Source organism: Micromonospora sp. GCM10011542 (genome assembly GCF_042650685.1).
Classification (GTDB): domain Bacteria; phylum Actinomycetota; class Actinomycetes; order Mycobacteriales; family Micromonosporaceae; genus Micromonospora.
The window spans coordinates 1-56,854 of sequence record NZ_JBHSBO010000048.1 but is presented as its reverse complement, the minus strand read 5'-3'; the positions used below and the strand labels follow the sequence as shown (position 1 = coordinate 56,854).

The window sequence follows — 56,854 nt, the reverse complement described above, 5'->3', positions numbered from 1 at the left end:
GGGCGTACCCGGTGCCGGCTGTGACGGCCACCAGAGCGAGCGCCGCCCCGCCGAGCACGAGAGCGAGCCGGCCGGCCCCCTCGGCGCGGTCGACCAGCACCGCGCCGAGCACCGCGTACCCGGCCAGCCCGGCGAGCACGGCCGGCACCCGGTGCCGCAACGCCACGAACAGGCGTGACCGCAGCAGCAGCACGGCCGACGCCACCGCCACCAGCACCACGCCGGCCGTCCCACCGGCCACCCCGAGCACCACCGCCGCGGCCACCGTCAGCACCGCGTGCCCGAGCAGCAGCCCGGTGAGCACCTCCTCGGTGCGGGCCACCGCCGCGTAGACCCGACTGCGGTCCGGAAGGTCCCGACCCCGCTCCGGCTGCCCGTCCGGAGCGGCGGCCGGCAGAGTGACCGGCGGCAGCGGCAGCTTGCCCAGCCGGATGGCCAGCAGCGGGATCGCCCCCACGGCGAAGACCAGCGCGCAGAGCAGCACCGCCGCGGTGCCGGCCGGGGTGAGCAGCAGCCCCCCGAGCGCCGCCGCGGCCCCGGTCAGCCCGATCGTCGCACCGGCCACGAAGACCCGCAGCCGGCTGGCGACGCCGAGCAGCGCGAGCAGTGACACCAGCAGCAGCGACATCGACCCGGCCAGCAGTTCGGGCGCGCCGACGAAACGCGGCGGCCCGAACGGCGAGCGGGTCGCCGGGAGTTGGTCCGGGCCACCGGCGCCCCGGGTGCGGCTGCTGCCGCCGGTGCTGCCGTACGCCGAACTGGACCTCGCCGCGACGACCGGGCTGCGCCTGCCGATCGGGATCGCCGAGGCGGACCTGCGCCCGGTGGTGCTCGACTTCGCCACCGAGCCGCACTTCCTGGTCTTCGGCGACGCGGAGTGCGGCAAGTCCGCGTTCCTGCGGGCGCTGGCCACCTCGATCATCACCCGGTTCACCCCGGAGCAGGCCCGGGTGATCCTGGTGGACTACCGGCGCAGCCTGTTGGGCACGATCGAGACGCCGCACCTGATCGGCTACGGCACCGCCGCCGCGCACACCGCCGACCTGGTCGAGTCGGCGGCCGGTTACCTGGAACGCCGGGCTCCCGGCCCGGAGGTGACCCCGCAGCAGCTGCGCGACCGGTCCTGGTGGTCCGGCCCGGAGCTGTTCGTGCTGGTCGACGACTACGACCTGGTCTCGGCCGGTCCGGCGAACCCGCTGCGGGCCCTGGAGGACCATCTGCCGCACGCCCGTGACGTGGGGCTGCACCTGGTGCTGGCCCGCCGCTCCGGCGGCGCGGGCCGGTCCCAGTATGAGCCCGTCGTGCAGCGGTTGCGCGAACTGTCCACCGCCGGGCTGGTGATGGCGGGCAGCCCCGAGGAGGGCGCGCTGGTGGGCCCCGTCCGGCCCGGTCCGCTGCCGCCGGGGCGTGGTCGCCTGGTCACCCGCCGGGAGGGCGTACGCCTGGTCCAGCTCGCCCACCTGCCGCCACCGTGAAGCGTCTGCCCGGTTCTCCCCGTGACACCCGGGGAAACCGGTAATCTCCGATCGTCATGGTTCCGTCGGGATGAATGGCTGAGTATGTGACTGGGGTTCGGCACAGCGGTCCGGCAGCGACCCGGCGGGTGACCGCGCGGACGCTGCTCGGGGTGGTGACGGCCGTGCTGGCCGTCGCCGGTCCGGCCGCACCGGCCGGTGCCGCGCCCGCCGGCGGTCAGCTCGGCGGCGCGCCGGTGGCGTTCGCGCCCGGTGACTCCGTAAGCCGCACCGATCAGGTGCGCGACGAGCAGTGGCAGCTCGACGAGTTGCGGGCCGAGACGGCCTGGCGCACCTCGACGGGGCGGGGAGTCACCGTCGCGGTGATCGATTCCGGAGTGGACGCCAGCCATCCCGACCTGACCGGCCAGGTGCTGCCCGGCATCGACCTGGTCTCCCCGGGCGGCGGCGAGCAAGCCGACCCTGTGGGACACGGCACCACGGTCGCCGGCCTGATCGCCGGCCGTAGCGACGACAAGCGCGGCGTGGTCGGGCTGGCGCCGGACGCGCGGATCCTCCCGGTGCGGGTGCTGGACGACGAGAACCGCTACGACGACGCGATGATCGTGGCCAAGGGAGTGCGCTGGGCCGTCGACAACGGCGCCCGGGTGATCAACCTGTCCCTCGGCGGCAGTGGTGACAGCCCGGCCCTGGCCGCGGCGCTGGACTACGCGTTCGCCCGGGACGTGGTGGTGGTCGCGTGCACCGGCAACCTGGCCACCTCCACCAGCAGCAAGGTCTGGTACCCGGCTCGGGAGCCGGGGGTGATCGCGGTCTCCGGTCTGGAACGCAGCAGCGACAACCTCTGGTCCGGGTCGATCACCGGCCGGGCCACGGTGCTCGCCGCCCCGGCGACCGGGCTGGTCGGCGCCCGTCCACCCGGCGGTTACTGGCGGGTGCAGGGCACCAGCTTCGCCGCGCCGCTGGTCGCCGCGACGGCCGCGCTGGTCCGGTCCCGCTACCCGCGGATGCCCGCCGGTGAGGTGGTCAACCGGCTGCTGGCCACCGCGCGGGACCTCGGCCCGACCGGCCGGGACGATCGCTTCGGGTACGGCCTGGTGGACCCGGTGGCCGCCCTGACCGCGCAGGTGCCCCCGGTGACCGCCAACCCGCTGGACGACCGCACCTCGCCCGGCGTGGCGGGTTTCGGTGCGGCACCCGGAGCGGACGACGACGCGGTGACCGGCGCCGGCGGAGACCCGCTCGGTCTCACCGCCCCACGGAAGCAGAGCCCGTGGACGGCACGGGCCGCGGGTGGCCCGGACGGCTCGGCGCCGGAGCGGCTCTGGACCGGCGCCGCGCTCTTCGTCGCCCTGGTCACCGGGGCGGCGCTGATGATCCGCCGGTTCCGTCAGCGCGCCCGCTGACCTCGGCCCGATCCCGGATGCCTGACCGTCGCGCGGCCTGGGTAGAACCGAGCGCATGAACAGCTCCGGCCCGAGCACCCTGGTTCCCGTCTCCCGCGCGTCCTGGCGGCGGCGCCGCCTGGACCCGGAGCATTCGCTGGGTCTGCGGCTGACCCTGGCGGCGACGGCGGCGTTCCTGGTGCTGGTGCCGTTCGCGCTGCTCGCCCTGCTGGTGCTGGGGGCGTGGCCACCGCTGCACCGGCTGGACGCGACGGTCACCGAAGCGCTGCACGGCTACGCGCTCGACCACCCGGCGTGGGTCGCGCTGATGCGGGTGTGGACGGAGGTGTTCGCGCCGATGCCGCTGCGCGGCGCCGCGCTCCTGGTGGTGATCTGGCTGCTGCGCCGGGGAGCACGCCGGCTGGCCCTCTGGGTGACCACCACCATGGCGGTGGGTGGGCTGCTCGGTCCGCTGCTCAAGCTGCTCGTCGGCCGCGACCGGCCGGATCTGCTCGACCCGGTGGCCCGGGCCGCCGGCTACTCCTTCCCGTCCGGGCACGCCCTGAACGCCACCCTGGCCGCCGGGGTGCTGCTGCTGGTCTTCCTGCCGTACAGCCGGCCCGGGCCGCGTCGGGTGGCACTCTGGGTGGCCGCGGTGCTGGTGGCCGTGCTGACCGGGGTGAGCCGGGTGGCGCTGGGCGTGCACTACACCAGCGACGTGCTCGGCGGCTGGCTGCTCGGCATCGCGGTGGTGGCGGCCACCGCCGCGGCGTTCACCAGTTGGCGGGCGCACGCCGGGCTGCGCCCGGTCCGGCCGACCCGCGAGGGCGTCGCTCCCGAGGTCGACGAGCATCCGGGCGCGGCCTGAGGCGTGGCGAACGCGGCGGACGGGTACTGGCCCGCCCATGTCCGAGACCGTGGTCCAGATAGTCCGGCGGGTGCTGCTGCCGGTAACCCTCCTGCTCGGCGTCATGGTGCTGCTCGGCGTGCTGGTCACCCGGGTCCTCGACCGGACGTGGCCGTTCACAGTGGAGGACGGAATCAACCGCGAGCTGGCGGCCGGCCGCACCGGCGGCTGGAACGACGTGTCGCTGGTGTTCAGCACCCTGGCCAGCACCCAGCTGATCGTGGTGGTCACCGTGCTGGTGGCGTTGGCGCTGCGGCTCTGGCTGCACCGCTGGCGGGAGCCGCTGTTCCTGTGCGCGGCCGTCACCGCGCAGGCGCTGGTGTTCCTGCTGACCACGATGGCGATCGACCGGCAGCGGCCGGCCGTGGAACACATGGACGTCTCGCCGCCCACGTCCAGCTTCCCGTCGGGGCACACCTCGGCGGCGGTGGCGCTCTACGTGGGCATCGCCGTGCTGCTGGCCCTGCGGTCGCGCCGCACCGGGGCGAAGGTGGCCTGGTGGACGCTGCTGCTGGTGGTGCCGCTGGGCGTGGCGCTGACCCGGATGTACCGAGGCATGCACCACCCGAGCGACGTGGTGGCGTCCTTCCTCAACGGCGGCACCTGCGTGGCCATCATGGCGCGGTCGGTGCTGGACCGCGGCGTGCGGTGGGGGCGGGCGAAGCTGCCCACCGTCCGCCGGCCCGCCGACGGGCCCACCGCCGCGACCGCCCGCTGAGGCCGACCAGCCTCAGGTGCACTCGCCGGTGCCGACGCCACGGGTGCGCTCGGCACCGGCCAGCGCCACCGGGCGGGCCTCGGCCGCGGTCACCGCGAAGCCGGTGTTGGGGTCGTCGGCCGCCGCCGCGAAGATGACGCCGAGCACCAGCCCGTTGGCGGAGACCAGTGGGCCGCCGGAATTGCCGCTGCGGACCAGCGCCCGGATCGTGTAGATCTCCCGGGTCACGTCGCCGGAGGAGTAGATGTCCGGCCCGGTGATCCGGTCGACGTCGCGGACCCGCGCCGACTGGGCGTTGTACGGGCCGTCCAGCGGGAAGCCGAGCACGATGGCGTCCGAGCCGCTGCCCGCCTTGCCGGCCGCGAACCGCATCGACGGGCCGGGCAGCCCGGGCACATGCAGCACGGCGAGGTCCCGGTCCGGGTCGTAGACCACCACCTCGCCGTCGTACCGGTCGCCGGCCAGCTCCACCGAGACCGAGCGGGTGCCGGCGACCACGTGCGCGTTGGTCATCACCCGGTCGTCGGCGTAGACGAAGCCGGAGCCCTCGATCCGGCGAGAGCAGCTGGGCGCCGAGCCGAGCACCTTGACCACCGACCGCTGGCCGTTGACCACCACCTGGGAACCGGCCAGCGCCGGGTCCGGCGCCTCGACCTGCCGGGCCCGGGTGGGCGCCAGGTCGCCGAAGACGTCCGGGAAGCCGTTGGTGTCGACGGTGTCGCGCAGGGCCGTGGAGAGCTGCTGGGCCTGGTCCGGCAGGACCCGGTCGACGACCGTGATCAGCGCGCTGTTGCGTACCGAGGCGGCCAGCCAGGGCAGTGAGGACGAGCCGAGCGGCACCGCGACCAGCCACGCGACCAGGAGCACGGCGAAGAGCGACACGAACGCGCCGCCGACGTCGTCGACCCGCTTGCCCACGTCGCTGGTGATCGTCTTGCGCAGGTGCGAGCCGAGCCAGCCGGCGAACGCCTGACCGACCACGGCCAGCCCGAAGACCGCCACCAGCGAGATCAACACCCGGGTGCCGCTGTCCACGAACTGGCGGGCCAGCAGCGGCCCGAGCTGGAGGCCCAGCAGCGCGCCCAGGAAGAAGCCCGAGAACGACAGGATTCCGATGACGAAGCCCTGACGGTATCCGCTGATCGCGAACACGAGCATGAGCAGCAGCAGGACGAGATCCACGGCGGACACGGGTCAAGCGTACGGGCAGGGCGCCCGCGTAATGACCATCGCTTGCGGAAGGTGACCGTCAGGTCAGCGCACGGCCCTCTCGTCGACCTCGTCGGTGCCGGCGGAGGGCGCCGGGGTGGCGCGGGTGGGCGGCAGCTCGACCACCCGGTCGGCCGACCACGGGCGGGCCCAGCCGCCCATCTCGAGCAGGGTGGCCAGCACCCCGGCGGTGAAGCCCCAGACCAGCATTCCGCGTGCCGAGAATGCCGGCCCGATCCAGCCGCTGGGGTGGCGGACCCGCAGTCGGTTGGCCGGGTCGACCAGCTCGCTGACCGGCAGCCGGGCCACGTGCGCCACCTCGGCCGGCTCTCGCGGGTGCACCGGGTGCGGGTCGTGCCACCAGGCCAGCACCGGGGTGACCACGAAGTCGCTGACCGGGATCCACAGCTTCGGCAGCTGGGCGAGCACGGTCACGCTGGTCGGGTCGAGCCCGACCTCCTCGTTCGCCTCGCGCAGCGCGGTGGCCCGCGCGTCGGCGTCCTCCGGGTCGGCCGCGCCGCCGGGAAAGGCGGGCTGGCCGGCATGGGTACGCAGGGTCGCGGCGCGTTGCAGGACCAGCACGTCCGGCCCGGCGCCGGGTTGCTCGCCGAGGAGCACCAGGACGGCGCTCTCGCGGCCGCCCTCGGCGGGGGTGGTCAGCCGGGTGAAGTCCTCGGCGCGGGCGGTGCCGAGCCGGCCCAGCAGCGGCTCGATCCAGTCCGGCGGGGTGCGGGTCACGCCGGGACCGCCACAGCCAGGTGCTCGCGGACCAGCTCGGCCAGCCGAGCGTCGTCGAGGGCGCCGCTGGCGTCGACGTGCCGGATCCGGCCCTGGCCGTCGACGAAGAGGGTCAGCGGGAAGGCGTTGCGCTTCAGCTCACGTTGCAGCGCGTTGCCCTGGTCGACGAGGGTCGGGAAGCGGACGCCGAAGTCCTCGCCGATGGACTGGGCGGCGGCGGTGCTGTCCTGGGTGTTCACGCCGATCACCTGGAGCTGGCCGGCGGAGCGCTGGCTGAGCCGCTGGAAGGCCGGCAGTTCCTTGCGGCACGGCGGACACCACGAGGCCCAGATGTTGATCACCGCGGGGCCGCGGATGTCGCGCAGGGCGACCGGGGCGCCGCCGGTGAAGCAGGGAACGGTCAGCTCGGGCAGGAGCGGCCCGGCATCCGCCGCCGGTCGGGCCGAGCTGGAGCCGGCCGGGGCCGCGGCGGGAGCACCGGTCGGGGCCGAGGCGGGAGCACCGGTCGGGGCGGCCGTCAGCGCGGCACAGTCGGCGAACGGTGACGGTCGTGCGGCCGTGGCCTGCCGCGTCGGCCCGGACGGCTCGGCGGGGTCGGCGGTGCAGCCGACGGCGCCGGCCAGCAGCAGCGGGACGAGCAGGACGGCGAGCCGGCGCTTCACGGCACCTCCGCCGCGACCGCCTGGGCGGGCACCAGCTCCGGGTCGACTCCGGCCGCCGCCGCGAGATCGCGCGCCCGGGGGCCCTTGAGCAGCTTGGCGGCGGCGGTGGGGTCGGTCGGCCCGGTGCCGTAGGACGGGCAGAGCCGGGCCAGCGTGCAGGCACCGCAGGCCGGCTTGCGGGCGTGGCAGACCCGCCGGCCGTGGAAGATGATCCGGTGCGACAGCATGGTCCAGTCGCGCTTCTCGTACAGCGCGCCGATCGCGTGCTCGATCTTGACCGGGTCGGTCTCGGTGGTCAGCCGCCACCGGTGGACCAGCCGCTGGAAGTGGGTGTCGACGGTGATGCCGGGGACGTCGAAGGCGTTGCCGAGGATCACGTTGGCGGTCTTGCGGCCGATCCCCGGCAGCGTCACCAGGTCGGCCAGCCGGCCGGGCACCTGCCCGTCGTACCGCTCGACCAGGGCCTGGCCCAGCTTCAGCAGCGAGTCCGTCTTGTTGCGGTAGAAGCCGGTGGGCCGGATCAGCTCCTCCATCTCGCCACGGTCGGCGCCGGCGTAGTCGGCGGCGGTCGGGTAGCGGACAAAGAGCTTCGGGGTGACCTCGTTGACCTTCTTGTCGGTGCACTGCGCGGAGAGGATGGTGGCGACGGCCAGCTCCAACGCGTTGGAGTGGTCCAGCTCACAGTGCGCGTCGGGGTGGGTCTCGGTCAGCACCCGGCCGATCTTCCGGGCACGGCGTTTGCGCCCGAGGTCGGTCTCGCTGGCAGCGGGAGGGCTACTGGTCACGACGGCCAGCCTACGTCGCGGCCCCGACGATGCCGTCCGGCTCAGCCCGCAGCGGGCGGGGAGATCTTGCCCTGCTCGTCGAACCGGGCCCCGGACCTCGGAAAGTCGGTGCGGCTCAACTCGGTGACCAGGCCCAGGCCCCGGTCGTTCGGGTCCATCGTCGGCTTGCCGGCGGAGTTCATGTACGTCGAGGTGAGCGAGCCGCCGGCCCAGCTGCCGTCCGGCTTGAGCGACACCTTCAGCACCCCGCCCCAGCCGAGCCGGCCCGTGTTGCTCAGTGAATTGCCGCCGCCAGCGAAGTTGCCCAGGCTGTACGCGATCAGCCGACCCTGGTAGAACTCCATGCCGCGCAGCACGTGCGGGCCGTGCCCGACGATCAGATCCGCGCCGGCGTCGATCATCGCGTGGGAGAACTTCACCGGGTCGCCGCGGTTCTCGCCGAGGAACATCTCGGTGCCCGGCTTGACCCGGGTCTTGTCGGCGCCCTCGCCACCCATGTGCACCTGCACCACGACCAGGTCCGCCATGGCGGCCGCCTTGGCGACCACCTCCTTGGCAGCGGCGATGTCGACGAGGCTGTTGGACCAGACGTACGACGAGAAGCCGGCGATCGCCACCTTGACGCCCTCGACATCGACCACGGTGATCTCGTCGGGGGCGCCGGTGTGCTTCAGGTCGTACTTCTCCAGCGCACGCTGGGTGTTCTGGTAGCCCTTGGGGCCGTAGTCGTAGCCGTGGTTGTTGGCCTGGTTGAGCACGTCGAACCCGGCGTCGCGCAGGTGCGCGGCGTACTCCGGCGGAGCGCGGAACTGGAAGCAGCGGGTGGAGTTGGCACCGCACTTGCCCGTGCCGGTGTCCACCGTCAGCGGCTCCTCCAGGTTGCCCATCACCAGGTCGGCCTCGAGCGCCTTGGTGACCGAGTCGAAGAAGCCCTTGCCGCCGGCGGCGGGCAGCCGGCTCGGCGCGTTGCCCATGATGATGTCGCCGGTGGCGGAGAGGGAGATCGCGCCGCCTCCACCGGAAGCGGAGGGGCTACCGCCGGGACGCGCCGTGGACACCGGAGCGCCGGTGCCACCGCCGCCGGCGCCCTGCTGCCAGACCGGGGCCTCGCCGGAGTCGCCGCAGCCGACGAGGAGCAGGGTGGCCAGCAGCGCGCCGAGGCCGAGAGCGGCGCGGCGGCGCGGGCGGGGCGCGGAGGGGGCGGAAGCATACATTGTCCGCGACCCTACCGGTCCGTATACGCGCCGACGAGGGCCGGTCGGTTGGAATTTCAGCCGGTCGGCCGGTCCGACCAGGGCACGACCGGCCGGGCGCCGCCGGCGAGCACCGCGGCGTGCACCGCCCGGGCCAGCGGAGCGCCCCAGGTCGAGCGCGGCCCGCCGTACGCCGCCTCCGGCCCGTCCACCGGGCAGAGCACGGTGACCGCGTCGGTTGGCGTGCCGGTGGCCGTCAACCCCAGCTCCATGATCGCCTGTGTCTTCGCCTCGGTCGCGGTGGCCACCGCGTTGACCAGCGCCGCGTCGCCGAGCCGGGCCGGCACGTACACCACGATGTTGACGGTGCCGACCCGCTGGGCGAGTGCGGCCGGGGTGGGCGCGGCGGCCAGGACCGGCGTGCCGAGCCCGACCGTCGCCCAGGCCCGGATCCCGGTGTCGGTCCGGGTCAGCACCTCGGCCACGTCGACGCCGGTCAGCAGCCCGACCCCGGGGCCGTCGAGGTCCAGGTCCGCCGCGAGTTCGGCCAGATGCCGCGCCGGGTCCTCCCGGTCGTACGACATCGGCACGGTCGCGTTCAACACCCAGTGCCGGACCCCGATCCCGCCGCCGAGCGGGCCGGTGCTGACCGCCCGTAGTGGGCCGTCGGCACGCCACACCAGCAGCGGAACGTCCCGCCCGTCCTCGGCGCGGCTGGTCAGGGTCGGCTCGCTCAGCACGTCGGGCAGGTTACGCCCACAGATCAAGATTCCAGGGGGCACCTCTGATTCAAGCTCATGTGCGCCTAGACTTGGCGGCGCGCGAGGGATCAGCGGACGGCGGACCCGGCCGACGGACGGCACGCGCAACCGGAGGTGCGCGATGGACGAGGTACTGGCCCGCAGCGGGATCTTCCAGGGTGTCGACCCGGAGGCTGCCGAGGCGCTCGCCAAGGAGATGGAGACGATCGAGGTCCGCAAGGGCGAGATCGTCTTCAACGAGGGCGAGCCCGGCGACAGTCTCTATATCCTGCTGTCCGGCAAGATCAAGGTCGGCCGCCGGGCGGCGGACGGCCGGCAGAACCTGATCGCGGTGATGGGTCCGTCGGACATGGTCGGTGAGCTGTCGCTCTTCGACCCCGGTCCGCGTACGGCGACCGCCACCGCGGTGACCGACACCCGGCTCGTGCGGCTGCGCAAGCAGGCGCTGCGGCCGTGGCTGAACAACCGCCCCGAGATCGCCGAGCAGCTGCTCCGGGTGCTGGCCCGCAGGCTGCGTCGGACCAACGACTCGCTCGCCGACCTGATCTTCACCGACGTGCCGGGTCGGGTCGCCAAGAACCTGCTCCAGATGGCCGGGCGCTTCGGCACCCGGGACGGCGGCGTGCTGCGCGTGACCCACGACCTCACCCAGGAGGAGATCGCCCAGCTCGTCGGCGCCTCCCGGGAGACGGTCAACAAGGCCCTGGCCGACTTCGCCTCGCGGGGCTGGCTGCGGCTGGACGGCAAGAGCATCATCATCCTGGACCCGGAGCGCCTCGCCCGCCGCGCTCGCGTCTGACCAGGTCAGGACGAACGTCCCCGGCCCGGCCGCCGTCGTGCGGTCCGGGTCGGTCCATCGGCGTCACGGCACGGAATCCTCGCGCCGCTGCGTCCTGTACGAGTCCTGCCGCCTGCCGAGCCGGGGCACGGGCCGCCGGTGTCGCCGCCGCTCGGCCTGGTTGCGCCAGCGCTGCCAGGTCCAGCGTGCCCGCTCCAGACTGGGCGAGCGCGGGCCCACGGTAGACGGCGGCGCCAACGTACGCGATGCCGACAGCCCGGGCGCGATCTGCCTGGCGCAGAATTGCTGGACCCCGGCCCGGGTCCGGGCCAGGCTGGGGCGATGCTCGAACGTGTCGCTGTCCTCTCCGACATCCACGGTGTGCTGCCCGCACTGGAGGCCGTGCTGGCCGAGCCGGACGTCGCCGCCGCCGACCTGATCGTGCTCACCGGCGACATCGCGGCGGGCCCGCAACCGGTCGAGGTGCTCGACCTGCTCGCCGACCTGGGTGACCGCGCCCGCTGGGTCAGCGGCAACGCCGACCGCGAGCTGGTCGAGGCCCGGAACGGCCGCCCGGCCTCGCTCGAGGTGTCCAACTGGGCAGCCGAACAGCTCCGCGCCGACCAGGTGGCCCGGTTGGCCGCGCTGCCCGCGACGGTGACGCTGGAGATCGACGGCCTCGGCCGACGCTCTTCTGCCACGCCACCCCCCGTGACGACGAGGAGATGGTGCTGGTCGACTCCCGAATGGAGCGCTGGGAGGAGGTGTTCGCCGGCCTCCCGGCCGAGATCGGGACGGTGGTCTGCGGCCACACCCACATGCCCTTCGCCCGCCTGGTCGACCGGCGCCTGGTGGTCAACGCCGGCAGCATCGGCATGTCATACGGGGGCTCGGGTGCCTGGTGGGCGCTGCTCGGGCCGGGTGTGCAGCTGCGCCGGACCCTCTTCGACGTGGACGCGGCCTGCGCCCGGGTGGCCGCCGAGTCCACCTTCCCCGACGCCGTCGCCTGGGCCGACGAGTACCTGCGCTTCCAGTACAGCGACGCGGAGGCGCTGGCCGTCTTCGCCCCCCGCGACGGCCGCTGACCCGTCACTCCGGCCGGGCGGCCGGCCTCCATCCGGCCAGCGGCACCTGCCCTGCCGTGCCCTGCTCGGTCGGACAGCGCAGGCGGAGGGTGGCCTGGGTGGTCCCCCATATCTGGGGCAGCTCAACAGGCCGCCATGCTCGGGGCCCCGGCAACGCTGATCGGCACCGCGAAACCCACCGAACGTTGCCACTAGCCCGCCGAAAAAGTCAGGCTTGACTGTTTGTTTTCTGGGCGGCACGCTGTCCCCGTGTCCACCGCATCGACGCGCGTCCCTCAGCAGGAGCGCAGTCGGGCCACCCAGGCCCGACTGCTGGAGGCGACCGTCGACTGCCTGATCGAGCGTGGCTGGTCCGGCACGACCACGACCGTGGTGGCGGCCCGGGCCGGCGTCTCGCGCGGCGCGCAGCTGCACCACTACCCAACCAAGGCCGCCCTGGTCACGGCCGCCGTGGCGCACCTGGCCGAGCGGCGGGCCGGCGAGCTGCGCACCGAGGCGGAGGCACTGCCGGCCGGCCCGCAACGACTGGACCGGGTGATCGACCTGCTCGGCGCGGCCTTCACCGGGCCGCTCTTCGTCGCCGCCATCGAGCTCTGGGTCGCCGCCCGCACCGACCGGGAGCTGCGCGACGCCCTGGTGCCGTTGGAGGCCCGGCTCGGCCGCGAGATGCACCGGCTCACCGTCGGTCTGCTCGGCGTGGACGAGCGCCGGCCCGGCGTCCGGGAGGCGGTGCAGGCCACCCTCGACCTGCTGCGCGGGCTGGGTGTCGCCAACCTGCTCAGCGATGACTCCACCCGGCGTACCGCGCTGCTGACCACCTGGAAGCGCCAGCTCGCCACCCTGCTCACGCCCTAACCCGCCGGCCTGCGCCGGCCCGCACCGACCGGAGGCACCATGGTCGATCTCAGCGACCTGCTCGCGGACCTGGCCGACGAGTCCGCCCAGCTGGACGCCCTGGTGAGTCCGCTGCCGCCGGCCGGCTGGGCGCGGCCCACCCCCGCTCCCGGCTGGAGCGTCGCGCACCAGATCGCCCACCTGGCCTGGACCGACCACGTGGCGCTGCTGGCCGCCACGGACGCGGCGGCGTTCTACGAGACGGTCACCACCGCACCCGATCCCGCCCGGCTGGTGGACGACGGCGCGGAGCAGTTCCTCGCCCCACCGCCGGAGCTGCTGGCCCGCTGGCGGGCCGGCCGGGCGGCGCTCGGCGACGCCCTCGCCGCCGTTCCGGCAGGCGAGAAGCTGCCCTGGTACGGCACCCGGATGTCGGCCACCTCGATGGCCACCGCCCGGATCATGGAGACCTGGGCGCACGGCGAGGACGTGGCCGACACGCTCGGCGTGGTCCGTCCCGCCACCGACCGGCTCCGGCACATCGCGCACCTCGGCGTGCGTACCCTCGGGCACGGTTTCGCCGCGCACGGCCGCGAGGTGCCGACGGTGCCGGTCCGGGTCGAGCTGGCCGCACCCTCGGGCGACACCTGGAGCTGGGGGCCGGCAGACGCCGCCGACCGGGTGACCGGGCCGGCCCAAGACTTCTGCCTGCTGGTCACCCAGCGCCGACACCGCGCGGACCTGGCGCTGGTGGCCACCGGCCCGGTCGCCGACGAGTGGCTCGACATCGCGCAGGCCTTCGCCGGCCCGCCCGGAGCCGGCCGGGAAGCGGGAGCCGGGGCCACCGTCGCGGGGAGCGAGGTACGCGCGTGATCCGCATCGGCAACGCCTCCGGCTTCTACGGCGACCGGGCCAGCGCCTGGCGGGAGATGCTCGACGGCGGCGAGCTGGACGTGCTGACCGGGGACTACCTGGCCGAGCTGACCATGCTCATCCTCGGCCGGGACCGGATGCGCGACCCGTCGCTGGGCTACGCGAAGACCTTCCTGCGCCAACTCGAGGGCACGCTCGGCACCGCCCTGGACCGGGGCGTGCGGATCGTGACCAACGCCGGCGGCCTCAACCCGGCGGGCCTGGCCGCCGCGATCGGCGCACTGGCCGACCGGCTCGGCCTCGCCGCCCGGATCGGGTATGTCGAGGGCGACGCGCTCCAGCGACCGGACGCGCTGACCGCGAACGCCTACCTGGGGGCGTTCGGCATCGCCGCCTGCCTGGACGGCGGGGCGGACGTGGTGGTCACCGGCCGGGTCACCGACGCGTCGCTGGTCGTCGGTCCGGCCATCGCCCGCTACGGGTGGGGTCGCGACGACCTGGACGCGCTGGCCGGGGCGACCGTGGCCGGGCACCTGATCGAGTGCGGGGCGCAGGTCACGGGCGGCAACTTCAGCTTCTTCACCGAGTTGCCCGACGGGGGGCACCGTCCCGGCTTCCCCATCGCCGAGGTGCACCCCGACGGCTCGTCGGTGATCACCAAGCATGCCGGCACCGGCGGCGCGGTCACCGTGGAGACGGTCACCGCCCAGCTGCTCTACGAGGTCGGCGGGCCGGAATACCTTGGACCGGACGTGGTGACCCGATTGGACAGCGTGACGCTGCACGCCGACGGACCGGACCGGGTCCGGGTCTCCGGCGTCCGGGGCACCCCGCCGCCGGCGACGCTCAAGGTCGGCGTCAACAACCTCGGTGGCTTCCGCAACTCGATGACCTTCGTCCTGTGCGGGCTGGACATCGAGGCGAAGGCGGCCCTGGTCCGGGGGCAGCTGGAGGAAGCAGTCGGCAAGGAGGGGCTGGAGGTCGTCCTGGCCCGGACCGACCACCCGGACGCCGCCGACACCGAGACGGCCAGCGCCCTGCTGCACGTACACCTGCGCGACAGCGACAAGTCGCGCGCCGGGCGGGCCTTCTCGGCCGCCGCGGTGGAGCTGGCGCTGGCCTCGTACCCCGGCTGCACGCTGACCACCCTGCCCGGCGACGCGACCCCGTACGGCGTCTTCACCGCCGACGCGGTGCCGCAGGACTCCGTGGCGCATGTCGCGGTGCTGCCCGGCGGCGAGCGGGTGCCGATCGCCCCGCCGCCGACCACGTGTTTGCAGGGGCCCCTTGTACAACAGGATCCGATAACAGGGGGCCCTTCCTTACCTGCGGCCGCTAGCCGGCGCGGGGTGCTCGGGGAGCTGGTCGGCGCCCGCTCGGGGGACAAGGGCGGCGACGCCAACCTCGGCGTCTGGGCCGGCACCGACGCCGGGTACGACTGGCTGCGAGCCTGGTTGACCGTCGGGCGGCTGGCCGACCTGCTGCCGGAGACCGCGCCGCTGCGGGTGGAGCGGTACGAGCTGCCGAACCTGCGGGCGGTCAACTTCGTGATCCGGGGGCTGCTGGGGCAGGGGGTGGCCGCGTCCACCCGGTTCGACCCCCAGGCCAAGGCGCTCGGCGAGCTGCTCCGGTCCCGGATCGTCGACCTGCCGGCCGACCTGGCGACCGGGCCGGACCGCCCGGCCGATTCGGACGGAGAGGCGGTGTGAGCATCGTGGACACCCCGGAGCGGCGGCAGCTGCGCGAGCTGACCCGGGCGTTCGTCACCCGGGAGGTGCTGCCGCACCTGGACGACTGGGAGCGGGCCGGCGAGGTGCCCCGGTCCCTGCACGCCACCGCCGCGAAGCTGGGCCTGCTCGGCATCGGCTTTCCCGAGTCGGTCGGCGGCAGCGGCGGCGACCTGCTCGACTCGATCCTGGTCACCGAGGAGCTGATCCGCTCCGGCGGCTCGTCCGGTCTGGTGGCCGCGCTGTTCACGCACGGCATCGCGCTGCCGCACATGGTCGCCGCGGCGGGCAAGCGCACCGGCGGCACCCTCGGCGGGCGACTGGGCAGCGACGCGACGTCCGGCGACGACGACCTGATCGATCGGTACGTCCGCCCCACCCTGGCCGGGACGATGATCGGCGCACTGGCGATCACCGAGCCGGACGGCGGCTCGGACGTGGCGGGCATCCGCACCACCGCCCGCCGCGACGGCGACCACTACGTGGTGAACGGGTCGAAGACGTACATCACCAGCGGCCACCGGGCGGACTTCGTGACCACGGCGGTCTGCACCGACTTCCCGGGCAGCGGGGAGCTCACCCTGCTGGTCATCGACAAGGGCACCCCCGGGTTCACCGTGGGTCGCCGGCTGGAGAAGCTCGGCTGGCACTGCTCGGACACCGCCGAGCTGTCCTTCGTCGACGTCCGGGTGCCGCTGACGAACCGGATCGGCGCGGAGGACACCGGCTTCCTCGCGATCATGCAGCACTTCGCGGCCGAGCGGCTCTCCCTCGCCACGCAGGCGTACGCCACCGCGCAGCGCTGCGTGGAGCTGGCGGTGCGCTGGTGCCGGGACCGGGAGACCTTCGGTCGCCCGCTGGCCAGCCGGCAACTCATCCGGCACCGGCTGGCCGAGATGCACACCCGGGCCGAGGCCGCCCGCGCGTACGTGCACGAGGTGGCCCACCGGGTGGTGGCTGGCGAGCCGGTGGTGACGGAGGTGGCGATGGCCAAGAACGTCGCGGTGGCCGCCTGCGACCACGTCGTCGACCAGGCGTTGCAACTGCACGGCGGCTTCGGCTACCTGCGCGACGCCGAGGTGGAGCGGCACTACCGGGACGCCCGGATCCTCGGCATCGGCGGCGGCACCACCGAGATCATGAACGAGATCATCGCGAAGGGCATGGGCCTATGACCACACTGGACAACACGGTGGACCCGTCCGCGCCCGGGTTCGTGGCGAACCGGGCGGCGCTGCTGGAACGACTCGCCGAGCTGGACGCGGCGCTGGACCAGGCCCGCGCGGGCGGCGGCGAGAAGTACGTGACCCGGCACCACGCTCGCGGCAAGCTGCTCACCCGGGAGCGGATCGAGCTGCTGCTGGACCCGGACAGCCCGTTCCTGGAGCTGTCGCCGGTGGCGGCGTACGGCACGGACTTCCCGGTCGGGGCCAGCGTGGTGACGGGCATCGGGGTGGTCGAGGGCGTGGAGTGCCTGATCGTCGCCAACGACCCGACGGTACGCGGCGGCGCCGTCAACAAGTGGTCGCTGGCGAAGACGCGGCGGGCCGGCGAGATCGCCCTGACCAATCGGCTGCCCATGGTGAACCTGGTCGAGTCGGCCGGGGCGGACCTGCCCACCCAGGCGGAGATCTTCATCCCGGGCGGCCGGGTGTTCCGCGACCTGACCCGGCTCTCCGCGGCGGGAATCCCCACGGTCAGCGTGGTCTTCGGCAACGCCACGGCCGGTGGCGCGTACGTGCCGGGGATGTCCGACCACGTGATCATGATCAGGGACCGGTCGCAGGTCTACCTGGCCGGACCGCCGCTGGTGAAGATGGCCACCGGCGAGGTCACCGACGACGAGTCGCTGGGCGGCGCGGCCATGCACGCCGCGACCTCCGGTCTCGCCGACTACCTGGGCGAGGACGAGCGGGACGGCATCCGGGTGGCCCGGCAGTGCGTCCGCCGGCTCAACTGGCGCAAGCAGGGTCCGGCACCGCGCAACACGGTGCCGCAGCCACCGAAGTACGACCCCGAGGAGTTGCTCGGCATCGCCAGCGCGGACCTCAAGGTGCCGTTCGACCCGCGCGAGGTGCTGGCCCGGGTGCTGGACGGCAGCGACTTCGACGAGTTCAAGCCCGGCTACGGCACCGCGCTGGTCACCGGCTGGGGTGAGGTGCACGGATACCCGGTCGGGGTGCTGGCCAACGCCCGGGGCGTGCTGTTCAGCGAGGAGGCGCAGAAGGCGGCGCAGTTCATCCAGCTCGCCAACGCCGCCGACACCCCGTTGATCTTCCTGCAGAACACCACCGGCTACATGGTCGGCACCGAGTACGAGCAGCGCGGCATCATCAAGCACGGCGCCCTGATGATCAACGCGGTGTCGAACTCGACGGTGCCGCACCTGACGGTCAACCTGGGCGCCTCGTACGGCGCCGGCAACTACGGCATGTGCGGGCGGGCGTACGAGCCACGGTTCCTGTTCACCTGGCCGAACGCCAAGTCGGCGGTGATGGGCCCGACGCAGTTGGCCGGGGTGCTGTCCATCGTGGCCCGCCAGGCCGCCGCCGCGCGGGGCCGGGACTACGACGAGGAGTCCGACGCCGCGATGCGGATGATGGTCGAGCAGCAGATCGAGTCCCAGTCCGGAGCGCTCTTCCTCTCCGGCCGGCTCTACGACGACGGGGTGATCGACCCCCGGGACACCCGTACCGTCCTCGGGCTCTGCCTGTCGGCGATCCACAGCGGACCGGTGAAGGGCGCCGACGGCTTCGGCGTCTTCCGGATGTAGAGGGGACGACCAGTGATCAACAAACTGCTCGTGGCCAACCGGGGCGAGATCGCCCGGCGGGTCTTCGCCACCTGCCGGACACTGGGCGTCCAGACCGTCGCCGTGCACTCCGACGCGGACGCCGACGCCCCCTTCGTCGCCGAGGCCGACCAGGCGGTCCGTCTGCCGGGCAACACGCCGGCCGAGACGTACCTGCGGGTGGATCTGATCCTGGACGCGGCCCGCCGCTCCGGCGCCGACGCCCTCCACCCGGGTTACGGCTTCCTGGCCGAGAACGCCGACTTCGCGGCGGCGGTGACCGACGCGGGCCTGACCTGGATCGGCCCGCCGGCCAAGGTGATCGCCGCGATGGGCGACAAGATGGCGGCCAAGGCCCTCCTCGCGGACGCGGGCGTGCCGATGCTGCCCACCTGGACCGACGCCGACGAGATCACCGACTTCCCGGTGCTGGTGAAGGCGTCCGCCGGTGGTGGTGGCCGGGGGATGCGGATCGTCCGGGACGCCGCCGCGCTGCCCGAGGCCGTGGCCTCCGCGCGCCGCGAGGCGGCGGCGGCGTTCGGCGACGGCACGGTCTTCATCGAGCGGTACGTCGAGCGCGGCCGGCACGTCGAGGTGCAGATCTTCGGGGACACCCACGGCACGGTCAACGTTCTGGGCGTGCGAGAGTGCTCGATCCAGCGCCGGCACCAGAAGATCATCGAGGAGGCGCCGGGGGTCGTCGCGCCCGGGCTGCGGGATCGGCTGCACGAGGCGGCGTTGGCCGCCGGCCGCGCGGTCGGCTACGTGGGCGCCGGCACGGTGGAGTTCCTGCTGGCGCCGAGCGACGAATTCTTCTTCCTCGAGATGAACACCCGACTCCAGGTGGAGCATCCCGTCACCGAGTTGGTCACCCCGGCCGGGCTGGACCTGGTCCGGCTGCAACTGCTGGTGGCCGAGGGTGCCCCACTGCCCGCGCACGCTCTGTACCCCGCCGTCCGTGGCCATGCGATCGAGGTGCGGCTGTGCGCCGAGGAGCCGGCGCAGGGCTGGCGGCCCGCTACGGGCACCCTGCACCGCTTCAACGTGCCCGGGGTGAGTCGCGAGTTCGGCTGGATCCAGCGGGCGGGCCTGCGGCTCGACTCCGGGGTTGTGGCGGGCTCGGTGGTGGGCGTGCACTACGACTCGATGCTCGCCAAGCTCATCGCCGTGGCACCGACCCGGGCGGAGGCGGCCCGGGCGCTGGCGACCGCGCTGGCCCGGGCCGAACTGCACGGGGTGGCCACCAACCGGGACCTGCTGGTCCGGGTGCTGCGCAGCCCGGAGTTCGCGGCGGCGGAGATCGACACCGGGTTCCTGGACCGGCACCCCGAGGTCTTCGCGCCGCTGCTCCCCGCCGATCAGCTCCCGCTGACGGCCCTCGCCGCCGCGCTGGCGGGCGCCGCCCACCGTCGGGCCACCGCGCCGGTGCTCGCCGGGCTGCCGTCCGGCTGGCGCAACGTCCCCGCCTTTCCGCAGGTCGCCCGCTTCGCCAGGCCGGACGGCGGCCAGATCGAGATTCGCTACCGCCTGGACCGGAGTGGCCGGCTCTCCGACTGGTCCAGCACGCCGGCGGCTTCCGGTGCCGCCGGGGGCTCCGCGAACCGGCCGGAAGACCCCGGCACGGCCGCAACGGCTGGCGCGCCCGTCGTGACGCTGGTCGAGGCCGCCCCGGACCGGGTCGTGCTCGACGTCGACGGTGTGCGGCGCGCGTACCGCGTACACCGGGTGGGGTCGGCGGTCTTCGTGGACGGCCCGGACGGGGCGGCGGACCTCACCGAGCTGCCCCGGTTCCCGCTGCCCACCGCGGAGCTGGCCGCCGGGTCGCTGCTCGCGCCGCTGCCGGGCACGGTGACCCGGGTGCACGTCGAGGTCGGTCAGCGGGTCGCGGCCGGCGACCTGCTGCTCACTCTGGAAGCGATGAAGCTGGAACACCCCGTGCTCGCCCCCACCGACGGCGTGGTCGTCGAGTTGCCGGTGCCGGCCGGCGGCCCGGTGCGCACCGGTGCCGTGCTCGCCGTGGTCAATCCTGAGGAGGACCCCCGATGACCTTCGACCTCAACCCTGAACAGGACCAGCTGCGCGACGCCGTACGGGCGCTGGGCCGCCGGTACGGGCATGGCTACTTCGTCGAGAAGGCGAAGGCCGGCGAACACACCACCGAGCTGTGGGCGGACGCCGGCCGGCTCGGCTACCTGGGGGTCAACATCCCCACCGAGTACGGCGGCGGGGGCGGCGGCATCACCGAGCTGGCCATCGTCTGCGAGGAACTGGCCGCCGCCGGCTGCCCGCTGCTGCTGCTGGTGGTCTCCCCCGCCATCGCGGCCACCGTGATCAACCGGCACGGCACCGAGGAGCAGCGCAAGCGCCACCTGCCCGGCCTCGCCGACGGGTCGGCGAAGATCGTCTTTGCGATCACCGAGCCGGAGGCCGGCTCGAACTTCCACCGCCTCGGCACGGTGGCCCGCCGCGACGGCGACGACTGGCTGCTCTCCGGCCGCAAGTGCTACATCTCCGGGGTCGACGAGGCCGAGCACGTGCTGGTGGTGGCCCGCACCGAGGACGCTGCCTCCGGAAAGCTCAAGCCCGCGCTGTTCCTCGTGCCCACGGACGCGGCCGGGCTGACCCGGTCCAAGCTGGACATGGAGATCCTGTCCCCGGAGAACCAGTTCCTGCTCTACCTTGACGACGTGCGGCTGCCCGCGGACGCGCTGCTCGGCGAGTCGCTGGACGCCGGGCTGCCGGCGCTCTTCGCCGGGCTCAACCCCGAGCGGATCACCGTCGCCGCGATGGGTGCCGGCACCGGCCGGTACGCCATCGAGCGGGCCACCGAGTACACCGCCACCCGCAAGGTCTGGGGTGGCCGCACCATCGGCTCGCACCAGGGTGTGTCGCACCCGCTGGCGCACGCGGCGGTGCAGGTCGAGCTGGCCCGCCTGATGATCCAGAAGGCGGCCACGCTGTACGACGCCGGCCGCGACCTGGAGGCCGGGGTGGCCGGCAACATGGCCAAGTACGCCTCCGGAGAGGCCGCAGCGCTCGCCGTGGACACCGCCGTGCAGGCGCTCGGTGGGGCCGGCATGACCACCGAGTACGGGGTTGCCACCCTGCTCGGCGCGGTGCGGGCCGGCCGGATCGCCCCGGTCAGCCGCGAGATGATCCTCAACTTCGTCGCTCAGCACGTCCTGGGCCAGGAAAAGTCGTACTGACGCCGCCGCCGGCTCTCAGCCGGGGGCGTGAACCCCGGCAGGAGCCTTGCCGATCAGCGCGTCGGGCGGGTCGACGGTTGACAGCCAGCCCGTCGGCGACATGCTGGACGGGTGATCCGATTGGCCAGGCCCGATGCGCGGTTGGTGGCGGTCGTCGCGGCGCTGGGCGCGCTCGCGCTGCTGGTGGCTCTCATCGTGTGGCGTCGCCAGGACCTCCTCGGGGTGCTCCTGGCGTTGCTCTGCGTTCTGCTGACGATGGTCGCCGGGGTGTCGGTGTCCGCCGCGCGGCAGGGCGCCGATCCAGAGCCGTTGGACGGACCGGGGGCCGCCGGGCCGCTCGTGCTCGGCCCGTACGGCCTCGACGCGGACACGCTCGACGCACTGGACAGCGGGGACGCGCTGCGCGCGGTGCGTGACCGGCGACGCGGGTCGGACGGGCTCAGCGACCGGTGAGGGTGGGCGTCGTCAGCGCGTCGACGCCGCGCCCGGCCAGGCAGCGGTACGTCCGGTCGAGGCTGCCGGCCACCGGCGGCAGCACCTCCAGGTGCCAGCCCGCCGCCCGGGTGATCCCGGTGGTCAACCGGAACGTGGTGGCGCCGCACACCGCCCGCACCGTCGGGTCGGCGGCCACGTCCTCGTAGGCGGCGCCGACCAGCGACACCGGGAGGATGCCCTCGGCGAACGTCTCCCAGGTGTGCCGGCTGTCGCAGGGGACCCGGGCGGCCTCGGCGCGGGCGCCCCGGATCCGCACCGGTCCGAAGCACTCCAGCTCGGGCAGACAGCGGGCACCGTCGGGCAGTGTGGTGGGGGCGCCGGGGCCGGTGGTGCAGCCGGGCAGCGGCCCGGTCGCCGGCGCGGCGGCCCGGCTGACCGAGGGCGACGGATCAGGCGCCGGAGCGCCGCCGGCCACCCACGCGCCGACGCTGGCCGAGGCGGCCAGCGCGAGCACCCCGGCGCCGCCGAGGAACCAGCGTCGCCGCCACCGCCGGCCGCCGGACGCGGCGGGGCTGGAGTCCTCCGTGGACGGTCGGGGCGCCGGCTGCCCGGGGTACGAGACGGAGTGGGTGGGGCCGCCGCTGACCGGTCCGCCGCTGACGGGAGCCCCGCTGACCGGCCCGGACGTCGGGTCGAGCGGCAGGCTGGCGAGCAGGCCGCGCAGCTCGACCGCCGAGGGTCGGTCGCCCGGGTCGTTGGCCATGCCGGCGCGCAGCACGTCGATCAGACCGTCCGGCACGCCGGGCAGCCCGGGGATCGGCTGGTTGAACATCTCCAGCACGGTGACCAGGCTCGGGTTGCGCTCGGACTGCCAGCGGGGCGGCCGGCCGTGCATCACCGCGTAGAGGGTGGCGCAGAGCGCGTAGACGTCGACCGCCGGCGACGGCGGGCTGTGGCTGAACATCTCCGGCGGGGCGTACGCCGGGGTGAGCACCTCCAGGGTGACCGAGGCGTCCCGGACCTCGGCCAGCACCGCGAGCCCGAAGTCGGCCAGCACCGCCGGGTTGAAGTGCGAGTAGAGGATGTTGGCCGGCTTCACGTCGCGGTGCAGCACGCCGGCCGCGTGCGAGTGGGCCAGCGCGTCGGCGATCTTGACACCGAGGTCCCGGGTCTCCGCGGGGCCCAGCGGCGAGGTCCGCATCCGCTCGGCGTACGAGCCGTCACAGAGCTCCATGATCAGATAGGGGTGCTGGTCGACGGTGACCCCGACGTCGAAGAGATCGACGACGTGCGGGTGCGACGACATCCGCCCGGCCGCCCGCGCCTCGCGCAGGAAGCGGGCCTGGTCGCGTTCGCTGTCGAGGGTGCGGTTCTCCACCTTGACGGCGACCTCGCGCCCCACCGAGATCTGGGTGGCCTGGTAGACGGTCGCGTAACCACCCCGGGCAAACACCCGTAAATCAGTCAGACCAGGCACGATCGGCACCGGCAGTCCGCCGGACGGGGTGTCGGTCACTTCTTGAAAATACCCAACCGGGCCGGACGCTCAGCGCGCCGCGTCCGCCGGTGCGGCGCCGGCCGGGCTGGCCAACTCCGCCGGCGCGGCGGCGCGGGCGTCCATTCGCAGGCCGACGGCGGTCGCCAGTGCACCCAGGCCCTCCCAGGCGGCCACCCCGAAGAACCGGCCGGGCGCGATGTCGGCCAGCACGGCGATGGTGAACACGGTGAAGGTCACCAGCCGGAAGACCACGGTGAAGCGGTAGAACGCCCGCCACTCGGTGACCGTGGCGAGCAGGTAGTAGACGCCCATGTTGAACGACGCCATCGAGGAGGCCAGCAGGAAGGTGCCGGTGTGGTCGCCGACGGCCCGGGTGGCCGGCACCTCCAGGCCCAACATGCGCAGCATCGCCGCCGGCCAGAGCAGACCGAGCGCCCCCATCACCAGCGCGAGCACGCCGAAGACCGCGATGGTCCAGCCCGCGGCGGAACGCGGCAGCTTCATGAGAGGCCTCCCCAGCCAGGGCGACGGCCGCCACTGTGGACCGCCCGCCCGGCGAACACGCTAACCGCTCCCCGCGTCCCCCACATCCCCGAAACCGCCAGAAACCGGATCGGGATCCGCTAGGCGGCCAGCCGGGCACGGAGAGCGTCGGCGGCGGCGCGCTCACTGCGCTGCTCGGTGGCGTACGCGAGCCGGACCGCCTCGTCCGCGCACTCCAGCGCCTCCGCGTGGTGACCGCAGGCGGCCAGCGCCTCGGCCAGCACGCTCGCCCCGATCACCTGGCTGCGCACGTCCTCGGCCGGCGCGGCGACCGCCCGGCGGGCCCAGTCCAGCGCCTGCTCGCGCTGGCCGTGGGCGAGCAGCGCGGACGCGTACCGGGCCATCGTCTGGCGACGGGAGAAGAGCAGCGACGGTGCGTGCGCGGCGGCGGTGGCCACCGGGGCGAGCAGCCCGACCGCCGTCGCCGGGTCGCCGGCGGCGAGCCGGGCGGTGGCCAGCAGCACCCGGGGCCCCACCTGCGCCGGGGCCTGCGGGTTGTGCGGTTCCACGGCGGTCAGCACGCCCCGGGCGGCCTGTTCGGCGGTTTCGCAGTCGCCCATGTCCAGCGCCACGAAGCCGCGCAAGGTGCCGGCCATACCGGTGAGCAGCGGGTGTGAGGTCCGCCCGGCGTACGAGAGGGCGTCGGTGAGCAGGTCGGCCGCGTGCTCCGGCTCGCCCAGCCCGCGGGCCACCACGGCCCGGACCACCAGCGCGAACCCGCGTCCCCAGTCGTCCGACGCCTCGGCGAACTCGCGGTACGCCCGCCGCGCCTCGCGGTCGGCCTCGGCCACCTCGCCCAACTCGGCGGCGGCGAACGCCTCCACGGCGCGCAGCGTGCCCACCGCCCACGCCTCGCCGACCCGCTCACCGAAGGGCAGGAAGACCCGCGCCATCCGGCACGCCTCGCGCAGCCGACCGGCGAGCAGCCGTGCGAACGCCGTGGTCCCGCGCAGCCAGGCCTGGCCGTACGGATCCTTCAGCTCGGCGAAGAGCCGGGCGGCCCGGCCGAGCACCGCGTCGGTGCCCGCGAAGTCACCCCGGGTGGTGGTCACCCAGGCCAGGTTCTGCAACGACCAGGCCTGCCCCCGCCGGTCCTGCGCGGCCAGGCTGACCTGGTACGCGGCGGCCAGCCGGCTGCTCGCCTGGCCCAGCCGCCCGGCCACGAAGTCGGCCATGCCGAGCCGGCGCATCGCTGAGGCGCGCAGGGTGGGCAGCCCGCCGGCCGTGGCCACCTGCAACGCCTCCTGCCAGGCGGCCACCGCCCGGGTCTGGTCCCCGAGGGTCTGCTGGGCCTGCCCGGCGAGCAGCAGGGCGCTGGTCCGGGTGGCGTCGTCCCCCGCGTTCGCGGCGATCTTCTCGGCCGACGCCAGCGCGTCGACGACCCGACCGATCTGCAGCAGCGCCCGGGCGTGCACCACCCGATCGGCCGCCGGCACCCCGTCGCGGGCCAGCTCGGCGGCGCGTTCGGCGTACTCGACGGCCAGGGCCGGCTCACCGGCGGAGAGCGACCGGCGGGCGGCCCGGCCGAGCGCGGCGATCCCGAGCGGAACCACCGCGCGGGCCGACGCGTCGGGACGCAGCTTCACCGCGTCGGCGAGCGTGGCGGCCCGCTCGACGTGCGCGGCGACGAAGTCGTCGCGGGCCGCGTCGGTGAACCCGCCCGGTCCCCCCGGTGTCGAATCGTCGGCCGGCGCCGCCCAGCGGGCCAGCGCGGCATGCCGCTCGGCCAGTTCGGCCTTGCTCACCCCGGCGTACGCGGCCTCGCGCATCAGCGGGGTGGCGAACGCGTAACCGGTGCGCGTGCGGTGCAGCATCCGCCGTTGCAGCAGCTCCTCCACGGCGCGGTCCAGGTCGACCGCGATCACCGCCGCCGGGCGTCCGTCCCGGCCGGCCCGTTGGTCGCGCAACGCCTCCAGCGCGCCGGTCGGCACGGCGTCACCGACCACCGCCGCGTCGCGCAGCACGGACCGCGCGTCCGGCGGCAGCGCGTCGATGCGGGCCGCCAGCACGGCGGCGAGGTCACGGGAGAGCAGCCGGCTGCCCAGTGAGCCGGGCACCAACCGCCAGTTGGCGGTCGAGCCCGGGTCGCGCTCGCCGGCGGCACGGGCGCCACGGCCCGGTTCCACCGCGCTGCGGACGCCGCGCCCCGGTTCGACTGCGGTGAGCGCTCCCCGTTCCATGAGCAGGGTGACCAGCTCGGCGAGGTAGAACGGGTTGCCCTGGGCGGTGGCCAGCAGCCGGTCGGCGTCGGCCGGCGGCAGCTTGCCGCCGTTGAGGTAGCTGGTCAGCAGCCGGGCCGCGTCCGCGCCGCGCAGCGGCGGCAGGGCGTGCACCTCGGCGTCCGCCACCCGGGTCAGCGCGCCGGCGGTACGGACCAGCTCGGGGCGGCCCAGCAGCAGCACCAGCACCGGCCCGGCGAGCCGGGACAGGGTCGCCCCGAGGGCGCGGATGGTCTCGGCGGTGGCGTCGTGCAGGTCGTCCACCACGATCACCAGCGGCGCCTCCCCGGCCAACCCGGTGAGCAGGTCGGCGACCGCGTTCGGCACCGCCTCGGCGTCGACCGTCGGGGCGCCCGCGCTGCCCCACTCGCCGCTGTCGGTGCCACCGTGGGCTGGCAGTTCGGCGTAGCCGAGCAGAGCGAGCAGCTGTTCGGTGGCGATCGGCGTCGGCTCGCCGCCGGCCCGGGAGAGCCGCTGGCCGAGGCGGCGCAGCCGCTCCTCCACGGCCGGCCGGGTCAGGGCGGTGGACTCGTCGCTGGGCAGGCCGACCGCGGCTCGCACCAGGTCGGCCAGGGGCGCGAGCCGGCGCCGCTCACCGAACGCGGCGCAGCGCACCGAGAGCACCCGGGCGCCGGTGTGCGCGGCGTACCGGCCGGCGCCCACGTCGTACCCGGCCGCCAGGCGTTCCACCTCGGCGGCGAAGCGGGACTTGCCGATGCCCGCCTCGGCGGTCATCAGCAGCACCCGCGGTTCACCCCGGTCGATCACCTCGGCGAGCCGGCCGGCGACCCGGCCGATCTCGGTCTCGCGCCCCACGTAGGGCGCCTCGTCGCCGAGCCCGGACCGGGTGCCGGGCGCGTCCAGCAGGCCGAGCAGCTCGTACGCCTCGACCGGTTCCCGCTTGCCCTTGAGTCGCAGTGGCCGCAGCGCCCGCCAGGAGGCGACGTGCCGGGTGGCGGCTGCGGTACGCGCGCCGGCGTAGACGGCACCGACCGCGGCGGCGTCGGAGAACCGCGCGGCGGTGTTGACCGTGTCGCCGATGACCGTGTACTCGATGGCCGCCTGGATGCCGGCGATGACGTCGCCGGTGTTCAGCCCGACCCGCAGCCCGAGCGGCGCACCGCCGCCCCGCTCGTCGTCGAGCACCCGGCGGACCGCCCGCTGCATGGACAGGGCGGCCCGGACCGCCCGCTCGGCGTCGTCCTCGTGCGCCACCGGCGCGCCGAAGACCGCCATGATCCCGTCGCCGGTCAGCTTGTCGACGTGCCCGCCGAACGTCTTCACCGCGCCGGCCAGGGCGGCGAGCACGCGGTCGGTGACCGCGCCGACCCGCTCCGGGTCGAGATCCTCCGACCAGGAGGTGAAGTCGGAGAGGTCGCCGAAGAGCACGGTGACCACCCGGCGCTCGGCAGCCGGCAACGTCGCGGCGGCCGGCAGCGCGGCCCCGCAGTTGTGGCAGAACCGGGCACCGGGAACGGCAACGGTTCCGCACACCGGGCAGGTCACATGTGCTCCAACCCACTGACCCCCGGGTCGGATTCCCGGGCGCCGACGCCCAGGTACTCCAGCTGGGCACGGACCGACCACTCGGCGGCCCACCAGAGCGAGCGGTCCACGTCCGCGTAGACCGCCGCGACCACCTCGGGCGCGCTCCGCGCACCGGCGGCGACCGCCGCCCGGACCTGGTCGAGCCGGGCCCGGCGGTGCGCCAGGTAGAAGTCGGCGGCGGCGGCGCAGTCGGCCAGCGCCGGGCCGTGCCCGGGCAGCGCCGGGATTCCCCGGTACGCCGAGAGCAGCTCCAGGCTGGCCAGGTAGTCGCCGAGGTGCCCGTCCGGGTGGGCGACCACGGTGGTGCCGCGTCCGAGGATGGTGTCGCCGGTGAGCACCACCCGCTCGTCGCCGTGCTCCACGAGGAGGCAGACCGAGTCGGCGGTGTGCCCGGGCGTGGCCAGCAGGCGGATCGTCAGGCCGAACCCGCCGAGGTGCTCGCCCGGCTCGGTCAGCGGCTCACCGCCGATGGTGTGCGCCGGGTCGGCGGCCAGGACGTGCGTTCCGCCGAGCAGCTCGTGCAGGCGGGCCGAGCCCTCGGTGTGGTCCGGGTGCCCGTGAGTGATCAGCACGATCCCCACCGGGCCGTGCGCCACGATCGCGGCCAGGTGGTCCTCGTCGGCCGGACCGGGGTCGACCACCACCGCCGGCTCGCCCGGGGCGGCCCGCAGTATCCAGGTGTTGGTGCCGTCGAGGGTCATCGGACCCGGGTTCGGCGCGCGTAGCAGCGTCACCCAGCTCGGCAGCTCGTCGGCGAGCGCCGCCGCCGGCGCCGTCACGTGCCCGCTCATGGCTGCGATCGTACGGCCCCGCCCGCCACACCCCGCGATCTTGCCCGCCCGCCCCGAAGGAAGGGCCCCCTTTTAACGCCTGATGTATATAAAGGGGCCCTTCCTAACAGGGGTTGCCGCGGGGGCGGCGTGGGTCAGGCGACCTCGACGATCAGTTCGATCTCGACGGGGGCGTCCAGCGGCAGTTCGGCCACGCCCACGGCGCTGCGGGCGTGGCGGCCGGCCTCACCGAACACGGTGCCGAAGAGGTCGGAGGCGCCGTTGATCACCGCGGGCTGGCCGGTGAAGCCGGGCGCGGAGGCCACGAAACCGGTCAGCTTGACCACCTTGACCACGTTCTCCAGGCCGACCAGCGAGTCGACCGCGGCGAGCGCGTTGAGCCCGCAGCGCTGCGCCAGGTCCTTCGCCTGCTCGGCGGAGACCCCGGCGCCGACCTTCCCGGTGGCGAGGAGCTTGCCGTCGGCGATCGGCAGTTGGCCGGAGACGTACACGTGCTGCCCCGACTGCACGGCCGGCACGTAGCTGGCCACCGGCGGTACGACCTCGGGCAGTTCGAGCCCCAGCTCGGCGAGCTTCCCGTGCGGACCGTTGCTCATGCCTTCGGCCGCTTCAGGTACGCGACCAGCTGGTCGGGGTTCGGCCCGGGGACCACGGCGACGAGTTCCCACCCGTCCTCGCCCCAGTTGTCGAGGATCTGCTTGGTCGCGTGGACCAGCAGCGGGACCGTGGAATATTCCCACTTCTGCATCGCTGGAAGGCTCCCTCTCGGTGCGGACTACTTCGAGGCACAGCCTACGGTCCGGCGGACGGGCGGGGCGCGGGACGCTGCTCCGGCGCGGTCGCGAGCTCACCGCAGGGCCCCTCGTGCTCGTAACGCTGGGGGCAGCGGGACCGGTCGGGCAGCAGAAGGTCGCAGAAGACCCGGTGCCGGTTGTTCTGGTCGTCGGCGTCGGAGACGGTGGTCTCGCCGGCGTCCAGTTCCGGCAGGAAGCCCAGCGACACGGCGACCCGACCGGCCAGCGCGGTCGCCGCCGCCAGGTCAGCCACCCGGATCGGCAGGTGGATGACGAAGCCCGGCTCCTCGTCCTCGCGGGCCCGCTCGGTGGGGCCGCCCGGCGCACGGAGCACCTCGGTCGGCTCCGCCAGCCGACGGTACGACCGCTCGTTAATCGGCAGGCCGCCCACCGGAGCGTCGGTGGCGCCGGTGGTGGCCCGACAGGCCCGGTCGTTGGTGGGGAACGTGGTGCGAGGGATGTCGTCCGCGTCGCGCATGCACTGCCTCCGGCGTCGTACCTGGTCGACCACGCTGTCCGGCCCGGACCCAGTCGTCCGTTCCGTCCCCCCGCACCGGGACGAAGGTAGGTCCGCGCCAACGGTCCCGCCAACAAGGCGCGCACGTTCGGTCACCGGCAGTCACATATGCGACATACGCCTGGTCGGAAGCCCTATCGACGCGTCCCGCCGACCGGATGGTGGACGCACCGCGCCGCACGGGCGACATCGGTGCGGTGATCGACCGCTACCCTTCCGGTCGGGCGGTCGCGCAGGCGCCCGACCGCCCGCTCGATCACGCTCGACGCCCGGGTGGCGACGGGCACCGCACCCCCCGGGGGAAAGAGATGACCCAACCGCCCAGCGGCGGCCAGCCCGCCCTTCCGCCGGCCCAGCCGGATCCCGCCGGCCAGCCCGGCACCCCGGCCATCCCCGGGCAGCCCGGCACCCCCGCCACCGCCGGTCAGCCCGGCACCCCGGCCACCCCTGGACAACCGGGCACCTCGGCCTTCCCCGCGCAGCAGGGCGGGCCGGCGTTCCCCGCGCGGCCGACCTCCCCCGCGCAGCCGGGCGTCTCGGGCCAGACCGACGGCCCGGGGCTCGCCGAAGCCCCGACGTCCGGCCGGCCGGCCACCCAGGACCCCTCGGCCATCCCGCCGCCCCCGCCCGGCTACCCGCCGTACCAGGGCGCCCCGGAACCGAAGAAGAAGCGCGGGCTACTCATCGCGGCCATCGCCCTCGTCGTCATCATGGTGCTCTGCGTGGGTGGCGGCGTCGTGGCGTTCCTGACCCTGCGCGACGCGGAGACCGGCCAGGGCGCCAAGGAGCCGGCGGTCGCGGTCGACGAGTTCCTCACCGCGGTCTACAAGGACCGGGACGCGACGAAGGCGGCCAGCCGCGTCTGCGCCGCCTCCCGGGACGACAAGAAGATCGCGGCCAAGGTGGCCGAGGTGCAGAAGTACGCGGGCACCTATCAGAACCCGCGCTTTAAGTGGACCACCCCGAAGGTGGACAACCGGACCGGGGACCGGGCAACCGTCTCCACCCGGGTCACCATGACCACCGCCGACGAGAAGGTGGCCGACCAGGACCTGCGCTTCACCGTGGTGCAGAAGACGGGTTGGTGGGTCTGCGAGGTCGCCTGATCCGGATCGCTGGATAGGCTCGACGGGTGCGAGCAGCTGAGCGACCGACCGACCCGGCCGGCACGGGATGGCCGGCCCGCCTCCACGTGGTGACCGGCAAGGGTGGCACCGGCAAGACAAGCGTCGCGGCGGCGCTGGCCCTGGCGCTGGCCGCCGGCGGTCGGCGCACCCTGCTGGTGGAGGTCGAGGGGCGGCAGGGCATCGCCCAACTCTTCGGCACCGACCCCCTGCCGTACGAGGAGCGCCACCTCACCGACGCACCGGACGGCGGTGAGGTGCGCGCGCTGGCGGTGGACGCCGAGGAGGCGCTCCTCGAGTACCTGGACATGTTCTACAAGCTCGGCGCGGCGGGCCGGGCGCTGCGCAAACTCGGCGCCATCGACTTCGCCACCACCATCGCCCCCGGCCTGCGGGACGTGCTGCTCACCGGAAAGGTGAAGGAGGCGACCACCCGCACCACCGGGCAGCGGCGCGCGTACGACGCGGTGGTGCTGGACGCGCCCCCGACCGGGCGGATCGGCCGGTTCCTCAACGTGACGGCGGAGACGGCCCGGCTGGCGAAGGTCGGGCCGATCAAGACCCAGAGCGAGGGGGTCTCCGCGCTGCTGCGCTCCCCGATGACCGCTGTGCACGTGGTCACGCTGTTGGAGGAGATGCCGGTCCAGGAGACGGTGGACGCGATCGCCGACCTGACCTCGCTCGGCTTCCCGGTGGGCCGCGTGATCGTCAACGGTGCCCGACCGCCGCTGCCCGCGGGCCCGGCTGTCACTGCGGCCGAGCTGCGGCGTGGGCTGGTCGCGGCCGGGTTGCCGGCCGACCGGGAGACCGTCGCCGGCCTGCACGACGAGGCGCGGGACCAGCAGATCCGTCGCGAGCTGGAAGATTCGCTCCGGGCCGACCTGGTGGAGCTGGGGCTGCCGATGGTCGAGCTGCCCCTGCTGCCCGACGGGGTGGATCGGGCCGGGCTCGCGACGCTGGCGCAGGCGCTCGTCCGGGCGGATTGACTCACACCTGAGCTCCGCACGGGCGCACGGAGCCAGCCGGCCCGATACGCTCGATTGGTGCCTTCCGAAGACGCGGCGCCGCAGCTGGACGTCGACCAGATCCTCGCCGACCCCGGCGTGCGGATCGTCGTGTGCTGCGGTGCCGGCGGAGTGGGAAAGACGACCACGGCCGCCGCGCTGGCGCTGCGGGCCGCCGAGCAGCACGGCCGGCGCACGGTGGTGCTCACCATCGACCCGGCCCGCCGGCTGGCCCAGTCGCTCGGGCTGACCGAGCTGGACAACACCCCCCGCCAGGTCAAGGGCATCGACGTCGAGGCGAGCGGTGGCGAGCTGCACGCCATGATGCTGGACATGAAGCGCACCTTCGACGACGTGGTGCTCCAGCACACCGACCCGGCGAAGGCGGCGGAGATCTTCGCCAACCCGTTCTACCAGGCCATGAGCTCGACCTTTGCCGGGACGCAGGAGTACATGGCGATGGAGAAGCTGGGCCAGTTGCACGCCCGGGGCGAATGGGACCTGATCGTGGTGGACACGCCGCCGTCCCGCTCGGCGCTGGACTTCCTGGACGCCCCGGCCCGGCTCTCCCGCTTCCTCGACGGCCGGATGCTGCGGCTGCTGCTGGCTCCGGCGCGCAGCGGGGGGCGCAGCATGTTCAGCATCGTCACCGCCTCGTTCGGGATGTTCTCGAAGGTGGTGCAGAAGGTGCTCGGCGCCCAGCTGCTCACCGATCTGTCCGGCTTCGTGGCGGCGCTCGACTCGATGTTCGGTGGCTTCCGGCAACGGGCGGAGCAGACGTACCGCATCCTGCAGGCGCGGGAGACGGCGTTCCTGCTGGTCGCGGCGCCGGAGCCGGACGCGGTCCGGGAGGCCGCCTACTTCGCCGGCCGGCTGCGGGAGGAGCGGATGCCGCTGGCCGGCCTGGTGCTCAACCGGGTGCACCGGCCTGCGGTGCCGGAGCTGGACGCCGAGCAGAGTCGGGCCGCCGCGGAGCGCCTGGCCGAGCTGGGTGGGCACGACGCGACCGTCGACGTGCTGCGGGCGCACGCCGCGCTGACCCGCCAGGCGGTACGCGAGCAGCAGGTGGCGGCGCGGTTCACCGAGGCGTTCCCGGCGGTGCCGGCGGTGTCGGTGACGGCGCAGCCCGCCGACGTGCACGACGTCGACGGGCTGCGAACGATCGGCGCGGCGATCAGCCGTCCGTGACCGGCGGTCAGCCGCCGGCGCTGACCAGAATCTTGTCCTTGCCAGTCTTGTCCTTGCTGTTCTTCTTCATCGCGGCCTCGAACATCTTGCGCCAGCTCGTCACCTGGGGGTGACGACGCAGCAACGCGCGCCGTTCGCGTTCGGTCATGCCACCCCACACACCGAACTCGATCCGGTTGTCCAGCGCGTCGGCCAGGCACTCGTACCGAACTGGGCAACTCCGGCAGATCCGCTTCGCCACGTTCTGTTCGGCGCCCTGTACGAACAACGCGTCCGGGTCCCCGTTCTGACATGCCGCCAGCGACGGCCAGTCAGTGATCATGCCCATGTGTACACGTCCCCCCTTGCAGTACCTACCGACCTCGTTGCACGTCAGCCGGCAATTTCCCCCCGATCGCCCGGCCTGCCTTCCCCAAGGCGGCACGAACGACATCTGGCGCTGTCGCCGCCCCCATCATGCTCTGTAGTTGACTGATTACGCAACGTTGTCAGCCAAATCCATCATTCCGGACACTCCCGGCTTACCGGGCCTTCGCCCGCCGGTTACCCCGCCCGGGAACGTGAAAACGCCGCGCCGTCTCTTCGAATCGAGGAAACTCGGCGGCAGGTCACACGCAACCAAGCACCGGGGGTCGTGCGTTTAGCACAACGAGGGCAGCGCGCGCAGGAAATGGGGAAAGAACGCCCCAGCGCCCCTCGTTCCCTACTCGCGTACCCTGTCGAGGTGACCTGGATGCGGAAACGTGACCACAATGTGCTGACCAACGCCGCATCGCTGCTCATATGTGGCCTGTTGGCCGGCGTGGTGGTCGCAGCGGCGGCCTTCCCCGCGGTGGCGATGTCCGGCCTGGCCGCGAAGGCCGGTGCCGAAACCTTCGGCAACCTGCCCACGGAGCTGACGGTGGCCCGCGCGCCGCAGATCAGCTATCTGTACGCGTCCGACGGCAAGACACAGCTCGCGACGATGTACGACGAGAACCGGCGCGACGTCAAGCTCGCCGACATCTCCCCGTACATGCAGAAGGCCATCGTCGCGGCCGAGGACCACGACTTCTACAAGCACAACGGCGTCGACATCAACGGCGTCGCCCGCGCGTTCGTCAACAACCAGAACGAGGCCGCGGGCCGGCAGGGCGCCTCGACGCTGACCATGCAGTACGTCCGGCTGGCCATCGCCTATTCGGCCACCCACCCGGCCGACGTGGTCGCGGCGACCGAGGACACCAGCGCCCGCAAGCTGCGCGAGATGCGGTTGGCGCTCCAGGTCGACAAGGAATTCTCCAAGGACGAGATCCTCACCCGCTACCTCAACCTCGCCTCGTTCGGCAACGGCGCGTACGGCATCTTCGCCGCCAGCCAGGTCTACTTCGGCAAGCCGCCCAGCAAGCTGAAGATCGAGGAAGCCGCGCTGCTGGCCGGCATGGTGAAGGCGCCGACGACGAACGACCCGACCACCACGTCCGGTCGCCCGCTCGCACTGGACCGCCGCAACTACGTCATCCAGAACATGGTTGAGACCAAGGCCATCACCCAGCAGGAGGCCGACGCCGCCAAGGCGACCAAGCTGGTGGTGAAGGACAAGCGCACCCCGAACGGCTGCGTCCAGGCCACCACCAACAGCTGGGGCTTCTTCTGCGACTACTTCTACCGCTGGTGGATGCAGCAGGAGACGTTCGGCTCGACGACCTACGACCGTGAGCGGCGGCTGAAGAGCGGCGGCTACACCATCATCACCTCGCTCGACGTGCAGGCCCAGAGGGGCGCCGACAAGGCGGTCCGGAAGGCGAAGAGCGAAACCGCCAAGGAGGCCGCGATGGTCGCCGCGGTGGAGCCGGGCACCGGCCGGGTCCGGGCGCTCGCGGTGAACCGACAGTTCAAGCTGGACGACCCGAAGAACCCCAAGAACAGGATCTCCAGCGATCCGGCGAAGAAGAAGAAGGGCATCCGGGGCAACTACCCGGCGACGGTCAACCCGCTGCTCACCGGCGGCGACGGCATCACCGGCTACCAGGCCGGCTCGACCTTCAAGATGTTCACCATCGTCGCGGCGCTGGAGAAGGGCATCCCGCTCAGCTACACGATCAACGCGCCGAAGCAGTTCAGGTCGGAGTACATCATCGAGCCGGGGCCTGCCGCCTGCCCGGGGACCAACCTCTACTGCCCCACCAACTCGACCGAGAGCATGGCCGGCGTACACAACATGTGGAGCGCGTTCGGCCGGTCGGTGAACACCTACTTCGTGCCCCTGCAGCAGCAGGTCGGCGCGGAGAACGTGGTCAAGGTCGCGAAGAGGTTGGGCATCAACTTCCGGTCCCAGGAGGATCTGGACCTGGAGCGGGGCGCGCACCAGTGGGGCGCGTTCACCCTTGGCGTCTCGCAGACCACTCCGCTGGACCTGGCCAACGCCTACGCCACCCTGGCCGCGGACGGAAAGTACTGCGAGCCGATCCCGGTCCAGGAGATCAAGGACCCGGACGGCAAGAAGCTGGACATCGCCAAACCGCGCTGCGAGAAGCGGTTCAGCACCGACGTGGCCCGCGCGGCGGTGGACGCCGCCCGCTGCCCGGTCGGTGACCGGTCGTCGACCTCGAAGTGCACGGGAGCCACCGCACCCAAGGTCCGGGACGTCGTCGGCAAGCCGGTGGCGGGCAAGTCCGGCACCACCGACTCCGAGAAGACCGCCGCCCTGGTCGCGATGACCAGGCAGTACGCGGTGGCCGGCATCATGGCCGACCCGGACTGGCCGCAGACCAACGTCAAGATGAAGCACAACGAGGCCGGCGGCATCAACCAGCCGGTCTGGGACACCCTGCACGACGCCATGGTGGGCAAGCCCGGCATCCAGTTCGAGCCGCCGGGCAAGAAGATCTCCGAGGGCGACCAGCGCAGCATCCCCGACGTCAAGTGCCAGACGGTGGACGCCGCGAAGTCCCGGCTCAAGGGCGCCGGCTTCGAGCCGGTCGTCTCGAGCCAGAAGGTCAAGTCGAACTGCCCGCCCGGTACCGCCGCCGGCACCAGCCCGGACGGCCGGACCATCAAGGGTGGTGTGGTGACCATCGAGGTCAGCAGTGGTGGCGGCGCCACCCCGCCGAGCGCCGGCACCCCCGGAGGCACCCCGCCCAGTAACAAGCCGGGTCGGCCGCCACGACCGGGCGGCTGAGGCCGGTAGCGCGGACGCACGAACGGGCGGGCGCCCCCACCGGGTGCCCGCCCGTTCGTCTGTCCGGAGCGTCGCGGTCGGCCGACCGCAGCCTGACGCCGGGTCAGAGGCCGAGCTGTCGGCGTACCTCGGCGGCCACCCGGCCCCCCTCGGCCCGGCCGGCCACCGCGGCCTGGGCCGCCTTCATGGCCGGGCCCATCTGGCCCTTCTCGGTGAAGCCGCCCGCGGCGAGCGCCCCCGACACCAGATCGGTCAGCTCGGCGTCGGAGAGCTGCTTCGGCAGGTAGCGGTCCAGCACCTCGCCCTCGGCAGTCTCCTTCGCGGCCTGCTCGCCCCGACCCGCGTCGGCGAAGGCGGTGGCCGCCTCCCGGCGCTTCTTGGCTTCCTTGGTCAGCACCGCGAGCACCTCGTCGTCGGTGAGCTCGCGCTTGGCCTTGCCGGCGACCTCGGCGGTGCCGACGGCCGCGAGGGCCATCCGCAGCGTGGAGGTGGTCAGCTCGTCGCGCGCCTTGAGCGCGGAACGCATGTCGGCGGTGAGGCGGTCCTTCAGCGTGCTCATGGACGGTCAAACTACCCTGAACGCCATGCGAAAGCGCACACTATTCCGGCTCGCCGCCGGAACTGCCGCCGTCGGTGCGGCCACCCTGGCGTACGCGTCGCTCGTCGAACGCAACCAGTTCACCCTCCGGCGGTACGACGTGCCGGTGCTACCGGCCGACGCGGAGCCGCTGCGCGTGCTGCACCTGTCGGACCTGCACATGATGCCCAACCAGGCGCGCAAGCAGCGCTGGGTGGCGTCGCTGGCCGCCCTCGACCCCGACCTGGTCGTGGTGACCGGCGACAACATGGCGCACCCCGGGGCGGTGCCCGGCGTGCTGCGGGCTCTGCAACCGCTGCTGGACTACCCGGGCGCGTTCGTGTTCGGCTCCAACGACTACACCGGGCCGGTGTGGAAGAACCCGTTCACCTACTTCCTGCCCGACCGGGAGTACACCGAGGGCGTCGAACTGCCCTACGAGGAGCTGCGCCAGGTCTTCACCGGCGCGGGGTGGGCGGACCTGAACAACGCCCGCACCACGCTCAAGGCCGGCGGCCGGCAGATCGACCTGGTCGGCGTGGACGACCCGCACGTCGAGCGGGACGACTACTCCGCGGTGTCCGGTGCGGTCGCGCCGTCGGCCGACCTGTCGATCGCGCTGACCCACTCCCCCGAGCCGAGGGTGCTCGACGAGATGGCCGCCGACGGCTTCGGGCTGATGCTGGCCGGGCACACCCACGGTGGGCAGGTCTGCGTACCGGGCGTCGGCGCGCTGGTGACCAACTGCGGGCTGCCCCGCGCGATGGCCCGCGGCCTGCACCGCTGGCCCGGCTCGGACTCCTGGCTGCACGTCTCCGCCGGCCTGGGCACCCACCCCACCGCCCCGGTCCGCTTCGCCTGCCCCCCGGAGGCGAGCATCCTGACCCTGATCCCCCGCTGACCCGCCAGCGCGGGGCTCACGCGGGTTTGTGACGGGCGTCGCGCTGGCCCCGGCGGCGGGGGTACCGAGTTTGACCATCGGGGCGGGTGGGCTACTATTTGTCGGCACGCCTCGGGGTGTGGCGCAGCTTGGTAGCGCGCTTCGTTCGGGACGAAGAGGTCGTCGGTTCGAATCCGGCCACCCCGACCAGAGGTAAGCAAAGGTCAAGGCCCCTCCACGGAGGGGCCTTGATTCGTATCCGGCGATCCATCGACGCCGTCCTGATGGCTGACGCCCTGAGCGGAGCCCGCTGACTAGCATCGACAGTGATGGAGCTGCTGGAGCGCGCGGACGCGCTCGCCACCCTGGACGGGCTGCTGGCCTCCCCCGGCGGCGCGATCGCGCTCGTCGCAGGTGAGGCGGGTGCCGGCAAGTCCGCCCTGGTCACCGCGTTCGCGGCGATGGCCGCCGCGCGGGCCCGGGTGCTCTGGGGCAGTTGCGATCCACTGCTCACCCCGCGCGCGCTGGGCCCGCTGCACGACGTCGCACGGCAGGTCGGCGGGGTACTCGCCGAACGACTGGCCGCGCTGCACGCCGACGTGGCACCGGAGGCGGAACGCCGGGGTGCGGTGTTCGACGCGTTCCTCGACGAGCTGACCGACGCCCGGCCCGGACGTCGGACGCTGCTGGTGGTGGAGGACGCGCACTGGGCCGACGGGGCCACCCTGGACCTGATCGCCTACCTGGGGCGGCGGCTGACCCGCTGCCCGGTCCTGCTCGTGCTGACCCTTCGCGACGACGAGGTCGGCGCGGACCACCCGCTGCACGCCGTGCTCGCCGGCCTGCCCCGGCCACTGCTGCGCCGGCTGCCACTTCCGGCGCTGTCCACGGCTGCCGTCGCCGCGCTGGCCCGCCTCGCCGGCCGCGCCCCGGACGGGCTGTACCGGGCCACCGGCGGCAACCCGCTGCTGGTCACCGAGGTGCTGGCCGCCGCCGGGACCGGAGTGCCCGCGACCGTACGCGATCTGATGCTGGCCCGACTCGCCGCGCTGCCGCCGCCGGCCCGGGAGGTGGCCACCCTGGTCTCGGTGGTCCCCTCCCGGGCGGAGTCGTACCTGCTGGACGACCAACCGCCGGCCGCCGTGCAGGAGTGCCTGGATCGGGGCGTGCTGGTGCCGGCGGGCAACGCGGTGGCGTTCCGGCACGAACTGCTGGGCCGGGCCGTGCGCGAGTCACTCTCCCCGGTGCGCCGGGCCGCGCTGCACGCCGCCGTGCTGGCCCGGCTCACCCCGCGCGCCGACGTGGACGCCGCCCGGTTGGTGCACCACGCGCACCACGCCGACGACCCGGCCGCGGTGCTGCGCTGGGCACCGGTGGCGGCCCGCGTCGCCGGCAACGCGGGCGCGCACCGGCAGGCGGCGGACCACTACGCCGTCGCGCTCCCGCACGCCGCCGGGCTGCCGGGGCCACGCCGGGCCGACCTGCTGGAGGCGTACGCGACCGCCGCGTACCTGGCCGGGCTGGGCGTGCAGGCGCTGGATGCCCGACGGTCCGCGCTGGCCCTGCGGGAGGCCGAGAGCGACCCGCTGCGGATCGGCGAGAACCTGCGGTGGGTGTCCCGGCTCTCCTGGTGGACCGGGGACAGTACGGCGGCCCGGGCAGCGGGCAGCCGGGCGGTCCAGGTGCTGGAGTCCACAGGCCCCGGCGTTCAGCTCGCCATGGCGTACAGCAACATGTCGCAGTTGCTCATGCTCGCCGACGACAACGACCGGGCGATCTACTGGGGTGGCCGGGCACTGGAGCTGGCCCGACGGTTCGGCGACCTGGAGACCGAGGCGCACGCACTGGTCAACGTCGGTTCGGCCCGGCTGCAGAGCGGCGACGTGGCCGGCATCGTCGAGCTGGAGCGGGGGCACTCCCTGGCCGCCGCCCACCACCTCGACGACCACGCGGCCCGGGCGCTGGTCAACCTGGCCACAATGTCGGTGGAGTGGCAACGCGTCGTGCCCGCCGCCGAGGCGCTGGAACGCGCGCTGCGCTTCGCCACCGCCCGCGACCTCGACGGGTACGCCCGGCACCTGCTCGGCTACCGGGCCCGGCTGCGCCTGGCCACCGGCGACTGGGCCGGCGCCCGCGCCGACGCCGAACGGGCGCTGACCGGCACCGAGCAGCCCGGTGGCAGCCTGCTGCCGGCCCTGGTCGCGCTGAGTCGCCTGAACGCCCGCCGGGGCGAGCCGACCATGGACCACCTGGACAGGGCGGGGCGCTGGGCCGCGCAGAGCCGGGAACTCCAGTTCGTCGTGCCGGTGGCCGCGGCGCTGGCGGAACGCGACTGGTTGGCCGGGGAGTCGGAAGGAACGCTCGCCGAGCTGCGACGCGGCCACCGGCTCTCGGTGGAGGCGGGGCAACCCTGGTTCGCCGGGGAGCTGGCGTACTGGCTGTGGCGGGCCGGCGAGCCGGTCGGGGACACCGGCGCGCTGGCGCCGCCGTACCGGCGACTGGTCGAGGGGGACTGGGCCGGCGCGGCCGACGAATGGGACCGGCTCGGTTGCGCGTACCCCCGGGCGGAGGCGCTGGCCTGCGGCGACGGCCCGGCGGCCGGCGAGGCGCTGCGGATCCTGGACGGGCTGGGTGCAGTGGCCGTGGCCCGCCGGATCCGGGCCGAGCTGCGCGGACGCGGGCTGGCCCGGGTGCCGCGGGGGCCGCGCCCCACGACGGCCGCCCACCCGACGGGCCTGACCGTCCGGCAGGGCGAGGTGCTGGCGCTGCTCGCCGAAGGGCTGAGCAACGCCGAGATCGCGGCCCGGCTGTCGCTCTCCGCACGCACCGTCGGCCACCACGTCTCGGCGGTGCTCGACAAGCTGGCGGTGCCCAGCCGGGGTCAGGCGGCCGCGGTGGCCCGCCGGCAGGGCCTGGTGCCCCCAACATAGGTGTTTCTGCCGATCCCCCCGGGTGCCGTGCCGCCTACCGTCGGTGACACAGCCAACCGTCCGAGGGGGACCACCGATGACCACCGCACTCGATCTCAGCGCCGTCAAGGCGCGCCAGCAGGTGACCTGGGCCAGCGGCGACTACGGCGCGGTCGCCGCGCGCATCCACCCGATGTCCGAGCTGCTGGTGACGGCGGCCGATCTGCCGGCCGGCGCCCGGGTGCTGGACGTGGCGACCGGCACCGGCAACGCCGCCATCGCCGCTGCCCGTTGCGGCTGCCTGGTGACCGGCGTCGACTACGTACCCGAGCTGCTGGAACGCGGTCACGCACGGGCGGCCGCGGAGCGGTTGCCGGTCACCTTCGTGACCGGTGACGCGGAGCGGTTGGCGTACCCGGACGGCTCCTTCGACGCGGTGCTCTCCGTCGTCGGGGTGATGTTCGCGCCCGACCAGGAGCGGGCGGCGGCGGAGCTGGTCCGGGTCTGCCGGCCCGGCGGCACCGTGGCGCTGGCGTCGTGGACGCCGCAGGGGTTCATCGGCGAGCTGTTCCGCACGGTGGGGCGGCACGTGCCGCCGCCCGCGGGGTTGCGCGCGCCGGTCCAGTGGGGCGACGAGGGCCGGGTCCACGAACTGCTCGGCGCTTCGGTGGGTGAGCTGCGGGCGGTACGTCGGGAGTTCGTCTTCCGCTTCACCAGCCCGGAGGAGTTCGCCGACTTCTTCCGGGCCAACTATGGGCCGACGCTCAAGGCGTTCGAGGCGCTGCCCGAGGAGCGGCGACCGCACCTGCACGCCGACCTGGTGGAGTTGGCGCGGGTGCACAACAGCGCCACGGACGGCACCGTACGCATCCCGGCGGAGTACCTGGAGGTGCTTGCCGAGCGGGCGGCAGCCTGACCCCGGGGCAGGCGGCGGCTCAGCCTCCGGGCCGCCGTCGCCTGCTCGGACCGTTCAGTCCTGCCGCTCGGTGCGTTCGATCTCGGTGAACGCGGCGGCCAGGTAGACGTCCAGGGACCTACCGCTCGCGGCCAGCAGGTCGGCGACGAGCAGCGGCGCGTGCCGGGCCAGGGCCGGCGGGTCGGGAGGCGACTCGTCGCCGTCCGGGTCGTACACACCGAGCGCGCCGGCCAGCAGGACCAGCACCACGTGCGGGTCGACGTCGGGTCGCCACTGCGCCGCCGCGCGTACGCACCGCTCCAACACCTTCCGGACGTCATCGCCGTCCAGCCCGTCCGGGTGGGTCTCTTCGAGCAGCAGCCGTACCACGGCGCCGAGGACCAGACCCGAGCCGTCGGCGGCGACGAGTCGCGCGGTCGCCGCCTCGAATGCCTCGCTGTCGCGGCCCTGCGCCGCCTGCACCGCGTCGGTGGCGGCACCGGCGATCCCACGGGCGGATGCGGGCAGGTGTCGCCAGGCGCCGGTCATCCGGCCAGCATGGCAGAGCCGGCCGACAGGACGAACGGCCACGGCCGGCCACCGACCACTGTGGTGCTGATCACCGGCCGGGATCCGGACACGTCAGCCACAGCTAAAACGCTCGCGTCCCGTCGTACCCGGCGCAGAGAATCGCCGCATGTTGCGCCGTGCCCTGCCCCGCCGTCCCGAAGCCCGCCGCATGCTGGTCGGCACCCTGCTGTCGGCGATCGGGCGCGGCCTGACCCTGCCGTTCCTGTTCATCTACCTCACCGACGTGCGTGGGCTCACCGACACCCGCGCCGGCCTGGTGATCGGCTGGTTCGGCGCGGTCACCCTGGCTCTGTCGCCCCTGGGCGGGACGCTGATCGACCGGTTCGGCGCCCGCCGGGTGGTGCTGCCGTGCCTGGTGATCGAGGCGGTCGGCACCGGCTCGCTGGGGCTGGTCCACTCGACCGGCTCGGCCTTCCTGGTGATGACGGTGATCGCGGTGGGCAGTTCGGCGATCTGGTCGGGGCAGAACACCATCCTCGCCTCGCTGACCGACGCCGGCGAGCGGCAACGCGTCTACGGGCTCAACTTCGCCCTGCTCAACCTCGGCATCGGCATCGGCGGCCTGACCTCGGGCGCGATCGTCGACGTCACCCGCCCCGGCACCTTCCAGGCGATCTACCTGCTGGACGCGGTGAGCTACCTGATGCCGGCGCTGATCCTGCTCACCCTGCCGGGTGTCGGTCACCGGCTCACCCAGCTCGCGACCGATGACCGGCCCGCGTCCGGTGGCTACCTGACCGTGCTCCGCGACCGTCCGTTCCGCCGCCTGGTGATCTTCGGTCTGGTGCTCACCACCTGCGGCTACGCCCAGATCGAGGTGGGCTTCGCCGCGTACGCCGTGCGGGTCGCCGAGGTCAGTCCCCGGGTCGTGGCCTGGGCGCTCGCCGGCAACACCGCGATGATCGTGCTCGCCCAACTGCTGGTCATCCGTCGGATGGACGGACGCAGCCGAACCGGCGCACTCGCCGTGGTCGGCGCGGTCTTCGCCGCCGCCTGGCTGGTCCTCGGCGCCGCCGGGCTGGTCGGCCCCGGCAACGCCCTGCTGGCCGCCGTCGGCGTGGTGGCCTGCTCGGCGATCTTCGGTTTCGGCGAGACGATGCTGTCGCCCGTCATGCCGGCGCTGACCAACGCGCTCGCCACCGACGAGCTGCGCGGCCGGTACAACGCCATGAGCTCGATGATCTTCGGGATCAGTGGCGTGGTCGGCCCGGTCACCGCCGGCCCGCTGATCGGCGCCGCCCACGGCCGGGTCTGGGTCGCCGTGGTGGTCGGCGGCTGCCTGATCGCCTCGCTCATCGCGCTCTCGCTGCGCCGGCTGCTCTCCCCGGCTCAGGACGGCCGGACCTCGCTCACCGCCCCCACCGCCGAACCGGCCGCCAGCCTCAGCTGACCCGGCCCACTCGACCGCTGAGTCCCGGCCCGCCCGACGGCGGGACGGATCGGGCCCCGGAGCGGCTGCTCCGGGGCCCGATCGTCGTCGCGGGGTCGTCCGTCAGGCGGCGGGGACCTCGGCGGTGGTGCGGATGCGGTCCAGAGCCGGCGCGGAGACCGGCGACTGGGCGGTCAGGTACGCCACGAACGCGTCCAGGTCGATCATGCCGGTGACCAGGTTCGTGCCCGCGGTGAGCGCGCTGAACCCGTCACCGCCGCCGGCCAGGAAGTTGTTCACCGTCACCCGGTAGGTGGCGGCGGGGTCGACGGCGGTGCCGCCGATGGTGAGGCTGCCGCGGACCACCCGGGTGCCGGCGCACGGGTCGGCCACGGGCGCGGTGGCGCCGTTCAGGTCGACCACGTAGCGCACGGTCGAGGACGGGTAGAGAATCCGCCCGGTGACGAACTGCTGCTCCAGTACGCAGTAGAGCTGCGCGCCGGTCAGGTCGAGCGTCACCAGGTTGTTGGCGAACGGCTGGACCGTGAACGCCTCCTCGTAGGTGACCGACCCGGCGTTCAGGTCGGCCCGGACCCCGCCCGGGTTCATGAAGGCGGCGACCGCGTTCTGCTCGTCGTCGGTGGCGGCGAGCTGGGCGTCGGCGATCAGGTTGCCGAGCGGCGACTCTCCACAGGAGGCAGGCGCCTGCGCAGAGCAGGTGCCGAGCAGGTTCTCCTGCGTCTTGTTGATCGCGGTGGTGGTCTCGCCGACCTGGCGGTCGGCGACCGGGCCGAGCACGGTCTTGTAGCGGTTGATCAGCTCGGTCTGCGCCGGGTCCTTCGCCACGTCCCGGGTGACCACCACGTTCTCCGCACCGGCGGACAGCACGTCACCGGTACGCCGGTCGATCTTCAGGTCGATGTCGGTGACCAGGCGACCGAAGGAGCTGGCGCTGGTGACCAGCTTGTTGTTGATCTCGCAGTTGTACGCCTGGTGGGTGTGGCCGCTGACCACCACGTCGATGGACGGGTCCATCCGGTTGGTGATGTCCACGATCGGGCCGGTCAGGCCGACGCAGTCGTTGATCCCGCCGCCGGCCGCCTGTGCGCCGCCCTCGTGCAGCAGGACGACGATCGTCTCGACACCGCGACGGCGCAGCTCGCGGGCGTACCGGTTGGCGGTCTCCGCCTCGTCGGCGAAGGTGAGCCCGGCGACGCCCTGCTGGCTGACGATCTGCGGGGTGCCCTCCAGGGTCATCCCGATGAAGCCGATCTTGACGCCCTGCACCTTGTGGATGGCGTACGGGGGCAGCAGCGGGCGACCGGTCTCGGTCTTGAACGCGTTGGCCGACAGGTACTGGAAGCCCGCACCCTCGTACGGGGTGCCGTCGGCGCAGCCGTCCACCGGGTGGCAGCCGCCGTTCTGGATCCGCAGCAGTTCGTCGGCGCCCTCGTCGAACTCGTGGTTGCCGACGCTGGCGTAGTCCAGCCCGGCCATGGTCAGCGCCTCGATGGTGGGCTCGTCGTGGAACGCGGCGGAGAGCAGCGGCGAGGCGCCGATGAGGTCACCGGCGGCGACCGTGACGGTGTTCTTGTTCTTGGCGCCGGCCCGAAGCTCGGCCAGGTGCGTCGCCAGGTACTCGACGCCGCCCGCGGTCTGCCCGGCGATCGTGCCGCTGGACGAGGTCGGGGGTTCGAGGTTGCCGTGGAAGTCGTTGAGGGCCAGCAGGCTGACGTCGACCGGCTTCGGCCGCGCGTCCGCCTGCTCGGGGGTGCTGGCGACCGCGCCGAACGCGGCCACCGCGAGTGCGGTCAGGCCGATGCCGGCCCGACGCATCCCGGGGATGGACATGGAACTCCTCGTGAGAATCGGCGCGTGCGGTGCCCGGACGGTGGGTCGACCGGGCCGCCGACCGACGCCGTCGGAAGGGTCGGTCGCGGGTGGCAGCGGTTGGGGGCCGCTGCCCGCCCGGACAGCCTCTCATTCAGACGGCGGCCGGTCGACCCGGGCAGCACATCAGAGCTGCGAATACGCACGATGACACGGAACGGGCGGCCGCGCGGGGCAGGCGTGACCGGCCGATGACGACACAGAGGAGATCAGGTGGCGGCCAGCGCCGCCGCGACCAGTTCGTGGACGGCCGGCTGCGACCAGCCGCCCGCCACGCCGGGCCGTTCGGCCAGGTAGCCGGCGATGCGGTCGGCTGGCCAGTCGTGCGCCTCGCGCAGGCCGCGGGCGATCATGCCGAGGTAGGCGGCCGCCGGAGCCCGGCAATCCACGGTGGATGCCGACGCCGGCGCGGTGAAGGTGAGCATCGGCAGGCCCGCACGATGGCCGGGGCAGACCAGTGTCTCGTAACGCCCCGGGCCGAGGGTGGCCCGACCGTCGGCCACGGCCGCGTCGATCGCCGCGGCGGTCGCTCCGACCGGCTCGACCGCGTCGCCCGGCGGCCGGTACATCTCCTGGGCCGCGATGTCGGTGAACTGCCCGATCGTCACCAGGTACGCCCGGGCCGCCGCCCGGCCCGGCAGCCACGGGTCGTAGAAGGCCATCCCACCCGTCCAGGCCGCGGACTCACCGGCGAAGTAGATCCCGCCGCGCAGCGACACCGGCACCATCCGGCTCGGCGGGCGGGGGTCGCGGCAGCCCGGGTAGGTGCGCCGCCCGCCGGGCGGGCAGCCGCCGTTGAGGTACCACGCCAGTCGGGCCGCGTGCATGTTCGAGCCGTACGCCACGTACCAGACCCGTCGGGCCTCGACGCCGACCACCGCGAGCCGCTCAGAAGCCGCAGAACTGGCCGGCGGCGTGGCTGACCTGCACCGTGTGTGTGACGCAGTTGCCCACCTGCACCGAGTGCAGCAGGAAGGCCGTCGGCTCGGCGACCCAGCCGATCTCCTCGTCGCCGCTCATGGTGAGCGAGCTCTGCCGCCAGGTGCTGGGGGCCACGGTGAGGATCGTGCCGGCGTACCCCGCGGTGGCCTGGCGGTGCAGGTGCCCGGCGGCCACCCGGACGACGTGCCCGTGCCGGCCGACCACCTCGGCGAGGGCGTCGCCGTCGGCCAGCCGGATGGCGTCGGCGGCCGGGATGCCCACGGCGACCGGCGGGTGGTGCAGGCAGACCAGGGCGGGCACCTCGGATCGCCCGGCGAGGACGCCGTCCAGCCAGGCGATCTGCTCCTCGCCGAGCTGCCCGCCGCCGCTGCCGGGGACGCTGGAGTCGAGCACCACGATGGTCGCCGCCTCGTGGTCGACGTGGTAGTACGCGGAGAACCCCCCACCGAGCCAGGGCGTCCCGCCGAACGCGTCGAGCAGTGACTCCCGGTCGTCGTGGTTGCCTGCCACGAGGTGCACCGGCAGCGGGAACCGGTTGATCATCTCCCGCAGGGCGGCGTACTCGTCCGGGCGGCCGTGCTCCACCAGGTCACCGCTGATCACCACGCAGTCCGGGCGGGGTCGCAGCGCCAGCACCCGGCCGAGCGCGCGGTGCAGCCCGGCGGCCGGCTCCGCGGCGAGCGCGCCGGTGGTCAGGTGCGGGTCACTGAGCTGGGCGATGAGCATCGGCACGCCTCCTCGACACCGGGAACTCCACGCTATCGCCGCGCGACGACTCGCGGGGGTGGCCGCCGGTGTCGACCGGTGACACGCCGACGTCATGTCGCCGCCGGCCACCGGCGCGGCACGCCGCTCCGCCCACAGGCTGCGTCCACAGCCTGTGGATGGCACATGTGTACGAAGAACGCCCGGCTGCCGCTCCGCCGTGAGTACGCTTGATCGCGCAGGCCCGCCGCCGGCCGGCCCCCTCCCCTACCTGGAACGACGTGCGAGTGGATCACCAGCGAGTCATCCGTGACGTCACGGTCCGCCTCCCGATGGCGTCGACCGCGCTCGAGGCCTGCCAGTGGACCGTCACCGCACTGGCCCGGTACACCCCCGCCACCATCTCCGTGCTGCTCCAGGTCCACGACCGGCTGCGCTGCGTCGCGGCCACCGGCGCCTGGCAGGTCTTCGCCACCGTGCCGCCGAAGACCGGAATCGTCGGGCGGGTGTACGCCTCGGGCGTCGCCGCCGCCGTGGGAGACGTCACCGAGGATCCGGACTACCTCCCGGTGCGCCCGGACGTGACCGCGGAGCTGTGCGTGCCGGTGCTGGACCCGGCGGGCCGGCCGCTGGGCGTCCTCGATCTCCAGTGGCGGGAGCCGGTCGACCTCGGGCCGTGGCGGGAGACGGCGCAGCGTCTGGCCGCCCGGCTCGGCGCCCGGATCGTCGCGCTCGGCGGCCCGCCGGCGGAGAGCCGCAGCGAGAAGCTGCTCCGGCACGCCGCCGCGCTCTCCTCCGCGCCGACCGAGTGGGACCTGCTGACCACGGCGATCTGTGCCGCCCGGGACGTCTCCACCCTGTCCGCCGCGGTGTTGCTGATCGCCGGTCGGCCGGGGCCGCCGCCGCAGGTCCCGGGCGAGTTGGAGGGCCGGATCCGGGCCGAGCTGGCCGAGGCCGGCCCGGCGGCACTGGGCCGGATGGTCGACCGGGCACACCGGCACGGTGCCGGGTACACGCTGGGTGAGGCGGGGCATCCCCCGACCGAGGACTACCGGCCGCTGACCCGGGCCGGGGTACGCACGCTGGTCGCGGTGCCGGTCGGGCCGCCGGACGGCGGCGGGGTGCTGCTGGTCGCCGACGAGCGGCTGCTGCGCCCCGACCCGACCACGGTGAACCTGATGGAGCTGCTCGCCGGGCAGGCGTGGACCAGCCTGGACCGGCTACGCACCCTCGCCCGGCTACGCGAGCAGGCCAGCTCCGATCCGCTGACCGGGTTGGGGCACACCGGCCCGTTCGGCCGGCGGATCGCGGCGGCCACGCCCGGGCGTACGGCCCTGCTGGCGATCGACGTGGACGGTTTCAAGACCGTCAACGACACCTACGGTCATCAGGCCGGCGACCGGGTGCTGGTCGGGCTGGCCCGGGCGTTGGAGGGCGCGCTGCGCCACGGCGACGAGCTGTACCGGATCGGTGGCGACGAGTTCGTCGCGGTGATCGAGGTGAACCGCCCGGAGGAGGCGGTCCGGATCGCGGAGCGGCTGACCGAGGCGGCGCGGCGCACCGGTCGCACCATCAGCGTCGGTGTGGCCCTGCCCCGCCCCGGCGAGTCACCGGAGCGCACCCTGCGCCGCGCCGACCAGGCCCTCTACGCCGTCAAGCGCCACGGCCGCGACGGCGTGCGCCTCTCCGCCGCCTGAACCGCCCGCGGGGAGGGACCCTCAGGGGCGGGGGGTCAGTTCCTTGGCCAGGAGTTCGGCGATCTGGGCGGTGTTGAGGGCGGCGCCCTTGCGCAGGTTGTCGCCGGTGATGAAGAGGTCCAGGGCGCGCGGGTCGTCCAGGGCACGGCGGATCCGGCCGACCCAGGACGGGTCGGTGCCCACCGCGTCGATCGGCATCGGGAACTCGCCGGCGGCCGGGTCGTCGACCAGGATCACGCCGGGTGCGTTGCGCAGGGCCTCGCGGGCGCCCTCGGCGTCCACCTCGGTGGCGAACACCGCGTGCACCGCCACCGAGTGACCGGTCACCACCGGCACCCGGACGCAGGTCGCCGAGACCTTGAGGTCGGGCAGCCCGAGGATCTTCCGCGACTCGTTGCGGACCTTCATCTCCTCCGACGACCAGCCGCCGTCGGCCGGCGAGCCGGCCCAGGGCACGACGTTGAGCGCCAGCGGCGCCGGGAACGGGCCCAGCTCGTCGCCGACCGCCTGCCGCACGTCCCCGGTACGCGAGCCGAGCCCACGATCCCCGGCGATCTTGACGAGCTGGGCGTGCAGGGCGTCGACGCCGGCCTGACCGGCGCCGGAGACCGCCTGGTAGGAGGCGAGCACCAGCTCCCGCAGCCCGTACTCGCGGTGCAGTGGCGCGACCGCCACGATCATCCCGAGGGTGGTGCAGTTGGCGTTGGCGATGATGCCCCGCGGTCGGTTGCGGACCTGCTCCGGGTTGATCTCCGGCACGACCAGCGGGACGTCGCGGTCCATCCGGAAGGCGCCGGAGTTGTCGACGGCGATCGCGCCGCGGCTGACCGCGATCGGCGCCCAGTGGGCGGAGATCTCGTCGGGCACGTCGAACATGGCCACGTCGACCCCGTCGAACGCCTCGGGGGTGAGCGCCTGGACGGTGAGTTCCTCGCCCCGGCAGCGCACCCGCCGCCCGGCGGAGCGCTCGGAGGCGAGCAGCCGGATCTCACCCCAGACGTTGCGACGCCCGGTGAGCAGCTCACACATCACGGTGCCCACGGCACCGGTCGCCCCGACCACGGCAAGGGTGGGCAGCGCCGTCATCGGCGCTACCTACCCGTCCCCGCGTAGACCACGGCTTCGGTGTCGCCGCCGAGCTCGAACGCGTCGTGGATGGCACGGACGGCCGCGTCGAGGTCGGTGTCCCGGCAGACGACGGAGACCCGGATCTCGGAGGTGGAGATCATCTCGATGTTCACACCCGCCGCGCCGAGCGCGGCGAAGAAGCCCGCGGCCACGCCCGGGTGCGAACGCATGCCGGCGCCGATCAGCGACACCTTGCCGACGTGGTCGTCGTAGAGCAGGCCCTTGAACTTGACCGACTCCTGGATCTTGCTGAGCGCGGCCATCGCGGTGGGACCGTCGGTCTTGGGCAGGGTGAACGAGATGTCCGTCCGGCCGGTGCCCTCGGTGGAGACGTTCTGCACGATCATGTCGATGTTGATCTCAGCGCCCGCGACGGTGTCGAAGATCCGTGCGGCGGCGCCCGGCTCGTCGGGCACGCCGACGATCGTGATCTTGGCTTCACTGCGGTCGTGGGCGACCCCGGTGATCAGTGCTTGCTCCACGGGAAGGTCCTCCATCGATCCGGTGACCATCGTGCCGGTGTTGGTCGAGTATGACGAACGGACGTGGATCGGCAAGCCCGCCCGGCGGGCGTACTCCACGCTACGCAGGTGCAGCACCTTGGCGCCGCAGGCCGCCAGCTCCAGCATCTCCTCGTAGGTGATCTGCCGGATGTGCCGGGCGTTCGGCACGATGCGCGGGTCGGCGCTGAAGATGCCGTCCACGTCGGTGTAGATCTCGCAGACGTCGGCGTGCAGCGCGGCGGCGAGCGCCACGGCCGTGGTGTCGGATCCACCCCGGCCCAGCGTGGTGACGTCCTTGGTGTCCTGTGAGACGCCCTGGAAGCCGGCGACGATGACCACCGAGCCCTCGTCGAGCGCGCCCTTGAGCCGCCCGGGGGTGACATCGATGATCCGCGCGCGGCCGTGCACCGAGGTCGTGATGACGCCGGCCTGCGAGCCGGTGAACGAGCGGGCCTCGTACCCCAGGTTATGGATGGCCATGGCGAGCAGCGCCATGGAGATCCGCTCCCCGGCGGTGAGCAGCATGTCGAGCTCGCGGCCCGGCGGCAGCGGGCTGACCTGGTTGGCCAGGTCGAGCAACTCGTCGGTGGTGTCGCCCATCGCGGAGACCACCACCACGACGTCGTCGCCGGCCTTGCGGGCAGCGACGATGCGCTCGGCCACCCGCTTGATCCGCTCGGCGTTGCCGACGGAGGACCCGCCGTACTTCTGCACCACGAGTGCCACGACGTGCACTCCCTCCCAGCGACCCTGAGCGTGCCGACGCCGCCGGAACCGGGGCCGGCGGCGCGTGTCAGACCCGTCCAGGGTATCGGTCGGGCCCCGGCGCCGGGTCAGGTGATCCCACCATCCGGCCGGCGCGGCCCGCCGCCCGGCGTCGTGCGGCGGCCCGGTGGCTTCGGCGGTACGCGGCCCGACACGCCGGGACGGGTCGCTTCCGCACCGGTCCCCGCCGGCCGCCCGTACCGCGCAGAATGAGCCCGTGTCCGCCCTCCTCCGCCCCGCCCGCCGCGTGCTCGGGCCGACCGCGCTCGCCCTGTCGGCGCTCCTGGTCGCCTGCGGCACGCAGCAACCGCCACCCCCACCGCCGCCGACCGACTCGGGGCCGCTCGCGGTCGACGCCGCCCGCGACGAGCTGGCCGCGCTGGCCGCCGCGGCCCAGGACCGCCACCTGGTGGCCCGCTATACGTTCAGCAGCGGCGAGGGGTCGGAGCGGACGATCCTGTTCACCAGCGCCGAGGACGGCAGCTGGCGGGTCGACGTGCCGGGCGGCGCACTCGGTGGCAGCGCCGACGTCTCACTCGCCGCGACCGCCGACGGGCTGTTCCAGTGCGTCCTGCCATCGGCGACCCGGACCGAGCCGGCGGGGTGCGTACGCCTCGGCGAGCGGGACGACACCCTCCCGCGCCGGCTGGATCCCCGCGTCCAGCATCCGCTCACCGACTGGCTGGACGTGCTCACCGACCGGCGGGCCCCCCTCGCCGTCTCCCCGGCGCAGCCGCCGGCCGGCCTCACCGGCACGTGCTACTCGGTCGACTCCACCCTGGCGTCGCTCAACGCTCCACTCGATGTGGGGATCTACTGCTACGACCGGGACGGCACGCCGACCGGGGTACGCACCGGTTCCGGCACGCTGAAGCTGGCCGGACCGCCCGGCCCGGCACCCGCGACCGTGCAGTTGGCCGGGCCGGTGACGGACGCGGAGCCGTTGGGCACTGCGGCGCCGCCGACCCCCGACGCGTCCGAGAGCCCGAGCGCGGGAACGCCCTGATCTTCATCCCGTTACGGGTGCCATTGACCACATTTGCCGAGCCCGAGCCAAGGAGCGAAACACCCATAAAGCACGATCTCGGTATGGCCGACCTCACCCCGCTGCTCGCCTTCCGCTGGAGCCCCCGCTCGTTCGACCCGACTGCGGCGCTCACCGAGGACGAGGCCACCTCCCTGCTGGAGGCCGCCCGCTGGGCACCCTCGGCGGGCAACGCCCAGCCGTGGCGGTTCGCCCTCGGGCACCGGGAGGACGGCACCTGGAAGCGGATCCTGGTCGGCCTCCCGAGCGGCGACCAGCGCTGGGCACGGCACGCCGCCGCGCTGCTGCTCGGCGCGCACACCGGCGGCGACCCGGAACGGGCCGCGTACGACCTGGGCCAGGCCGTCGCCCACCTGACCGTGCAGGCCACCGCGCTCGGCCTGCACGTGCACCAGCTCACCCGCTTCGACCGGGCCGGCGTCGCCACCGAACTGGACCTCGCGGTCGGCGTCCGACCCATGGTGGTGGTCGCCGTCGGCCAGCTCGGCGACCCGTTCGCGCTCCCCGAGGACCTGCTGGGTCGGGAGGCCGAACTGCGCCGTCGCCGGCCGCTCGCCGACCTGCTCCTCGCCTGAGCCGCCCCGACCGGGTCGGGTCACCCGCAGCGGCTGGCCCGAAGCAGGACCATCGCGGCGTCGGTGTTGCCGTAGAGGACGTGCCGACCCTGTCGAGATCGTCCCACCAGGCCGGCGGCGTGCAGCGCGGCCAGGTGCTGGGAGACGTTTCCGGCGGACATCCCGGTGAGTCGGGCCAGGTCGGTGGTGGTGGTCGCCGTGTCGAGCAGGTGCAGCAGCGCGGCCCGGCCGGGGCCGATCACCCGTGCCAGCGGGTCGCCGGGCGGCGGCGTGGTCGCCTCCCAGAGCGTCCCGACCGCCCGGACCGGGTACGCGCCGGCCGGCAGCGAGTCCTCCAGCAGGTTCCACAGCACCCGCCGTTCGGTGAACACCGTCGGGTTCAGCGCCAACCCACGGCCCCGCAGGTCGAAGTCCAGCTCGAACGGGTCGTCGCTGACCACCCGGTCGCCGAGCCAGCGCAGGCTCGGGTGGAGCTGCTCGAAGAACCGACCGGCACCGTTCTCGGCGAGCTGGGCGGCCCGGTACGCCACGTCGGCGTCGAGCAGCGCCCGTATTCGCAGCCAGTCCGGGGCGATCGCCTCGTCGTGCCAGACCCGCACCGCGTCGACGAGCTGCGGCAGCAGCCCACGGGGGTCGGTGAGCAGCGCCTGCCCGAACGGGCTCAGCGGCCGGCGCGGGGTGGTCGCCAGCAGGTCCCGGACCACCACGGCCGGCGGCGTCGCCGCGATCTGGTCAAGCTGCTCGGCCATCTCCACCTTCGGGCGGGCCGCCGGGGTGAGGAAGTCGGGCAACGGGCAACCCCGCCAGGTCAGCTCCGTCAGCGGTCGGACCCGGGCGGCGACCTCGGGACGGCGCAGGGTCACCCGGGCGCGGTCGACCCAGGGCAGGTGCACCGGATAGCGGACCGGGTCGGCCAGCGCCCACATGCTCAGGACCGTCTCGTTGACCGGCGACACGGCGAGCCGCACGCCCGCCACGTCGGCGAGACTGAACCGCAATTCGGACACGCGCCCTCCCGGGGGGCAGGATTCGGTTCAGCCTAAAAGGCTCGACCGATCTCCTGGGTCCCGGTTCACTTCTCGGCCATGGGGGCCAGAGACACCATCCGCACCGCTGTCCGAAACGTCGTACCGCCGGCCGGGCTGACCCGCGCGCTGGCCGTGCAGGCCATGGTCTACGCCGTCGGCAGCGGCCTGTTCCACGCCGGCAGCGCCGTCTTCTTCACCCGGGCGCTCGGGCTCAGCGCCGCCCAGGTCGGGCTGGGCCTGTCCATCGCGGCGGGGGTGTCGCTGCTGGGTACCGTGCCGCTGGGCGGGCTCACCGACCGGTACGGACCGCAGCGGGTCTGGATCGTCGGGCTGGTGCTGGACGCCGCGCTCTTCGCCACGTACCCGTTCGTGGGCGGCTTCGCGAGCTTCCTCGCCGTGGTGGTGGCGCTGGCGGCCGTGGACGCGTCGACCGGCGTGGCCCGGCAGGTCTACTCGATCAACGCGCTCCCGCCGGCCGAACGGGTCACGGCGATGGCGTACCAGCGTTCGTCGCTGAACGTCGGATTCGGGCTGGGCGCGGTGATCAGCGGCCTGGTGCTGGCGGTGGACACGATCGAGGCGTACCGGGGAATGGTCTGGTTCATCGCGGCCGTGATCCTGGTGACAGCCCTGTTCGTACGACGACTGCCCCGGCTTCCGCAGGTGGCGCGGCCGGTGGAGCCGATGAGTCGGCTCGCCGTGCTGCGGGACCGGCCGTTCATGGCGGTGTCCCTGCTGTCCGGGCTGCTCACCGCGCACGGGGTGCTCTACCTGACGGTGATGCCGCTGTGGATCCTCACCCACACCGACGCCCCGAAGACGGTGATCGCCGCCCTGGTGCTGCTCAACACGGTCCTGATCGTGCTGCTCCAGGTACGCATCAGCCAGGGCGCCGACACCGCCGCAGGCGCGGCCCGGGCCTCTCGACGGGGTGCCCTGCTGATCGCCCTGGCCTGCCTGGTCCTGCCGATCTCGAAGGTCACCCGGGGCTGGCTCACCGTCGTGGTGCTGGTGGCCGCCGCGACGTTGCTGATCCTGGCCGAGTTGATCGAGTCGGCGGGCACCTGGGGGCTCACCGCCACCCTTCCGCCGGACGACCAGCGCGGCGCGTACGTGGGGGCGCTGCGGCTCGGCGAGCAGGTGCAGTACCTGATCGCTCCGGCGGGGCTGACCGCGCTCGGCGTGACCACCGGCGGCTGGGGCTGGTTACCGGCGGCAGCGATCTTCGTGCTGGTCGGGCTGGCGATCGTACCGGCGGTGGCCTGGGCCGGACGGACGCCGAGGCTGGGTTCCCATGCCCCGGAGCCGGCCATGACGCCGGTCCCATAGTCCGGACCTGGCTACCCACTGCCGGCCTCACCACGTAGGGTGACCTTGTCATGTGGCGGGCGTACCTTCTTCTTCGCTGCCGCGACGAGGCCTGACCGGCCGGCACCTCGTCGCGGAGTTGAACCGCGCCGTCCAGCAATCCGAACTTCTCCTCGGCACCGCCGCGCACCGTCGCCCGGCATCTCGCCGACACCTTCCGATCTGCTGACGCCACATGTTCCAGGGAGCACTCCGAGATGGCTCAACCTGCCACCGACGCTGAGACCGATCCGATCGCCCGGCAGCGCCCCAGCCGGATGCCGTACCACCGCTACCAGCCGTACCGGCAGCAGTTCCGCCTCGACCTGCCGGACCGCACCTGGCCCACCCGGCACGTCGAGACCGCACCCCGGTGGTGCGCGGTCGACCTGCGCGACGGCAACCAGGCGCTGATCGACCCGATGTCGCCGGAGCGCAAGCGCCGGATGTTCCAGCTGCTGGTCCAGATGGGGTACAAGGAGATCGAGGTCGGCTTCCCGTCGGCCAGCCAGACCGACTTCGACTTCGTCCGGCAGCTGATCGAGCAGGACATGATCCCGGACGACGTCACCATCCAGGTGCTCACCCAGTGCCGTGAGCACCTGATCGAGCGGACCTTCGAGTCGCTGCGCGGGGCGAAGCGGGCCATCGTGCACTTCTACAACTCGACGTCGACGTTGCAGCGCCGCGTGGTCTTCGGCCTCGACCGGGACGGCATCACCGACATCGCCACCTCCGGCGCGCGGCTGTGCCAGAAGTACGCCGAGATCCACACCCCGGACACCGACATCCACTACGAGTACTCGCCGGAGTCCTACACGGGCACCGAGCTGGAGTACGCGCTGGAGGTCTGCTCCCGGGTGATCGACGTGATCGACCCAACCCCGGACCGGAAGCTGATCATCAACCTGCCGGCCACCGTCGAGATGGCCATGCCGAACGTGTACGCCGACTCGATCGAGTGGATGCACCGGCACCTGCCCCGCCGGGACAGCCTGGTGCTGAGCCTGCACCCGCACAACGACCGGGGCACCGGCGTAGCCGCCGCCGAGTTGGGCCTGCTCGCCGGCGCGGACCGGATCGAGGGCTGCCTGTTCGGCAACGGCGAGCGCACCGGCAACGTCGACCTGGTCACGCTCGGGCTGAATCTCTTCTCCCAGGGCATCGACCCGATGATCGACTTCTCCCGGATCGACGAGGTCAAGCGGGCCGTCGAGTACTGCAACCAACTGCCGGTGCACGAGCGCCACCCGTACGCCGGAGACCTCGTCTACACCGCCTTCTCCGGCTCGCACCAGGACGCCATCAACAAGGGCTTCGACGCCCTCACCCGGGACGCCGCGGCGGCCGGGGTGCCGGTCGACGAGCAGACCTGGGCGGTGCCCTACCTGCCGATCGACCCGAAGGACCTGGGCCGCACCTACGAGGCGGTCATCCGGGTCAACTCGCAGTCCGGCAAGGGCGGCATCGCGTACATCATGAAGACCGAGCACCAGCTCGACCTGCCCCGCCGGCTCCAGATCGAGTTCTCCGGCGTGGTGCAGCAGGTCACCGACCACGACGGCGGCGAGGTCGACCCGGGCGCCATGTGGGAGATCTTCGCGACGCACTACCTGCTGGACCACCAGCCCGACCCGGCGGTCAGCCTGACCGGCTACACGATCGGCACCGCCGAGGGCAAGGTGGAGATCGAGGCCCAAGTCGGTGTCGGCGGCGAGCACCGGTCGCTCACCGCGATCGGCAACGGCCCGATCGACGCGTACGTCAACGCGCTCCAGTCGGTCGGGGTGGGCGTACGGGTGCTCGACTACCACGAGCACGCGCTCTCCTCCGGCGGGGACGCGCAGGCCGCCGCGTACGTGGAGTGCGAGGTGGACGGCCGTACGGTCTGGGGCGTCGGCACCGACGCCAACATCGTCACCGCCTCGATCCGGGCGGTCACCAGCGCCGTCAACCGCGCCCGCGCCTGACGCGCAAGGAAGGGCCCCTTGTTAACGCCCTTCGGTTCTAGGGATCGTTGCAATGCCTGACTTGATCAGGGGTTGTTGTGTTCGAGGTTC

At 73.6% G+C, this 56,854-nt stretch carries 47 protein-coding genes, 1 tRNA gene and 4 pseudogenes (1 of these 52 cut by a window edge); 29 read left to right on the top strand and 23 right to left on the bottom strand.

Annotated elements, in window-relative coordinates; translation table 11 throughout:
* A pseudogene (locus ACFOW4_RS17615) lies at positions 1-664 on the bottom strand (type VII secretion integral membrane protein EccD) (its annotated part extends 128 nt beyond the left edge of the window); the annotation flags it as partial.
* A gap of 19 nt (positions 665-683) precedes the next feature.
* Between ACFOW4_RS17615 and ACFOW4_RS17610 the strand changes: the two are divergent.
* From ACFOW4_RS17610 to ACFOW4_RS17595, 4 genes and pseudogenes are all read left to right on the top strand, one after another.
* Positions 684-1,475, top strand: a pseudogene (locus ACFOW4_RS17610) (FtsK/SpoIIIE domain-containing protein); the annotation flags it as partial.
* 74 nt (positions 1,476-1,549) lie between these two features.
* Positions 1,550-2,881: a type VII secretion-associated serine protease mycosin gene (gene mycP / locus ACFOW4_RS17605; protein ID WP_377528989.1), complete on the top strand. Its 1,332-nt coding sequence runs from the start codon at positions 1,550-1,552 to the stop codon at positions 2,879-2,881.
* Between the two features lie 55 nt (positions 2,882-2,936).
* Positions 2,937-3,728, top strand: coding sequence for a phosphatase PAP2 family protein (locus ACFOW4_RS17600; protein ID WP_377528988.1), 792 nt, complete (start codon positions 2,937-2,939; stop codon positions 3,726-3,728).
* 37 nt (positions 3,729-3,765) lie between these two features.
* A complete protein-coding gene (locus ACFOW4_RS17595) occupies positions 3,766-4,485 on the top strand; it encodes a phosphatase PAP2 family protein (protein WP_377528985.1) in 720 nt (239 codons plus the stop codon).
* A gap of 12 nt (positions 4,486-4,497) precedes the next feature.
* On the opposite strand, the gene ACFOW4_RS17590 is transcribed toward ACFOW4_RS17595, so the two are convergent.
* The 6 genes from ACFOW4_RS17590 to ACFOW4_RS17565 all read right to left on the bottom strand — a co-directional run bounded on the left by ACFOW4_RS17590 (position 4,498) and on the right by ACFOW4_RS17565 (position 9,812).
* Positions 4,498-5,676 carry a MarP family serine protease gene (locus tag ACFOW4_RS17590; RefSeq protein ID WP_377528984.1) on the bottom strand — a complete coding sequence of 393 codons (1,179 nt, stop codon included), beginning with the start codon at positions 5,674-5,676 and terminating at the stop codon, positions 4,498-4,500.
* Positions 5,677-5,739: 63 nt separating this feature from the next.
* Positions 5,740-6,432 carry an NUDIX hydrolase gene (locus ACFOW4_RS17585; RefSeq protein ID WP_377528980.1) on the bottom strand — a complete coding sequence of 231 codons (693 nt, stop codon included), beginning with the start codon at positions 6,430-6,432 and terminating at the stop codon, positions 5,740-5,742.
* Positions 6,429-7,094, bottom strand: coding sequence for a TlpA family protein disulfide reductase (locus ACFOW4_RS17580; RefSeq protein WP_377528978.1), 666 nt, complete (start codon positions 7,092-7,094; stop codon positions 6,429-6,431). The genes ACFOW4_RS17585 and ACFOW4_RS17580 overlap by 4 nt, the downstream gene beginning before the upstream one ends.
* Positions 7,091-7,879, bottom strand: a complete 789-nt coding sequence (gene nth, locus ACFOW4_RS17575) for an endonuclease III (protein ID WP_377528976.1) — start codon at positions 7,877-7,879, stop codon at positions 7,091-7,093. Before nth ends, ACFOW4_RS17580 begins: the two co-directional genes overlap by 4 nt.
* 41 nt (positions 7,880-7,920) lie before the next feature.
* The gene (locus ACFOW4_RS17570) at positions 7,921-9,093 is read right to left on the bottom strand and encodes a CapA family protein (protein ID WP_377528975.1); all 1,173 of its coding nucleotides are present in this window, start codon (positions 9,091-9,093) and stop codon (positions 7,921-7,923) included.
* A gap of 56 nt (positions 9,094-9,149) precedes the next feature.
* Positions 9,150-9,812, bottom strand: a complete 663-nt coding sequence (locus ACFOW4_RS17565) for an adenosylcobinamide amidohydrolase (RefSeq protein ID WP_377528972.1) — start codon at positions 9,810-9,812, stop codon at positions 9,150-9,152.
* A 142-nt stretch (positions 9,813-9,954) separates the two neighbouring features.
* On the opposite strand from ACFOW4_RS17565, the gene ACFOW4_RS17560 reads away from it, so the two are divergent.
* The 11 genes and pseudogenes from ACFOW4_RS17560 to ACFOW4_RS17510 all read left to right on the top strand — a co-directional run bounded on the left by ACFOW4_RS17560 (position 9,955) and on the right by ACFOW4_RS17510 (position 21,580).
* On the top strand, positions 9,955-10,632 hold the full coding sequence (locus ACFOW4_RS17560; RefSeq protein WP_007466162.1) for a Crp/Fnr family transcriptional regulator: 678 nt from the start codon (positions 9,955-9,957) through the stop codon (positions 10,630-10,632).
* A gap of 321 nt (positions 10,633-10,953) precedes the next feature.
* A pseudogene (locus ACFOW4_RS17555) lies at positions 10,954-11,142 on the top strand (metallophosphoesterase family protein); the annotation flags it as partial.
* Positions 11,143-11,336: 194 nt separating this feature from the next.
* Positions 11,337-11,696 carry a metallophosphoesterase family protein gene (locus ACFOW4_RS17550; RefSeq protein WP_377529156.1) on the top strand — a complete coding sequence of 120 codons (360 nt, stop codon included), beginning with the start codon at positions 11,337-11,339 and terminating at the stop codon, positions 11,694-11,696.
* A 249-nt stretch (positions 11,697-11,945) separates the two neighbouring features.
* Positions 11,946-12,551 carry a TetR/AcrR family transcriptional regulator gene (locus ACFOW4_RS17545; RefSeq protein ID WP_377528971.1) on the top strand — a complete coding sequence of 202 codons (606 nt, stop codon included), beginning with the start codon at positions 11,946-11,948 and terminating at the stop codon, positions 12,549-12,551.
* 39 nt (positions 12,552-12,590) lie between these two features.
* The gene (locus ACFOW4_RS17540) at positions 12,591-13,403 is read left to right on the top strand and encodes a TIGR03084 family metal-binding protein (protein WP_377528969.1); all 813 of its coding nucleotides are present in this window, start codon (positions 12,591-12,593) and stop codon (positions 13,401-13,403) included.
* A gap of 56 nt (positions 13,404-13,459) precedes the next feature.
* On the top strand, positions 13,460-15,112 hold the full coding sequence (locus ACFOW4_RS17535) for an acyclic terpene utilization AtuA family protein (protein ID WP_377529146.1): 1,653 nt from the start codon (positions 13,460-13,462) through the stop codon (positions 15,110-15,112).
* Entirely contained in the window at positions 15,109-16,305 is a 1,197-nt protein-coding gene (locus ACFOW4_RS17530; RefSeq protein WP_377528967.1) for an acyl-CoA dehydrogenase family protein, read from the top strand. Before ACFOW4_RS17535 ends, ACFOW4_RS17530 begins: the two co-directional genes overlap by 4 nt.
* Positions 16,302-17,903: an acyl-CoA carboxylase subunit beta gene (locus ACFOW4_RS17525; protein ID WP_377528964.1), complete on the top strand. Its 1,602-nt coding sequence runs from the start codon at positions 16,302-16,304 to the stop codon at positions 17,901-17,903. The genes ACFOW4_RS17530 and ACFOW4_RS17525 overlap by 4 nt, the downstream gene beginning before the upstream one ends.
* Positions 17,904-17,915: 12 nt before the next feature.
* Positions 17,916-19,967, top strand: coding sequence for a biotin carboxylase N-terminal domain-containing protein (locus tag ACFOW4_RS17520; RefSeq protein WP_377528962.1), 2,052 nt, complete (start codon positions 17,916-17,918; stop codon positions 19,965-19,967).
* The gene (locus tag ACFOW4_RS17515; RefSeq protein ID WP_377528960.1) at positions 19,964-21,127 is read left to right on the top strand and encodes an acyl-CoA dehydrogenase family protein; all 1,164 of its coding nucleotides are present in this window, start codon (positions 19,964-19,966) and stop codon (positions 21,125-21,127) included. Before ACFOW4_RS17520 ends, ACFOW4_RS17515 begins: the two co-directional genes overlap by 4 nt.
* A gap of 111 nt (positions 21,128-21,238) precedes the next feature.
* The gene (locus tag ACFOW4_RS17510) at positions 21,239-21,580 is read left to right on the top strand and encodes a hypothetical protein (protein ID WP_377528959.1); all 342 of its coding nucleotides are present in this window, start codon (positions 21,239-21,241) and stop codon (positions 21,578-21,580) included.
* On the opposite strand, the gene ACFOW4_RS17505 is transcribed toward ACFOW4_RS17510, so the two are convergent.
* The 7 genes from ACFOW4_RS17505 to ACFOW4_RS17475 all read right to left on the bottom strand — a co-directional run bounded on the left by ACFOW4_RS17505 (position 21,567) and on the right by ACFOW4_RS17475 (position 29,433).
* Positions 21,567-23,078: a protein kinase gene (locus ACFOW4_RS17505; RefSeq protein ID WP_377528957.1), complete on the bottom strand. Its 1,512-nt coding sequence runs from the start codon at positions 23,076-23,078 to the stop codon at positions 21,567-21,569. The genes ACFOW4_RS17510 and ACFOW4_RS17505 overlap by 14 nt on opposite strands.
* A gap of 30 nt (positions 23,079-23,108) precedes the next feature.
* On the bottom strand, positions 23,109-23,564 hold the full coding sequence (locus tag ACFOW4_RS17500; RefSeq protein ID WP_377528956.1) for a hypothetical protein: 456 nt from the start codon (positions 23,562-23,564) through the stop codon (positions 23,109-23,111).
* 119 nt (positions 23,565-23,683) lie between these two features.
* Entirely contained in the window at positions 23,684-27,328 is a 3,645-nt protein-coding gene (locus ACFOW4_RS17495) for an adenylate/guanylate cyclase domain-containing protein (protein ID WP_377528953.1), read from the bottom strand.
* On the bottom strand, positions 27,325-28,161 hold the full coding sequence (locus ACFOW4_RS17490; protein ID WP_377528952.1) for an MBL fold metallo-hydrolase: 837 nt from the start codon (positions 28,159-28,161) through the stop codon (positions 27,325-27,327). The genes ACFOW4_RS17495 and ACFOW4_RS17490 overlap by 4 nt, the downstream gene beginning before the upstream one ends.
* Before the next feature lie 134 nt (positions 28,162-28,295).
* Positions 28,296-28,757, bottom strand: a complete 462-nt coding sequence (locus tag ACFOW4_RS17485) for a RidA family protein (protein ID WP_377528950.1) — start codon at positions 28,755-28,757, stop codon at positions 28,296-28,298.
* Positions 28,754-28,909: a DUF4177 domain-containing protein gene (locus ACFOW4_RS17480; protein WP_007466198.1), complete on the bottom strand. Its 156-nt coding sequence runs from the start codon at positions 28,907-28,909 to the stop codon at positions 28,754-28,756. The genes ACFOW4_RS17485 and ACFOW4_RS17480 overlap by 4 nt, the downstream gene beginning before the upstream one ends.
* 44 nt (positions 28,910-28,953) lie before the next feature.
* Complete coding sequence (locus ACFOW4_RS17475; protein WP_377528948.1) at positions 28,954-29,433, bottom strand: hypothetical protein; 480 nt, start codon at positions 29,431-29,433, stop codon at positions 28,954-28,956.
* Between the two features lie 551 nt (positions 29,434-29,984).
* On the opposite strand from ACFOW4_RS17475, the pseudogene ACFOW4_RS17470 reads away from it, so the two are divergent.
* The 3 genes and pseudogenes from ACFOW4_RS17470 to ACFOW4_RS17460 form a co-directional block, all read left to right on the top strand.
* Positions 29,985-30,578: pseudogene (locus ACFOW4_RS17470) on the top strand (hypothetical protein); the annotation flags it as partial.
* A gap of 26 nt (positions 30,579-30,604) precedes the next feature.
* Positions 30,605-31,582, top strand: a complete 978-nt coding sequence (locus ACFOW4_RS17465; protein ID WP_377528945.1) for an ArsA family ATPase — start codon at positions 30,605-30,607, stop codon at positions 31,580-31,582.
* A gap of 54 nt (positions 31,583-31,636) precedes the next feature.
* Positions 31,637-32,788 (top strand): ArsA family ATPase, encoded by a 1,152-nt coding sequence (locus ACFOW4_RS17460; RefSeq protein ID WP_377528944.1) that lies wholly within the window; start codon positions 31,637-31,639, stop codon positions 32,786-32,788.
* A 7-nt stretch (positions 32,789-32,795) separates the two neighbouring features.
* On the opposite strand, the gene ACFOW4_RS17455 is transcribed toward ACFOW4_RS17460, so the two are convergent.
* On the bottom strand, positions 32,796-33,116 hold the full coding sequence (locus ACFOW4_RS17455) for a WhiB family transcriptional regulator (RefSeq protein ID WP_377528942.1): 321 nt from the start codon (positions 33,114-33,116) through the stop codon (positions 32,796-32,798).
* Between the two features lie 405 nt (positions 33,117-33,521).
* On the opposite strand from ACFOW4_RS17455, the gene ACFOW4_RS17450 reads away from it, so the two are divergent.
* Positions 33,522-35,948, top strand: coding sequence for a penicillin-binding protein (locus ACFOW4_RS17450; RefSeq protein WP_377528941.1), 2,427 nt, complete (start codon positions 33,522-33,524; stop codon positions 35,946-35,948).
* A 103-nt stretch (positions 35,949-36,051) separates the two neighbouring features.
* Here ACFOW4_RS17450 and ACFOW4_RS17445 read toward each other — a convergent pair whose 3' ends face one another.
* Positions 36,052-36,507, bottom strand: a complete 456-nt coding sequence (locus ACFOW4_RS17445; RefSeq protein ID WP_377528938.1) for a GatB/YqeY domain-containing protein — start codon at positions 36,505-36,507, stop codon at positions 36,052-36,054.
* Between the two features lie 25 nt (positions 36,508-36,532).
* Between ACFOW4_RS17445 and ACFOW4_RS17440 the strand changes: the two genes are divergently transcribed.
* The 4 genes from ACFOW4_RS17440 to ACFOW4_RS17425 all read left to right on the top strand — a co-directional run bounded on the left by ACFOW4_RS17440 (position 36,533) and on the right by ACFOW4_RS17425 (position 41,230).
* On the top strand, positions 36,533-37,426 hold the full coding sequence (locus ACFOW4_RS17440) for a metallophosphoesterase (RefSeq protein WP_377528937.1): 894 nt from the start codon (positions 36,533-36,535) through the stop codon (positions 37,424-37,426).
* 112 nt (positions 37,427-37,538) lie between these two features.
* A tRNA-Pro gene (locus ACFOW4_RS17435) sits at positions 37,539-37,615 on the top strand.
* A 119-nt stretch (positions 37,616-37,734) separates the two neighbouring features.
* On the top strand, positions 37,735-40,335 hold the full coding sequence (locus ACFOW4_RS17430; protein WP_377528935.1) for an ATP-binding protein: 2,601 nt from the start codon (positions 37,735-37,737) through the stop codon (positions 40,333-40,335).
* A 76-nt stretch (positions 40,336-40,411) separates the two neighbouring features.
* Complete coding sequence (locus tag ACFOW4_RS17425; RefSeq protein WP_377528933.1) at positions 40,412-41,230, top strand: class I SAM-dependent methyltransferase; 819 nt, start codon at positions 40,412-40,414, stop codon at positions 41,228-41,230.
* A gap of 54 nt (positions 41,231-41,284) precedes the next feature.
* On the opposite strand, the gene ACFOW4_RS17420 is transcribed toward ACFOW4_RS17425, so the two are convergent.
* The gene (locus ACFOW4_RS17420; RefSeq protein ID WP_377528931.1) at positions 41,285-41,758 is read right to left on the bottom strand and encodes a hypothetical protein; all 474 of its coding nucleotides are present in this window, start codon (positions 41,756-41,758) and stop codon (positions 41,285-41,287) included.
* Between the two features lie 148 nt (positions 41,759-41,906).
* Between ACFOW4_RS17420 and ACFOW4_RS17415 the strand changes: the two genes are divergently transcribed.
* The gene (locus tag ACFOW4_RS17415; protein ID WP_377528929.1) at positions 41,907-43,190 is read left to right on the top strand and encodes an MFS transporter; all 1,284 of its coding nucleotides are present in this window, start codon (positions 41,907-41,909) and stop codon (positions 43,188-43,190) included.
* Positions 43,191-43,292: 102 nt separating this feature from the next.
* Here the strand turns inward: ACFOW4_RS17415 and ACFOW4_RS17410 are convergent, their stop codons facing one another.
* The 3 genes from ACFOW4_RS17410 to ACFOW4_RS17400 form a co-directional block, all read right to left on the bottom strand.
* Positions 43,293-45,020: a bifunctional metallophosphatase/5'-nucleotidase gene (locus ACFOW4_RS17410; protein ID WP_377528926.1), complete on the bottom strand. Its 1,728-nt coding sequence runs from the start codon at positions 45,018-45,020 to the stop codon at positions 43,293-43,295.
* A 248-nt stretch (positions 45,021-45,268) separates the two neighbouring features.
* The gene (locus ACFOW4_RS17405) at positions 45,269-45,937 is read right to left on the bottom strand and encodes a histone deacetylase (protein WP_377528924.1); all 669 of its coding nucleotides are present in this window, start codon (positions 45,935-45,937) and stop codon (positions 45,269-45,271) included.
* A 10-nt stretch (positions 45,938-45,947) separates the two neighbouring features.
* Positions 45,948-46,727, bottom strand: a complete 780-nt coding sequence (locus tag ACFOW4_RS17400) for a phosphodiesterase (RefSeq protein WP_377528922.1) — start codon at positions 46,725-46,727, stop codon at positions 45,948-45,950.
* Between the two features lie 311 nt (positions 46,728-47,038).
* Between ACFOW4_RS17400 and ACFOW4_RS17395 the strand changes: the two genes are divergently transcribed.
* A complete protein-coding gene (locus ACFOW4_RS17395) occupies positions 47,039-48,403 on the top strand; it encodes a diguanylate cyclase (protein WP_377528920.1) in 1,365 nt (454 codons plus the stop codon).
* A gap of 21 nt (positions 48,404-48,424) precedes the next feature.
* On the opposite strand, the gene ACFOW4_RS17390 is transcribed toward ACFOW4_RS17395, so the two are convergent.
* Together ACFOW4_RS17390 and ACFOW4_RS17385 are read right to left on the bottom strand one after the other, a co-directional pair.
* Entirely contained in the window at positions 48,425-49,489 is a 1,065-nt protein-coding gene (locus ACFOW4_RS17390) for an aspartate-semialdehyde dehydrogenase (RefSeq protein ID WP_377528918.1), read from the bottom strand.
* 5 nt (positions 49,490-49,494) lie between these two features.
* Positions 49,495-50,760, bottom strand: a complete 1,266-nt coding sequence (locus ACFOW4_RS17385) for an aspartate kinase (RefSeq protein WP_377528916.1) — start codon at positions 50,758-50,760, stop codon at positions 49,495-49,497.
* Positions 50,761-51,016: 256 nt separating this feature from the next.
* Between ACFOW4_RS17385 and ACFOW4_RS17380 the strand changes: the two genes are divergently transcribed.
* The gene (locus tag ACFOW4_RS17380; protein WP_377528914.1) at positions 51,017-51,805 is read left to right on the top strand and encodes a hypothetical protein; all 789 of its coding nucleotides are present in this window, start codon (positions 51,017-51,019) and stop codon (positions 51,803-51,805) included.
* Between the two features lie 83 nt (positions 51,806-51,888).
* On the top strand, positions 51,889-52,419 hold the full coding sequence (locus ACFOW4_RS17375; protein ID WP_377528912.1) for a nitroreductase family protein: 531 nt from the start codon (positions 51,889-51,891) through the stop codon (positions 52,417-52,419).
* Positions 52,420-52,439: 20 nt separating this feature from the next.
* Here the strand turns inward: ACFOW4_RS17375 and ACFOW4_RS17370 are convergent, their stop codons facing one another.
* Entirely contained in the window at positions 52,440-53,426 is a 987-nt protein-coding gene (locus tag ACFOW4_RS17370) for an ArsR family transcriptional regulator (RefSeq protein WP_377528909.1), read from the bottom strand.
* 78 nt (positions 53,427-53,504) lie between these two features.
* Here ACFOW4_RS17370 and ACFOW4_RS17365 point away from each other — a divergent pair, with 78 nt between their 5' ends.
* Together ACFOW4_RS17365 and leuA are read left to right on the top strand one after the other, a co-directional pair.
* Entirely contained in the window at positions 53,505-54,776 is a 1,272-nt protein-coding gene (locus ACFOW4_RS17365) for an MFS transporter (RefSeq protein ID WP_377528907.1), read from the top strand.
* Positions 54,777-55,012: 236 nt separating this feature from the next.
* Positions 55,013-56,764 carry a 2-isopropylmalate synthase gene (gene leuA, locus ACFOW4_RS17360; RefSeq protein ID WP_377528905.1) on the top strand — a complete coding sequence of 584 codons (1,752 nt, stop codon included), beginning with the start codon at positions 55,013-55,015 and terminating at the stop codon, positions 56,762-56,764.
* Positions 56,765-56,854: the final 90 nt, after the last annotated feature.

What these genes read in the sequence shown, in the direction of transcription:
- ACFOW4_RS17490 (WP_377528952.1), bottom strand. Translation starts at nt 28,161, where the DNA reads ATGAGCGGGCACGTGACGGCGCCGGCGGCGGCGCTCGCCGACGAGCTG.
- ACFOW4_RS17595 (WP_377528985.1), top strand. Translation starts at nt 3,766, where the DNA reads ATGTCCGAGACCGTGGTCCAGATAGTCCGGCGGGTGCTGCTGCCGGTA.
- ACFOW4_RS17500 (WP_377528956.1), bottom strand. Translation starts at nt 23,564, where the DNA reads ATGAAGCTGCCGCGTTCCGCCGCGGGCTGGACCATCGCGGTCTTCGGC.
- ACFOW4_RS17525 (WP_377528964.1), top strand. Translation starts at nt 16,302, where the DNA reads ATGACCACACTGGACAACACGGTGGACCCGTCCGCGCCCGGGTTCGTG.
- leuA (WP_377528905.1), top strand. Translation starts at nt 55,013, where the DNA reads ATGGCTCAACCTGCCACCGACGCTGAGACCGATCCGATCGCCCGGCAG.
- ACFOW4_RS17515 (WP_377528960.1), top strand. Translation starts at nt 19,964, where the DNA reads ATGACCTTCGACCTCAACCCTGAACAGGACCAGCTGCGCGACGCCGTA.
- ACFOW4_RS17560 (WP_007466162.1), top strand. Translation starts at nt 9,955, where the DNA reads ATGGACGAGGTACTGGCCCGCAGCGGGATCTTCCAGGGTGTCGACCCG.
- ACFOW4_RS17440 (WP_377528937.1), top strand. Translation starts at nt 36,533, where the DNA reads ATGCGAAAGCGCACACTATTCCGGCTCGCCGCCGGAACTGCCGCCGTC.
- ACFOW4_RS17535 (WP_377529146.1), top strand. Translation starts at nt 13,460, where the DNA reads ATGCTCGACGGCGGCGAGCTGGACGTGCTGACCGGGGACTACCTGGCC.
- ACFOW4_RS17395 (WP_377528920.1), top strand. Translation starts at nt 47,039, where the DNA reads ATGGCGTCGACCGCGCTCGAGGCCTGCCAGTGGACCGTCACCGCACTG.
- ACFOW4_RS17600 (WP_377528988.1), top strand. Translation starts at nt 2,937, where the DNA reads ATGAACAGCTCCGGCCCGAGCACCCTGGTTCCCGTCTCCCGCGCGTCC.
- ACFOW4_RS17420 (WP_377528931.1), bottom strand. Translation starts at nt 41,758, where the DNA reads ATGACCGGCGCCTGGCGACACCTGCCCGCATCCGCCCGTGGGATCGCC.
- ACFOW4_RS17415 (WP_377528929.1), top strand. Translation starts at nt 41,907, where the DNA reads ATGTTGCGCCGTGCCCTGCCCCGCCGTCCCGAAGCCCGCCGCATGCTG.
- ACFOW4_RS17455 (WP_377528942.1), bottom strand. Translation starts at nt 33,116, where the DNA reads ATGGGCATGATCACTGACTGGCCGTCGCTGGCGGCATGTCAGAACGGG.
- ACFOW4_RS17365 (WP_377528907.1), top strand. Translation starts at nt 53,505, where the DNA reads ATGGGGGCCAGAGACACCATCCGCACCGCTGTCCGAAACGTCGTACCG.
- ACFOW4_RS17540 (WP_377528969.1), top strand. Translation starts at nt 12,591, where the DNA reads ATGGTCGATCTCAGCGACCTGCTCGCGGACCTGGCCGACGAGTCCGCC.
- mycP (WP_377528989.1), top strand. Translation starts at nt 1,550, where the DNA reads ATGGCTGAGTATGTGACTGGGGTTCGGCACAGCGGTCCGGCAGCGACC.
- ACFOW4_RS17475 (WP_377528948.1), bottom strand. Translation starts at nt 29,433, where the DNA reads ATGCGCGACGCGGACGACATCCCTCGCACCACGTTCCCCACCAACGAC.
- ACFOW4_RS17375 (WP_377528912.1), top strand. Translation starts at nt 51,889, where the DNA reads ATGGCCGACCTCACCCCGCTGCTCGCCTTCCGCTGGAGCCCCCGCTCG.
- ACFOW4_RS17445 (WP_377528938.1), bottom strand. Translation starts at nt 36,507, where the DNA reads ATGAGCACGCTGAAGGACCGCCTCACCGCCGACATGCGTTCCGCGCTC.
- ACFOW4_RS17425 (WP_377528933.1), top strand. Translation starts at nt 40,412, where the DNA reads ATGACCACCGCACTCGATCTCAGCGCCGTCAAGGCGCGCCAGCAGGTG.
- ACFOW4_RS17390 (WP_377528918.1), bottom strand. Translation starts at nt 49,489, where the DNA reads ATGACGGCGCTGCCCACCCTTGCCGTGGTCGGGGCGACCGGTGCCGTG.
- ACFOW4_RS17400 (WP_377528922.1), bottom strand. Translation starts at nt 46,727, where the DNA reads ATGCTCATCGCCCAGCTCAGTGACCCGCACCTGACCACCGGCGCGCTC.
- ACFOW4_RS17480 (WP_007466198.1), bottom strand. Translation starts at nt 28,909, where the DNA reads ATGCAGAAGTGGGAATATTCCACGGTCCCGCTGCTGGTCCACGCGACC.
- ACFOW4_RS17550 (WP_377529156.1), top strand. Translation starts at nt 11,337, where the DNA reads ATGGTGCTGGTCGACTCCCGAATGGAGCGCTGGGAGGAGGTGTTCGCC.
- ACFOW4_RS17430 (WP_377528935.1), top strand. Translation starts at nt 37,735, where the DNA reads ATGGAGCTGCTGGAGCGCGCGGACGCGCTCGCCACCCTGGACGGGCTG.
- ACFOW4_RS17570 (WP_377528975.1), bottom strand. Translation starts at nt 9,093, where the DNA reads ATGTATGCTTCCGCCCCCTCCGCGCCCCGCCCGCGCCGCCGCGCCGCT.
- ACFOW4_RS17485 (WP_377528950.1), bottom strand. Translation starts at nt 28,757, where the DNA reads ATGAGCAACGGTCCGCACGGGAAGCTCGCCGAGCTGGGGCTCGAACTG.
- ACFOW4_RS17450 (WP_377528941.1), top strand. Translation starts at nt 33,522, where the DNA reads ATGCGGAAACGTGACCACAATGTGCTGACCAACGCCGCATCGCTGCTC.
- ACFOW4_RS17410 (WP_377528926.1), bottom strand. Translation starts at nt 45,020, where the DNA reads ATGTCCATCCCCGGGATGCGTCGGGCCGGCATCGGCCTGACCGCACTC.